Genomic DNA, 56577 nt, shown 5'->3' on the forward strand with positions numbered 1-56577 from the left:
ACGGAAACCGTCGCGCTGTTCGACCTTGGCGATGATCTCCGAAAGTTTCTTGGCATTGGGCGGTGGCAACGGCGCTTCGTCGGCAGCAAAAGCCGGACCGGCCGCAAGAAGAGCAGCACAGGCCACGAGAACGTATCTGGACATGATTTTCCCTCATACTTCAACACAGAAGAACGCCCGACCGATGCGGTTTGTTCCACTCGCGAGGCCTCGCCGATGGCTTCGAAAATGGTTTCGGACAGGGATGCGTTTCAATTTCGGATGCGCTAAAATAGTCACGGGGATTGTGTGTTGCGGGCGGGACACCGGGAGGGAAGCCGGTTTCTGCCCGGGGGTGGGTAGCGGAAATGAGACGTCTCTTGTTCGTCGGCGGCAGCCCCGAGCCAGGCGGCTTGCAGATTCATACGGCCGACGTGATGCAGGCCATTGCGGCACTCGGGCATTGCGTGGCGATGGTGAGCGCGGAAAGGGACTATTTCGCCAAGATCACCCCGCGCGACAGGATACCGTTCGAACGGGTCAGGCACCTTTCCGTCGGCCGGTTCATCAAGCGGCCTGCCATGAACGGCCTTGCGAGGGCCTTTGCACTGATCTCCGTGTTGGCCCGCTACAAGGGCCATGATGTCGTCCTGTGCCGGGGAAGGTTCGCGGAAACCCCTTGCCTAGATATGCTGCTGGCCAAACTCTTCGGCCGGACGATCTATACGATCGAGCATGCGCCCTGGGTGCAGGACTGGCCGTTCCTGACGTCCAAAACCCGTTATGGGGCCGTCATGGACAGATGCGTGCGCCGGGTCATCGCTGTCTCCGCGGAAATAGCTGAAGTTGCAGCCCGCGAGTTTCAGATCCCCTCCGACAAACTATCCGTGTGCCGCAACTGGGTCGATCCAGGGTTTCGTCCGGCCGCCGACGACAGCAGGCGATTGGCTCGCCAGCGACTGGGACTGCCGCAGGATGCCGTGATCTTCGGATATCTCGGCCGGTTGAGTTCCGAAAAGCGCGTCGACGTTCTTATCGATGCCTTTCGGCAGCACCTTGCGCGCGCCGACGCATCCAACTCCGTTCTTGTCATCGCCGGAGAGGGCTCTTCCAGGGCAAAACTGGAAGAGCAGGCGCGGTTGGCTGGTATCGGCGGTCAGGTCCGGTTTGTCGGTTGGCAGACCGATCCACGCGACGTTTTCGACCTTCTCGATTTGTTCGTGTTGCCGAGTCTGGTGGAGGGGTTCCCGCTTGCCCTCATGGAGGCAATGTCGAGTGGGCTGGCGTGCCTGGCCCATCCCATGTCGAGCACCCGGGAACTGATCGACAGCGGCCGAAACGGGATTTTGGGGGATATGTCGACAGCGCGGTCGCTGGCCGGCGAATTGGCCGCGCTGCACGATGCCGGCCGCAACAGCGTGGTCGCAATGGGTCGGGCCGCCGCAGAGACGATCGCGGAAGGCTTTTCGCGTCAGATCAGATTGAGGGCCGTGCTCGACGCACTCGATATCCCCATCGGCGTCATGGAAGTTCCGCCGCCGTACAACCGCGCAATGGAGTACCAGTTCAGAAAGGTAAAATCGCCCGGCAACGCGCAATCACTATCCCCCGAGGGGATGGTGGGCGATGCAGGGATTGAACCTGCGACCCCACCCGTGTGAAGGGTGTGCTCTCCCGCTGAGCTAATCGCCCGCTCGTTGCCCGAAGGCCAAGCGAGCCGCGATATAAGGTAGGCGTGTCGGGTAAGTCAAGGCGGTGTCTGACGTTCTCACAGGGAACCGATTTCTGCTCGTCAGTCCCCTTTGCTGGTCAAGCTTCGGCAGCAGCAATCAGCCGTTGCGCCAGATCCAGCGTCAGCTCGTCGAAATGCGAGATCACCGCGGAGGGCTCGAATTCGCGCACATGGCGTTCGGTATAGCCGAAATCGACCGCCACGACGGGAATGCCGGCGGCCTTGGCGGTATCGATGTCGGTCTGCGAATCACCGACCATCAAGGCACGGTGCGGGTCACCGCCGGCCAGCTTGATTGTTTCGATGAGGTGGCGCGGATCGGGCTTGCGGAAGGCGAACGTGTCTTGTCCGGCGATGACCGCGAAATGCCGGGTCAGGCCAAGCGCCTCGATCAGCGCCAGCGAATTCGCCTCATATTTGTTGGTGCAGATGGCGAGTAGATAGCCCGCCTGCTCGAAGCGCGCGATCGCCTCGACGACACCGGGGTAGGGGCGCGATTTGCCTGGGATATTGTCGGTATAATGGTCAAGGAACACCTTCAGCAGGCGGTCGTGCTCGGCGACGTCAAGCGAACGCTGCTGGGCGGTGTGCGCCCGTTCGATCAACACCCGGCCGCCATGTCCGACGAAGCGTTTGAAGCCTGCCTCGTCGACGGCCATCAGCTCGCTGGCCGCCAGGGTGTGGTTGAGGCTGTCGAGAAGGTCGGGCGCCGTGTCGACAAGCGTTCCATCGAGGTCGAACACGATGATCGGGCGGGTCATGATCCATCCTGTGGAGAGTTGCGCACAGGCACGCGATAGCGGCTGCGGCTCTTCTAGGCAAGCATGACCGACCTGCCAGGCAAGGGCTTTGACCACGGTCAAAGGCTTTGGCCTCGGTCAAAAGCTTTGACCCGGCCGGCAAAAATGCTAGGAGCCCAAACCACGAGGTTTCCGGGGCGGTACACCAGCATGGATGCAAGGCAATTGAAGGTCGAGGCCGCACGGGCCGCCCTTGCCTATGTCACCGATGGCATGCGGCTCGGCATCGGCACCGGCACCACCGCCGAAGAGTTCGTGCGGCTGCTGGCCGAGAAGGTTGCCACCGGCATGACCATAACGGGCGTGCCGACCTCCGAACGCACCGCCTCGCTCTGTCGCGAACTTGGCGTGCGGCTGTCGACATTGGAGGAAACGCCGGAGCTCGATCTCACTGTCGACGGCGCCGACGAGGTCGATCCGGAACTGACATTGATCAAGGGCGGCGGCGGCGCGTTGCTGCGCGAGAAGATCGTGGCAGCGGCCTCGCAGCGCATGATCGTCATCGCCGACCGCTCCAAGATGGTCGAGACGCTCGGCCGGTTTCCGCTGCCGATCGAAGTCAACCAGTTCGGCCTGCGCGCCACTGAAATCGCCGTGGCCGCGGCGGCTGGAGAACTCGGCCTTTCCGGGCCGATTACATTGAGGATGACGGAAGGCCAGCCTTTTGTTACAGACGGCGGCCATTTTATCCTCGATGCATCTTTTGGCCGCATTCCGGATACAAGAGCGCTTTCGAATGCTCTCCACGCCATTCCGGGCGTGGTCGAGCACGGTCTTTTCATCGGGCTGGCGTCAGCGGCCATCATCGCCGGCGGCGACGGTATCCAAACCGTCCATGCCGCCCGAAAACCAGGGAGTTCTACCGACCATGATGTTGCATAACCGGGTTCGCAGCCTTTGCGCCGTGCTGGCCGCTTCGGCCGTTTTCGCCTTCTCTTCGCCGGCGTTCTCGCAGGACGTCACGGAATCGCACCTGAAGGCTGCCCGGGCGGCGGTCGCATCGATCCATGCGACCGACCCGTTCGACAACATCCTGCCGCAAGCGGCGGCGGCACTGGAATCGCAGCTCATCCAGAAGAACCCCGACATGCAGGAGTTGATCGGCAAGACGATCAACGAAAAGGCGCTCGCGCTGGCCTCGCGTCGTGCTGACCTCGAAAAGGAAGCCGCTCTCGCCTATGCGAAGGTGTTTTCCGAGAAGGAGCTCAATGATATCGCCGCCTTCTACGGCTCCGATGCCGGCAAGAAGCTGCTCGACAACGGCCCGACCGTGACCCGTGAGTTGGTGAAGGCCGCCGATATCTGGCAGAACGGCCTTGCACGCGATCTGGCGCAGCAGGTCGGCGAGACGCTTGCCGCGGCTGCCAAGGCATCGGCGCCGGCCGCGCCGGCACCCGCCGACGGGACGGCACCGGCCGACAATGCGGCTCCGGCGGATGGTGCCGCACCAGCCGACGGTTCGGCTCCGGCCGACAATTCGGCGAACTGATCGCGCCTTTTCCCGAACGGCCTCACGGCCATCTGCGAAGCCCGGCTTGCCCGGGCTTTTCTTTTGGCGGTTTGCAGCCTACCTGTCACACATTTCCGAAGCTCAGGAGCCGCGCCATGCCGGGTTACGACTACGATCTCTTCGTCATCGGCGGCGGGTCCGGCGGGGTGAGGGCGGCCCGCGTCGCCGCGTCGCTCGGCAAGCGTGTCGGCATCGCGGAGGAATACCGTTTTGGCGGCACCTGCGTCATCAGAGGCTGCGTACCGAAGAAGCTCTACGTCTACGCCTCGCAATTTCCCGAACATTTCGCCGACGCCGCCGGTTATGGCTGGACGGTGCCGGAAGCCAGTTTCGACTGGCCGACACTGGTCGCCAACAAGGATCGGGAGATCAGCCGGCTGGAGGCTATCTACAAAAAAAATGTCGAGGGCGCCGGCGGCGAAACCTTTCATTCCAGGGCGATGATCGTCGATCCGCATGTGGTCCATCTTCTGGACGAGGATCGCACCGTCACCGCCGACCAGATCCTGATCGCCACCGGCGGCCGTCCAGCAGCGCATCCAGCACTTCCCGGGCACGAGCACTGCATCTTCTCCAACGAGGCTTTCGATCTCAAGGAATTGCCGAAGGCGATCATGATCGAAGGCGGCGGCTATATCGCTGTCGAGTTCGCCAACATTTTTCACGGGCTCGGCGTCGACACCACCCTGGTCTATCGCGGCAAGGAGATTCTGAGCCGCTTCGACATGGACCTTCGGCGCACCCTGCACGAAACCATGGAAAAGAAAGGAATAAAGATCCTCTGCCATTCGGTGACGGAGCAGGTGCGCAAACGCCCCGACGGAAGGCTCGAGGCTCTTCTCACCAGCGGCAAGACGTTGACGGTCGACCAGGTGATGCTGGCCATTGGCCGTATCCCCAACACCGAGAACATGGGGCTGGAAGGCACCGGCATCGAGATGACCGCGGCCGGGGCAATCAAGGTCGACGACTATTCCCGCACCAACATCGACAATATCTGGGCGATCGGCGACGTCACCAATCGCGTGCAGCTGACCCCGGTGGCGATCCACGAAGCAATGTGTTTCATCGAAACGGCATTCAAGGGCAATCCGACCGCGCCGGACCATGAAACGATCGCGACGGCTGTGTTCTCGCAACCGGAAATCGGCACGGTCGGCCTTTCGGAAGACGAAGCCGTCAAGCGTTTCAGCGACATCGAGATCTACCGCGCCAGCTTCCGGCCGATGCGCCACACGCTCTCCGGCCGCGACGAGAAAATGCTGATGAAGCTGGTGGTCGATGGCACTTCGCGCAAAGTGCTCGGCGCCCATATCCTCGGACCGGACGCGGGCGAGATGGCGCAACTCCTCGGCATTCCGCTGAAGGCCGGCCTGACCAAGGACGATTTCGACCGCACAATGGCCGTACATCCGACCGCGGCGGAAGAACTCGTGACCATGTACAAGCCGACATACCGGGTAAGGGACGGCCAGCGCGTCTGACGTTCACCGCCGCCAGCATTTTCGCCGAGGGGGCGACCAATGTCCGACGTCACCGTTTCCGCATCCTTCGATGACGACTTCGGCGCACGGGTCGATGAGATCGTCGATCGGGCCGTCACGGAACAGCGTATCGTCGGCGCGATGATCCTTGTCGCTCGGCGCGGCGAAGTCCTCTACAGCCGCGCCGCCGGCCTTGCCGACCGGGACACGAAGACGCCGGTCGCCGCGGACGCCATCTTCCGGCTTGCCTCGGTCACGAAGCCCATCGTTGCGACGGCGGCCATTGCCCTTGCCGATGGCGGTACCATCTGCCTCGACGATCCGGTGACCAGGTTCATCCCGGAATTCCGGCCGAAGCTGGCGGATGGCAGCGAGCCCGTCATCACTATCAAGCATCTGCTGACGCACACCGCCGGCCTCAGCTACGGTTTCCGCCAGCCGGCCGATGGACCCTACCATCAGGCGGGTGTTTCCGACGGCCTCGACCAGCCCGGTCTCTCCATGGCCGAGAATCTGAGCCGGATCGTCTCCGTGCCGCTGTCCTACCGGCCGGGGTCAGGCTGGAGTTATTCAGTGGCGATGGATGTGCTCGGCGAAGCGATGGCGAGAGCCACCGGAGCCTCCTTGCCGGAGCTGGTCGATCGTCTCGTCGTCGAGCCGCTTGGCATGCAAGACACCGCCTTTACCGTGCGCGATCGCTCGCGGCTGGTAACGCCTTACGCCGACGGACCTGGCAAGGCCGTCGCGATGGGCGAGCACCATCGCGTGCCGTTTGGCGATGCTGCCATCTCCTTCACCCCCGGGCGCGTATTCGTTCCTGCCTCCTTTGCTTCCGGCGGTACCGGCATGAACGGCACGGCTGGCGATGTTTTGAAGCTGCTCGAGGCGCTGCGCTCGGGCGGCCGCTCGATCATCCGTCCGGAAACAGCCGTGGCGATGACCACCGACACGATAGCGGGCATCGAAACGAGCCTGCCCGGCTGGGGCTGGGGGCTCGGATTTGGTGTCCTGCGCGATCCGCGCGCCGCAGCGACGCCGCAGAATGCCGGCACGTGGCGATGGGGCGGTGTCTACGGTCACTCCTGGTTCGTGGATCCGGCCTTGGACCTTACGGTTGTGGCGCTGACCAACACGGCCATAGCGGGCATGACGGGCGCATTCCCCGATGCGCTCCGCAATGCGATCTATGGCAGACAAGCCTAGGCAGGCGAGCTCAGAGAAATTGGCGAACCGTCTGCTGTTGCCGGGCGAGCCTAAAGCAGCGTTCCGCGCAGGATCACCAGCGCCACCGAGAAGTAGATCACCAGACCGGTAACATCGACCAGGGTGGCGACAAAAGGCGCCGATGCGCTGGCGGGGTCGAAGCCGACCCGCTTCAGCGCGAATGGCAGCATCGATCCCGACAACGAGCCGAAGGTGACGATGCCGACCAGGGCCGCCCCGACCGTCGCGGCAATCAGCGGCCAGTGCGGGCCGTAATCGTAGAACCCGAAATACTGCCACAGCGTGATGCGGCAAACGCCGACCACGCCGAGGATCGAACCCAGCACCAGCCCTGTCGGCAGTTCCCGCAGCGCCACCCGCCACCAGTCGCCAAGGCCGATCTCGCGCAAGGCCAGCGCACGGATGACCAGGGATGTCGCCTGCGAGCCGGAATTGCCGCCTGAGCTCATGATCAGCGGAATGAACAGGGTGAGCACGATCGCCTTTTCCAGCTCGCTCTCGTAGCTCTGCATGGCATTGGCGGTCAGCATTTCGCTCAGGAACAGCGCGCAAAGCCAGCCGGCGCGCTTCTGGATCATCGCAAGGAAACTCATCTTCATGTAGGGCTCGTCGAGCGCCTCCATGCCGCCGAAGCGATGCACGTCCTCGGTCGTCTCCTCGATCATGGTGTCGATGATGTCGTCGATGGTGACGATGCCGAGAATCTTGCCGTGGTCGACGACGGGGACCGCGAGCAGGTCGTATTTGGAGATCGTCTGCGCCAGGTTTTCGCGATCGGTCAGCGGGGTAACTGTCACCGGCATCCGGTCCGGCGCGACCGACAGGATCGGATCGTCCGGTTCGCCAGTGATGAGCCGGCGCAGACCTGTGGAGCGCACAAGAAGGTGCGTTTCAGGGTCGACGATGTAGATGGCGTAGACGGTTTCGCGCGTACGCTCCACCTTGCGGATGTAATCGAGCGTGCGTCCGACGGTCCAGTCCGACGGAACGCTGACGAACTCGGTCGTCATGATCGACGCGGCACTGCCCTCCGGATACCCCAGGATGGAGAGCAGCGTGGCGCGCAACGGTGGCGCCAGTGCCCCGAGCAGTTCGGAGCGTGCCGGTTCGTCGAGTTCGCGCAATATGTCGGCGGCGCGATCGACGGACATGGCGGTGAGCAGCTTGCTTGCCTTGGGGCGGGGCAGGGATTCCGCCAGTTCGGGCGCCCCTTCGAGTTCAGGCTGATCGAAAATCTCGACCAGCCGCTCGAACGGCACGGCGCAAAGCAGGTCTGTCGCGGTTTCGCGCGATTCGTGATTGAGCGCCTCGACAACGTCGGCGACGTGATCATTCGCAAGGATGCGGGCGATTGCGACCGCTTCGTCGTCCGCTACGGGGGAAAAATCGTTCATGGCTCACTCCTTGCCGTCCGGCAGGACATGAACCATTCAGGTCACGTCTAGGCGGACGGCGGTTGCGTTCGACTGATACTGTCGCCAGGCATGGCGCGGTGACCTTTCCGCTTGCGGGTTCGCGTTTGAATGACTGCAAGCCGGCGCAACATAGGAGCGCGCCTTGCCGAGTCAATCACAATAAGGAAGGAAAACGATGCCGTACGGCACCGATCGCGAGACTGTGATCGGCGACTGCGGCCGAGGCCGGCAAGTCGCGGTGAAATCATCGCTATTTCTGCTTGAGCCGGCGCGAGAAACGCGTCCACTTGTCCTCGACCGGCCTCGGCTGGGCGAGAATCGTCGTGAGTTCGACGGGCAGGCTGGGAACCAGCGGCTTCTTGGTGGCGACGCCGTCGGCGATGACAACCATGCTGTGGTAGAATTCCGTGCCGGAAACCGACCGTGGCGCCACGGCTTCATGCATCACGCTGATGACAGTGACATCGGGACAATTGTCCTTGATGGCCTGATGGAAAGCAATCTTGCCTTCCGGGTCGAGCGCACCGGTGGCCTCGTCGAGAAACAGGAGGCCTGGCTGCTGCAGGATGATGCGCGCCACCACCAGCTTCTGTTTCTGGCCGCCCGACAGAACCTGGTCCCAGCTTTTGCCCTCGCGGCTTTCGTTGGCCATATGCTCGATGAAATCGCCAAGCCCGGCCTTGTGCAGTGCCGCCGCGACCTGGGTGTCGCCATGGTCGTGCTCGGAGCCCGGCAGGCAAACCAGCTGCTTCAGCGATACCTGCTGCAGCTTGACCTCCTGGGCGGCATAAAAACTCTTCACCCCCTCGGGGAAGACGATGGTGCCGCGGCCGTAAGGCCACAGTCCGTTGATCGCCTTGATCAGCGAGGTCTTGCCGCAGCCGGACTCGCCCTTGAGGAAGGTCCATTCGCCCCGGCGGAAGCGCAGATTGGCAGCGCTGAGGAACGGAGTGGCGTCCTCGCCTTGATGCGCCAGTTCGAGTTTCTGAATGGTCAGGCCGAACACAGGGTTCTGGGAACCATAGTGGAAATCGGAGCGGCCGGTCTGGCTGTAGAATTCCTGCGGATGCTGAACGTTCTCGATGGCATTGGCCAGTTCGGTAACGCGCTGGCTGTTCGCCCGCAGCGTCGCGATGGCCGGCATCACATGGATGAACCAGGAACACTGGCCGATAAGAGAATTGACCAGTTCCGATCCGGTTATGTAGCCCTTGAGATCGAGACCGTTGTGGATGAACGGCACGAGGCCGGGCCCGTAAGCGACGATGCGGGCGCCGACAAAATTGTAGATCAGCTCGAACGACATATAGACGGTGTTGACGACATTCAGTCGCGACCATGTCCCGTCGATGTCGACATAGAGCCGGCGATGCATGCTCTTCTGCACGCCTTCGCCGTGGGACGCGGCGACGTGGAAGCTGCGACGCAGAAATGTTGTCAGTTCGCCGCGGTAGCTGCCTTCAGCCTGCTGCATGCGCACATTGAGGCGCTCGAGCAAGCCGCCGAGCTTGACCGCGATCCATGTGTTCAGCGGCACATAGATGGCCACCGCCAGGAACGCCAGGACGGCACTGCCGTAGCTGCCAAGGAACTCGAGGCCCTTCACCTCGACGGAGGTTTCAAGCAGTTTTTGACCGACGAAATAGAGCGAGGTCGCGACGCCGAGAACGCCCATGGCGAGGCCAATCGCGCCGCCTGTCATATCCTTGATCGATTCCTGGATGCGCTGGTCGATGTTGTCGGGTGCTGTCGTGCCGCCGTTGGCCGAAGCGTGCTGAGCATGGAAATGCGTGTGGTTAGAGTCCAGCAATGCCTCGTTGAACCGGCTGTCCAGCCAGCCGCGCCATTTGCGATGCAAGGTCACCGAAACAAGATTGCGCACACCGGTGAAGCCGGCGTCCTTGAGCACCACCAGCAAGACAAGGATGCCGGCATTGGCCAGCAGCGTCTCCAACGGCGTCGTGTTGGCGGCATCGTGAAAGAAGGCGATCGAATTGACGAGTTCACCCGAGGCTTCGGCGAACCAGACGCCCGCCTTGCTGGACAGCGCGGTGAGCAGGGCGATCACCAGCGTCAGCGTCCAGGCTTCCTTCCACCGGTCGGAGACCCAGTAGGCCCGCATGAGCCCCCAGAAACTGCGCATAGACGATACCGGCGTCAGATGCGGCGGCCCTTCGGCGCCGCGGTGTAGTCCATCCGGTACTGACTCTTGCGATCGTCTGCCGATCCGAATCACGATCCCGCCCAAACCTTCTTGTTTTGTTACGGATGGTAACACCAATTGATCATTTTCTATTAATTTTTAAACCCGCTCGTCCCTCTTGGCGCGATGGCCGTTGCCATGAGGCAACAGACTGCAAGTCCGAAAGGCTTTCCAGCCGATCGGAAAATCCGAATTTCTCTATCAATTTCAAATACTAGGCAGGATGCGCCGCGATCTCCGAAAGCTTCCCCCGGGGAAGCTCCGCACACGGTTTTGTGAATCAGAAAATCGTATGGGACCGCTGTTTTTCTTCTTGAGAGCCGTCCTGAACGCCTCGGAAATTAACGTTCAAACATGCTCCGAGCCACCGTTGCCGGTGGCTTTGAAGACTGGGAACCGAAGTATGGGATGCGCCCTCGTGGAGGGCGGCCAATCCGCCTCAGCCGACATTATCCAGTTCGCCACGCGCTTTGGCGGCGGCCACCTGCCGGATGGCGTCAGCGAGAGTGCCGGCGTCCTGCGCGCCCATCACCGCATATTTGCCTTCGAGCAGGAAGCACGGCACGCCCGATATGCCCATGCGCGACGCGGTGGCGATCTCCATGCGCACCGCTTCGACATCGGCGTCGGTCGGCAGCAGCGAGGCCACCACGGACGCATCCATGCCGGCCTCGCGCGCGGCTTCTACCAGGACGGCATGGTCGCCAATGTTGATGCCGTCCTCGAAATTCAGCTGGAACAAGCGGCGCACAAGCTTGTTCTGGACCGCTTCGCCAGCAGCGCCGGCCCAGCGGATCAGCCTATGCGCGTCGAGCGTGTTGGGCGCCACCTTTATGGCGTCGAAGGCAAAGGCAATGCCTTCCGCTTCGCCCAGCGGTTCGATGCGGGCATGAATCTCGCGAATGCGTTCCTCGCTGCCGAACTTGCCCAGCATGTATTCGCGGCGATCCTTGCCCTGAGCGGGAATGGTGGGATCGAGCTGGTATGGCCGCCAGCGTATGTGCACATCGACGTCGCCCACGGCGGCGACCGCCTTGTCCAGCCGCTTCTGCCCGATAAAGCACCACGGACAGACGACATCCGACACCACATCGACGGTTATGGCGTTCGCTTCGCTCATTTCGACCTCCGGATGTTCAGTTCGGCTTGCGCCACCATGTCGGCAGCTGATAGCCGAATATGGGCGTCTTTCGTGGATGTTCCAGATAATTCCAGTAAGCAAGCCACTGCTGCGTGTTGTACTGCGTCGGCACCATATAGTTTCCCGAGATCAGCAGCCGGTCGAGAACGCGGACGGCGGCGACATAATCCTCCTTCGACCGGGCCCGCAGCATCGCATCGATCGCGGCATCGATCGCCGGATCGGCAACACCGGCGAGATTGAACGATCCCTCGGTCTTCGCCGCCTCGGACGACCACCGTCCGAGTTGCTCGATGCCCGGGGACAGCGAATTGTTGAAGCCGCTCGAGCCGATCAACGCCTCGAAGTCGAAACGCTGCTTGCGTGACTGGATCTGGTCGCCGTCGAGGCTGCGGATGCTGACGACGATGCCGATCTTCTCCAGCGTGCGCTGGTATATGCCGGCAAGGCGCTCCTCGTCCTGTGAGGCCGTCAGGATCTCGAAGCTGAATGGATTGCCCTGAGGGTCGAGCATCCTGCCGTCCTGCACATGGTAGCCGGCGCTTTTTAGGAGATCGAAAGCCGCCTTCAGCACTTTTCGGTCCTGGCCGGAGCCATCGGTGACGGGCGGCTTCCAGGTGCCATCCATGACGTCTGGCGGCACACGGCCGGGGTAGGGTGCCAGCAACGCCTTCTCCCTGTCGTCGGCCGGATGGCCGAGTGCCGACAGTTCGGAGTTCTGCCAGTAGCTCATCGTACGCGTGTACTTGCCGCCGAACAGGTTCTTGTTGGCCCATTCGAAATCGTAAAGCATGCCGAGGGCGCGCCGGACCACCGGATTGGAGAATTTCGCCAGCCTGGTGTTGAACAGGAAGCCGGTCACCACCGGCGGGATGCCGGTGTCGAAAGTTTCGGCGACCACCTCGCCACGGTGGAAGGCTGGAAAGTCGAGATCGCGCTCGCGCTTCACCGGATCGCTGTCATCGTCGATGGCGCAAAGTCCCTTCTTGAACGCTTCGAGCTTGGCGTTGGCGTTGAGGAAGTATTCGATCGTGATCTGGTCGTAATTGTCGAAACCGCGCTTGGCGGGGACATCCTTGCCCCAATAGTCCGGATTGCGTTTGAAAACGATGCGCTGCCCCGGGGTTACCTGGGCGATCGTATAGGGACCGCTGCCGATCAACGGCTTCAGCGTGGTCCGGTCGAACGTTTCCATATCGAAGGCATGCTTGGGAATGATCGGCGTCAGCGCAATGATCAGGGGGAATTCGCGATCCGCCTTCTCGTTGAAGGTGAAGCGCACGCTGCGGTCGCCGGTCTTTTCGAGCTTGGCGATCCTGGCCATGCGGTCGCTGTAGGGCGGGCGGCCTTTCTGCGTGTAGGCATCGTAGGTGAACAGCACGTCCTCCGGCGTGACCGGCTGCCCGTCGGACCATTTCGCGTCGGGATTGAGATGGAATTCGATGCTCTTGCGCTCCGGGTCCATGTCGGCGGTGTCCGCCAGCAGTCCATAGAGCGTGAAAGCCTCGTCCGCGCTGCGCTGCATCAGCGGCTCGAAGACCAGATTGCCGAAGATCGTGTCCATCATCCCGCGCGCGGTGGTGCGCAGGCTTTTCAGGATGAAGGGATTGAGATTGTCGAAACTGCCGACGACGCAATAGGTGATGTTGCCGCCCTTCGGCGCGCCGGGATTGACGTAGCTGAAATGCTTATAATCCTGCGGCAGAGCCGGCTCGCCCCGCATTGCAATGGCGTATTTGGGCTCCGACCGCGCCGGCGGTGATGAAAGGGTGAGAATCGATAGTGCGGTAATCAGCCCGACAAGTACGCGGCCCATGACCGTCTCCTTAACAGGTCGGCTCGATGATTCGGTGCGCACCCTAGCATGGGGCAACCACCGGTCCGCCAATGTCGTTGCCAAGAATTGCAGATAGCGGGCTGGATTCAACATCGCTTGCAGTGTAACACGCCGTCCGAAGTCATTCTGTTGCCTCATTTCGGCAACAGGTAGCTGGACCACACGGCACGAAGAAGCCGGTCCCGGGATCATTTGAGAGGAAGTGCACGACATGACGAGCCTGAACAGCAATGCGTACCGCCTTTCGGTCATGGCCGCGGGCGTGGTCGGCTTTCTGGGCGCAGGACTCCCCGCCGCTTCCGCACAGCAACAGCAGCAGATTCCGCAGGGCTGGTTCAAGGCCTGCACCAAGCAGGAAGACGTCGATATCTGCAACGTCCAGAACATCGTCACCGCGGGCAACGGCCAGCTCGTCACCGGTGTCAGCCTGATCGAACTCAAGGGCAAGGTGAACCGCAAGGTGTTCCAGGTGACGGTGCCGACCGGCCGCCTCGTGCCTCCCGGCATCGGCCTGCAGATCGACACCGGCAAGGCTCAGAAGCTCGACTACGTCATCTGCTTCCCGGATCGTTGCGTGGCCGAAGTGCCGCTCACCGACCAGCTCGTTGCCTCGTTCAAGAAGGGCCAGGGCATCACGCTGACCTCGGTCAACTTCCAGAACCAGCCGAACCCGATCAAGATCGCCCTGCAGGGCTTCAGCGGCGCCTATGATGGCCCGCCGCTGCAGCAGTCGGACATCGAGGACCGTCAGAAGAAGCTCCAGGATTTCGTCGCCAAGAACAACCAGGACTTCGCCAAGAAGCTCAAGGACGAGCAGGACAAGGCCAAGACCGCCAACTGATCGGTCATCGGGTCGTTTCGAGTTAAAGAAAAAGCGGGGTCATGCCCCGCTTTTTTCGTTCCAGGCCATCGCCGGATTTATGCTCAATGTCTCGACTGCCCTTTCGGTTCGTAGCGTCCGTCAGGCTTCTTGTCGAACATCTCCTTGATCTGCGGATGGCGGACCGGTTCGCCCGACTGATCCTCCAGCAAATTCTGCTCAGACACATAGGCGATGTATTCAGTTTCGGAATTCTCGGCCAGAAGGTGGTAGAATGGCTGGTCCTTGCGCGGCCGCACGTCGGCCGGAATGGCCTCGTACCATTCGTCAGTGTTGGCGAATTGCGGGTCGACGTCGAAAATGATGCCTCGAAACGGAAACAGCCGGTGGCGAACCACCTGTCCGATCGCGAATTTGGCCGTTTTCATCGTACTCACCACTGAATTCCTTGATTTTATTTGGCGCAGACTCCGAGTCAATTCAATCCCGAAGTGTTTTGTGCCTCCCGAAGCTACGCGCGAGCCAGGGCAAAGGTTTTCGGCATGCCCGCGACGCCGCCACGGAGTCTGCGAGGTTTCTATTGCTGTCGGGCTGGCTTTCGCAGGCCGCCTGCAAGCGCGGCGAAGCCGCTGCCGGGGCGAAGGCCTTCGCGCATGAAGAAGGCGCGCAGCGGCGCGAAGCCACCGAGCACGCCAAGACCTGCGCCGCGCGCCATCTGTGCCGGGAGCAGGTCGGAGAGCAGCGACATATTGAGCAGATTGACCGCGCTGCTGCGTGCAAGAATATCGGGCCGGCGCTTGAAATCGTATATCGCCAGAACCTCGGGGGCGCCGGGATCTGACCGATTTTCGCTAGCAATCCCAACCAGATCGTCAATATCCCTGATACCAAGGTTCAGCCCTTGCGCACCGATCGGCGGAAACACATGCGCGGCCTCGCCAACCAGCGCCACTCGCTGACGCGCAAAACGCAGCGGAGTCACGGTCGAAAGCGGATAGATCTGACGTCCGGGTTCGACCGTTACCCTGCCCAGCATCGACTGCATCTGCCGTTCGACCCGCTGCGAGAGCGCCGCGTCATCCAATGCGGCAAGCTCTTCGGCTGTATCCGGCTTCACCACCCAGACGAGGCTGGAGCGATTGCCAGGCAGAGGAACCTGGGTGAAGGGGCCGGTCTCCGTGTGGAATTCGGTCGAGGTGAAGGCGTGCTCGCGGCTATGGCCGAAGTTGAGAACCAGTGCGGCCTGAGGATAGGAGCGCGCGGTCGTTGAAACGCCTGCGGCCTCGCGGGCCGGCGACAGCCGGCCGTCGGCGGCGACCGCCAGCGACGCGCTAACCTCGCTGCCGTCGGCAAGGACGGCGACAGCTTCGTCCGGGCCGAGCTGCCAAGTCTTGACCATCGACCTGCGCCACTCAATTCCATGGTGGGCAACCTTGCCGGCAAGTGCCGGCCCCAGAACGCTGTTGGGCAGGTTCAGGCCGAACTGATCCTCGCCGATCTCGCTGGCGCGGAAGGTGACGACGGGGCTGCGGATCAGCCGGCCTGTCGCGTCGACAATGCGCATCACCTTCAAGGGTGCCGCCTGGGACTTGATGTCCTGCAGCACGCCCAGCCTTTCAAGAACCTTCAAGGCGGGCATCATGAGCGCGGTGGTGCGGCCATCGGGAGCCGAGGCCTCAGGTCCGACAAGCTGTACCGGAAAGCCGGCATCGGCGAAGGCAAGCGCCGCGATCAATCCTGCCGGCCCGGTGCCGGCAATCAGAATGCGTGCTGTTTCCTGCTCCACGATCGGCTTCCGGCTTGCTGTGCGAGGCGGCCCACCTGACCTGCCAGTGGACGAGCATATAGGTCAGATCATGTGGCTTGATCAACGTGGCGATTCGGCCCATTCGGATGCCATGACTGGCCACCAGGACGATTTCAGCCATCTCGACCGCGCAGGCCGCGCTGCGGCCGATATCGCGCGCAACCCGCGCCTGACGGTCAACATCGTCGTCGGCGCCGGCATCGCGCTGGCATGGCTGCTGCTCGCGGCGATGGCGATCCGTGGCGCCGACATCGGGATCGGCACGCCAGGCGATGCGTTGCTGCGCAGCCTGCCGCGGCTGCCGCTGCCCGATTTCCTGGAACGCTTCTTCGTTCTCTGCCTATCGCCGGCGCCGCTCGACGGAAACCTTGGCCTGCGGGCCCTGGCGCTGACCGTAATGTGGTTCCTGATGGCCGTTGCCGCGATGCTGCCCTCCGCCGCGCCAATGATACGCACCTATTGCGAGATCGCCGATACGGCCCGCGTCAAGGGAGAGCCGGTCATCCATCCGCTCGTGCTGGTCGCGGGTTATCTCTCGGTCTGGCTCGCCGCATCCCTGTTGTTTTCGGCGCTGACGCTTGCAGCGCACGCGTCGGCCGCGTCCAACGAGATATTCGATCCGGTGCTTGGCGTTGCCGGCGGGGTCGCCTTGCTGGTTGCCGGCCTCTATCAGTTCAGCAGCCTCAAGGAAGCCTGTCTGAGAAAATGCCGCAACCCGTTCTCGATCCTGTTTTCCAACTGGAGCGCAAGGGCCATCCGCGTGTTCCGGCTCGGCATGGAGCAAGGCCTGTGGTGCCTGGGCTGCTGCTGGGCGTTGATGCTGGTGATGTTCGCGGTTGGGGTGATGAATGTCTTCTGGATGGCGCTGATCGGCCTGTTCACCCTGATTGAAAAACAGACAGCGAGCCGTCTTCCAACGCGACTGGCCGGTGCGATACTGCTTGTCTGGGCAGCGGCGCTGCTAGTAGTCTCGCTTTCAGTGGGGGAAATTCGATGAAAGATCAGAGCTGGGCGATGAAGGGAGAGCTCGTACTCTCCTGCAATTGCACGGTTTTTTGCCCTTGCGTGCTGTCGCTCGGCAGTCACCCGCCGACAGAAGGCTATTGCCAGACATGGGCGGGTTTCCGCATCGACGCCGGACATTTCGGCGAAGTGGACCTCTCCGGCCTCAATCTGGGGCTGATCATGGAAATCCCCGGATATATGAGCCGTGGCAACTGGACCGCCGGCCTCTTCATCGACCAACGCGCCTCGGTCTACGCGGTCAAGGCATTGACGAAAATCTTTACCGGCAAGGCCGGTGGAACCACGTCACTTCTCTCGATTCTCGTCGGAAAGTTTCTTGGTGTCGAGCAGGTGCCGATCCTCTATGAAACCCGCGACAAGACGCGCATCTTCCAGATACCCAAGATCATCGACGGGGCGGTGACCCCGATTGCCGGCAAGGACCGCGAAAAGGATACGGTGATCACCAATTCGGAATACTGGATCGCGCCGGAGATCATCGTGGCCAGGTCCGACAAGAGCAAGATGCGGGCCTTCGGCCGCAATTGGAATTTTGCCGGCCGTTCGGCCGAAATCTGCAAGCTGGATTGGCGGGGCCCGTGAGCAAGAACACTATGGCCAGGAACACGGCGGCCAGGAAGGCCGCCAAGAAAATCGCCGACCGGATTCCGCGGCCGAAGAAGAAGGTCACATGGCCGCAGGCGCGCGCGTTTTCGGTGCATCTGCTGACCGCCTCGGGTTCGTTCCTCGCCTTCCTGTCGCTGGTGGCGGCGAGCGAAGAGCGATGGACGGCGATGTTCTGGTGGCTCGGGCTGGCGCTGTTCGTCGACGGCATTGACGGGCCGATCGCCCGCAAGCTGGAAGTCAAGGAGATCCTGCCGACATGGTCGGGCGAACTCCTCGACAACATCATCGATTACGTGACCTACGTGCTGATCCCGGCCTTCGCGCTCTATCAGCGCGGCTTCATGGGCGAGGGGCTGTCGTTCCTCTCCGCGGCGATCATCGTCGTCTCCAGCGCGATCTACTACGCAGACACCGGCATGAAGACGAAGGAGAATTTCTTCAAGGGATTCCCTGTCGTCTGGAACATGGTGGTGTTCACGCTGTTCGTCATCGAGCCCGGGCAATGGGTCTCGTTCGCGGTGGTGGTGGTGGCCGGCATCCTGACCTTCATCCCGATCAATTTCATCCACCCTGTGCGGGTCGTGCGATTGCGGCCGATCAATCTCGGCATGACACTGCTCTGGTGCGCCTTCGGCGCGCTTGCACTGGCGCAGGCGGCGCTCGGCGCCTTCTATGATCAGATCGGCGTCTTGGGGGCGCAGGTGAGCACCTTCACCAAGATCGGCATCACGGTGACCGGGCTTTACCTCGCCTGCATCGGAGGCATCATGCAGTTCTTCCCCAAGCTTGGCGCGAAGAGAACCTGATTTTCCAAACCCGCAAGCAGGTCCCGCAGGAAGTCTGAAAATGTCCAAAGCAATCCGCATTCGCGCCAATGGCGGTCCGGAAGTTCTGACCTACGAGGACTCCGACCCGGGTCAGCCGGGTTCGGGCCAGATCCTGATCCGCCATACCGCGATCGGGCTCAACTTCATCGATGTCTATTATCGGTCGGGTCTCTATCCGGCGCCGGGCGGATTTCCGCTCATTCCCGGCAGTGAAGCCGCCGGTGTGGTGCTGGAGGTAGGACAGGATGTCGGCTGGCTGAAGCAGGGCGACCGGGTGGCTTATGCCGCCACGACAGGCGCTTACGCCCAGGAGCGCGTCATCGATGCCAGCAGGGTCGTCAAGATTCCCGACGGCATCAGCGACGAACAGGCGGCCGCGATGATGCTCAAGGGGATGACCGCCGAGTATCTCTTGCGCCGGACCTTCAAGGTGAAGGCGGGCGACACGATCCTGTTTCATGCCGCAGCCGGCGGTGTAGGCCTCATTCTCGGCCAATGGGCGAAGCATCTGGGCGCGACCGTCATCGGCACCGCCAGCTCGACCGACAAGATCGAACTGGCAAAGGCGCATGGCTTCGACCATGTCATCAATTACAAGGAGCAGGATTTCGTCGCGGGCGTGGCCGCCATTACAGGCGGCAGGAAATGCGACGTCGTCTACGATTCCGTGGGCAACGACACGTTTCCCGCCTCGCTGGACTGTCTGAAGCCGCTCGGCATGTTCGTCAGCTTCGGCCAGTCGTCAGGACCGATCCCACCATTCTCGATGTCGCTGCTGGCGCAGAAGGGGTCCTTGTTCGCGACCCGGCCAACGCTGTTCGTCTACAACGCCAAGCGCGAGGACCTCGACGCCTCTGCGGCCGCTCTGTTCGATGTCGTGCTGAGCGGCGCGGTCGAGATCAAGATCAACCAGCGCTATGCTTTGAAAGACGCCGGCAAGGCGCACTCGAATCTCGAAGGCCGCAGGACGACAGGCACGACCGTACTGGTTCCCTGACGGAAGTTTGCACGGGTTTTGAGCGCCTTGCCCTAGCGCCGAGCAGAGTTTGCCCGAAAAGCCGGCCAACCACTTTATTGAGCGAAAGAAGGCTGATCTTTGCCCTTGAGTTTCCGCTGAAATTCTTGAAGCTCTTTCAAGTTGGGTGCTGCTTTCACACAAGAGCTGGCCGCGCATACGATGCTTTCGGGAACACAGAACATATCCGGGAACCCGGATGGGAGGCACTGTGAGTGCAAATCATGATGGAACGAACCTGCTCGAGGTTCGTGGCCTGACCAAGATATTCGGCACCCTGACGGCGTGCGATCACATCGACCTCAACATCGCCAAAGGGGAAATTCACGCGCTGCTCGGTGAGAACGGCGCCGGCAAATCGACCTTGGTCAAGATGCTGTTCGGTTCGCTGGAGCCCAATTCCGGCGAGATTTTCTGGAATGGCCAGGCAGTGCGCATCACCAGCCCGGGTGCCGCGAAAAAACTCGGCATCGGCATGGTGTTCCAGCATTTTTCGTTGTTCGAGGCGCTGACCGCGGCCGAGAACATTGCGCTGTCCCTCGATGACGGCTCGCCGATCAGCAGCATCGCGGCGAAGGCGAGGGCGCTTTCCTTCAGCTACGGCCTGCCACTCGATCCTGAGTCGCTGGTCGGCGATCTGTCGGTCGGCGAGCGCCAGCGCATCGAGATCATCCGCTGCCTGTTGCAGACACCGCAGTTGATCATTCTGGACGAACCGACCTCGGTGCTGACCCCACAAGAGGCAGACAAGCTGTTCGAGACGCTGGAGCGGCTGCGCTCGGAAGGCAAATCGATCCTCTACATCTCGCACCGGCTGGAAGAGGTCAAACGCATCTGCGACCGCGCCACCGTGTTGCGGCACGGCAAGGTGGTCGGGCACTGCAATCCTCGCGAGGAGACGGCTGCCTCGCTCGCCCGCATGATGGTCGGCAACGAGGTGCAGGCGGTGGAGCGCGCGCCCGTCGAGGGGATCGAAACCGCGCCGTCGCTGCTCGAAATCCGTAATCTCAGCCGCAAACCCGCGACGCCGTTTTCCATTGCGCTCAAGAATATCAGCCTCGATGTCCGCGCCGGTGAAGTGATCGGCATCGCCGGCGTCGCCGGCAACGGCCAGGGCGAATTCTTCGAGTCCGTCTCCGGTGAAGTCCAGCAGCACGATGCCGCTTCCGTGCGCATTCGCGGCAAGAACGCCGGCGGCCTCACCATTACCGGGCGCCGCCTGCTTGGCGCGGCCTTCGTGCCGGAGGAGCGGCTTGGCCACGGCGCCGCGCCGCGCATGAAACTGTCGGAAAATCTGCTGCTGTCGCGTCATGCCACTGATGGAAAGGCCTTTGTCGGCACCGGCGGCATGGTCAAGGGTGCGGCTGTCTACGCCGCCTCCCAACGCATCATCGAAGCGATGGACGTGCGCAAGAGCGCACCGGATCCGGAAGCGGCAGCACTTTCTGGCGGCAATCTGCAGAAATTCATCGTTGGCCGCGAACTCGACCGCCGCCCAAGCGTCATGGTGGTGAACCAGCCGACATGGGGTGTCGACGCCGGGGCCGCCGCCCACATCCGGCAGGCACTCATCGAGTTGTCGCGCAGTGGGTCCGCGGTCTTGGTCATCAGCCAGGACCTCGACGAGCTGTTCGAGATATCGGACGCGATCGCGGTGATGCACAATGGCGAATTGTCCAGGCCGATGCCGATTGCCGAAGCAACCTTCGAGAAGGTCGGGCTGCTGATGGGCGGCGCCGAGCCCGGCCACGCCGAACACACGCTGGAGACGGCATGATGCGCCTCGAACTCGTCAAACGCCCGCAGCGCTCGGCGCTGTTCTCGATGCTGTCGCCGTTCATCGCCTTCGCGCTGACCATCATTGCCGGCGCGGTTCTGTTCGCGCTGCTCGGCGTCAATCCGTTGACCGCCTTCCGGATCTATTTCGTCGAGCCGATCAGCCAGGTCTGGCAACTGCACGAGCTGGCCATCAAGGCGGCCCCGCTCATCCTGATCGCTGTCGGCCTGTCGGTCTGCTACAAGGCCAACATCTGGAACATCGGTGCCGAGGGCCAGTTTATCTTCGGCGCCATCTTCGGATCGATCCTCCCCGTGCTGTTTCCGCAGTTCGAGGGGCCCTTGGTTCTGCCACTGATGCTCCTGTGCGGCATGGTCGGCGGAGCGGCCTACGCGGCAATCCCGGCCATGCTGAAGACACGTTTCGGCACCAACGAGATCCTGACCAGCCTGATGCTGGTCTATGTCGCCCAGCTGTTCCTCGACTGGCTGGTGCGCGGGCCCTGGCGCGATCCGCAGGGCCATGGTTTCCCGCAGACGATCCAGTTCGGCGATTCCGCCGTGTTGCCGGAGCTGATGCCGGACGCCGGACGCGCCAATTGGGGTTTCGTCTTCGCGCTGGTGGCCGCTGTGCTGGTCTGGATCCTGATGGGCCGCATGCTCAAGGGCTTCGAGGTCCGCGTGCTGGGCTCGAGCCCGAGGGCAGGGCGCTTCGCCGGCTTCGGCCTCAACCGCATGGTGTTCTTCGCCTTCCTGCTGTCGGGTGCGCTGGCCGGCCTTGCCGGCATCTGTGAGGTCTCCGGCGCCATCGGGCAATTGCAGCCGGTGATTTCCCCCGGCTATGGCTTCACCGCCATCATCGTCGCCTTCCTCGGCCGCCTCAATCCGCTGGGCATCATCGCGGCCGGCCTGGTGCTGGCGCTGACTTATCTCGGCGGCGAGGCCGTGCAGAGCGCACTTGGCATTTCCGACAAGGTGGTGAGGGTGTTCCAGGGCATGCTTTTGTTCTTCGTGCTCGGCTGCGACACGCTCATCCATTACCGCATCCGCGTCATCGGCCTCGCACTGACGAAGCAGGACAGCGCCGCAAAGCTCGAGGCAGCGCCGAAGTTGAAGGAAGCCCGCTGATGGACATCACCGTCAACATCCTCCTGACCATCGCCACGGCGGCGACGCCGCTTCTGATCGCGGCGATCGGCGAATTGGTGGTCGAACGTTCCGGCGTGCTCAATCTCGGCGTCGAAGGCATGATGATCATGGGCGCGGTAGCCGGCTTCGGAGCCGGCTACCTGACCGGCTCGCCCTGGATCGGCCTTCTGGCGGCGATCGCCATGGGCGCGCTTTTCTCACTGCTTTTTGCCGTCATGACGCTGTCGCTGGCCACCAACCAGGTGGCGACCGGGCTGTCGTTGACGCTGCTTGGCCTCGGCCTTTCCGGCATGATGGGAACCAGTTTCGTCGGCCAGCCTGGCGTCAGGCTGCCCAACCTCGACATTCCGGGTCTCAGTTCGATTCCGATCGTTGGCAAACTGATCTTCGGCCAGGATCCCATATTCTACATCTCGATCGCCTTGACGGCCGCGGTGACGTGGTTCCTGTTCAAGACACGCACCGGGCTCACGCTGCGCTCCATCGGCGACAGCCACACATCGGCGCACGCGCTGGGCATCAAGGTTATCCGCTACCGCTATCTCGCGGTCATTTTCGGCGGCGCCTGCGCGGGTCTGGCCGGCGGCCATCTCTCGCTCGTCTACACGCCGCAGTGGGTGGAAAACATGTCGGCCGGGCGTGGCTGGATCGCGCTGGCGCTTGTGGTGTTCGCCTCGTGGCGGCCGTGGCGGGTGCTGGCCGGCGCCTACATCTTCGGCGCGGTGTGGATCGGCCAGCTTCATGCACAGGCTTTTGGCATTCCGGTGCCCTCGCAGATGCTTTCTTCTCTGCCCTATCTGGCAACCGTCGTGGTTCTCGTTCTAATCTCGCGCAACAAGCGTTTGACGATGATGAACACGCCGGCATCCCTGGGGCAGCCATTCGTTCCGGATCGTTGACAAATAAAAACAAACGGAAGCTCCAAGGCTTAAACTCAGAGAGGTAACACGATGAAAAAACTGCTTATTGCCCTGATGACCACGACAGCGGCCTTGTCGATGGCCGCGTCCGCGCAGGCTGCCGACAAGTTGAAGGCATGCTGGGTCTACACCGGCCCGATCGGTGACTTCGGCTACTCCTATCAGCATGATCAGGGCCGGCTCGAGGTCGAAAAGGCGCTGGGCGACAAGGTGGAGACCGCCTATCTGGAGAACGTCTCCGAAGGTCCCGATGCCGACCGCGCTTTCGAGCGCCTGGCGCGCGAAGGCTGCAAGATCATCTTCGGTACCTCGTTCGGCTTCATGGATGCCGAAGTGAAGGTCGCCAAGAAGTTCCCAAAGGTGATGTTCGAGCACGCCACCGGCTACAAGACGGGTGACAATCTCGGCATATACAATGCGCGCTTCTACGAAGGCCGCTACGTGCTCGGCCAGATCGCGGCCAAGGAATCGAAGTCCGGCGTTGCCGGCTACATCGTTTCCTTCCCGATTCCCGAAGTGGTGATGGGCATCAATTCCTTCATGCTCGGCGCGCAGTCGATCAACCCGAACTTCAAGGCCAAGATCGTCTGGGTGAACTCCTGGTTCGATCCCGGCAAGGAAGCCGACGCCGCCAAGGCGCTGTTCGACCAGGGCGCCGACATCATCGTCCAGCATACCGATTCGACCGCTGCCCTGCAGGTGGCCGAGGAGCGCAAGCTGCACGGCTTCGGCCAATCCTCCGACATGATCAAGTTCGCGCCGAACGCGCAGCTGACGTCGCTGACCGATGAGTGGGGCCCGTATTACATCAGCCGCGTGCAGGCCGCGATCGACGGCACCTGGAAGCCCGACAATGTCTGGCTCGGCATCAAGGACGGCGCGGTCAAGCTCGCCCCCTACACCAACATGCCCGCCGACGTGAAGGCGATGGCGGAGGCGACCGAGAAGAAGATCGCCGGCGGCTGGAACCCCTTCACCGGACCGATCGCCAAGCAGGACGGCTCTGCCTGGCTGAAGGACGGCGAAGTGGCTGACGACGGCACGCTGCTCGGCATGAATTTCTACGTCAAGGGCGTCGACGACAAGCTGCCGCAGTAAGCGCGGCATCATTACGGATATGGAAAGGGCGCCGCGAGGCGCCCTTTTTCGTATCCGGCTGGATAACAAAAAGCTTAGACAGCCGAACCGTAGAGATCGTAGGCGTCCGCGCGCTCGATCTTGACCGTGACGATGTCGCCGGCGCGCATGGGACGCCGCGACTGGATATGGACCGAACCGTCGATCTCCGGCGCATCGTATTTGGTGCGGCCCTTGGCTGACGTGCCATGCGCTTCATCGATCAGCACGGGCAGGCGCTTGCCGACCTTTTTGGCGAGCTGCGTCGCCGAGATCTTCTGCTGGCGTTGCATAAAGCGGTGCCAGCGTGCTTCCTTGATTTCCTGCGGCACCTGCTCGAGGCCGAGATCGTTGGAGCGGGCGCCCTTGACCGGTTCGTATTTGAAGCAGCCGGCACGATCGATCTTCGCCTCGTCCAGCCAGTCGAGCAGCATTTCGAAATCCTCTTCCGTCTCGCCGGGGAAGCCGACGATGAAGGTCGAGCGGATGGCAAGGTCCGGGCAGACGTCACGCCAGCCGCGAATGCGCTCCAGCGTCTTTTCGCCATGCGCTGGCCGGCGCATGTTCTTCAGCACTTGCGGCGAAGCGTGCTGGAACGGGATGTCCAGATAAGGAAGTATCTTGCCGTCGGCCATCAGCGGAATAACGTCGGCGACATGCGGGTAGGGATAGACATAGTGCATGCGTACCCAGATGCCGAGCTTGCCCAATTCCTCCGACAGATCGAGGAATTTGGCGCGGACCTCGCGGTCGCCGAACATCGACGTCTGGTATTTGATGTCGATGCCGTAGGCGCTGGTGTCCTGCGAGATGACCAGAAGTTCCTTGACGCCGGCCTTGGCCAGCTTCTCGGCTTCGCGCAGCACGTCGGCCGCGGGCCGTGAAACGAGGTCGCCGCGCAGCGCCGGAATGATGCAGAAGGTGCAGCGGTTGTTGCAGCCTTCCGAAATCTTCAGGTAGGCGTAATGGCGCGGGGTCAGCTTGACGCCCTGCGGCGGCAGCAGATCGACATAGGGATCGTGCGAGGGCGGCGCCGCCTCGTGGACGGCGGCCATGACGCTCTCATAGGCCTGCGGGCCGGTTATCGCCAGCACATTGGGGTGCTTCTCGCGGATGACGTCCGGTTCGGCGCCCAGACAACCCGTGACGATGACCCTGCCGTTCTCCGAAAGCGCCGAACCGATGGCGTTTAGCGACTCGTCACGGGCGGAGTCCAAGAAACCGCAAGTGTTGACGACGACGAGATCGGCACCGTCATGCTTGCGGGCGATCTCATAGCCCTCGGCCCGCAGCCGCGTGATGATGCGTTCGGAATCGACAAGGGCCTTGGGGCACCCGAGACTGACAAAGCTGACGCGCGGAGCGGACATGGGCAGGTTTCCAAAGGACGCAGCCCGGAAACACCGATCCGGCCCGCAGTCTCAACATATAACGGTTTGCATGGCTCTGGCAGGAGCTCAATTCGGGCGGCGCAATAGCACGGCTTCCCCAATCAGGCAAACGGAGCCGGCGCGCCGTGCTCCAAGGTCTCAGTGCCCGCCTGATCCGAACCAGGGCTCGAGGAAGGCAAAATGGTCGGGAAATTGCTGCACCGCGCCGTCGAGCAGCATCTTGACCGCGACGTAGAGGATGATCGCCAGGCCGATATAGGCGATCCAGCGGTACTTGTGCAGCAGCCGCGCGACAAACGACGCGGCAAAACCCATAAGGGCGATCGACAGCGCCAGTCCGATGATCAGCACCGTCGGATGGTTCATGGCCGCGCCGGCCACTGCGAGGACATTGTCGAGCGACATCGAAACGTCGGCTATGACGATCTGCCAGGCCGCCTGCGAGAAGGTCTTGGTCGGCCCCTTGCCGGCCGCCGCGCCGTGCTTGTCGGAGCCGCCATTCGATAGCGCTTCGGTCGCATCGCGCTCCTCGTCGTGGCTGACCCGCAACTCTCGCCACATCTTCCAGCACACCCACAGCAGCAGCAGGCCGCCGGCGAGCAGCAGCATGGGACCGATCGTGAGCAGCTTCTGCGTGATCAGGGCGAAGAAAATGCGAAGGACGGTGGCGGCCCCGATGCCTACCAGAATGGCGCGCTTGCGTTGGTCCGCCGGCAGGCCGGCAGCGGCGAGGCCGATGACGATGGCATTGTCACCCGCGAGCGCAAGGTCGATGGCGATGACCTGAAGAAGAGCCGATATGCCCGCGGCAGTGAATATTTCCATCGACCTGAAAGCCCTTCGCCGAGTGTTCGTCGTCGATTGTCCAAACGGGCCTAAAGGCATGGTCCGCTGGCGTCAAGGCGCAGCGCCGGACAACACTGGAAAACCACTTTCGTGGCAGCGGCACTACAGGAAGATTTCAGCAACCGGCGGCCGGTTGGCCAATGCCTGATCAGATGTGTGGGAAACTAATCGTAGAGATTGTATTTCGCCCAGTCGGCCTCGGGAATCTCATCACCGATCCGGTAGCGCAGCTGGAGGACCTCCATATGGTCCGGCCCGGTCTGGCATTTGAACTTCAGCCGGTACCATTGGCCCTTGCTGCGGAACGCCGCTCCCGGGCTTCTTATCGCATCGGCGCTCATCTCGGGCGTGGCGAAAGCGTAAGCCACGACACGGTCGGCCTTGAATTTGCGGTCGTCGTGAGTAATCCGGTCGAGAACCTCGGCATCGCACCGCTGTTCAAGGCGCGTTTGCGGATCGAGTTTCATCAGTCCGGCACGCAGGGCGTTGTCCATTGCACTGGCCGGGAAAGCCAGCGCGAGCGACGCCATTGCCGTCATGCAGAGTGTCTTCATCGGCGGGACAAGCAACATATTTTGTCTGAAAAATCAACCAAGAGGGGCTCTTCGTGCTCCGCAACCCCCTGTATTCAGGAGGACGGTGCAATCAAAATCTCGTGTCGAGCCTCCTCGTGCAATGTCTGCGGCCAACGGACCAGCGAAGCGCGGCCGGCGTCGGTGAGATCGTATAGCCCTCGATCGACGCGAGCGAACCAGCCATAGACATTGTGCTGCAGGATTTTCGGTGCGATCGGCGTCAAGGCTTTGAGATCGCGTGGCCGTTTGGGGCCATCCGCAAGCGCGGCGGCGCAGGTGAGGGCGCTTTGGCGATAGGCGGTCATGATCGGATTGCGCGACCCGCCTCCCGCTACGGGATCCCCGCGGCGACGCCGATGCTCGTCGACAAGGCGCGACCGACGGCGAGCGTTCTTGCGCGGCGCCAAGGCGGCCGGACTGAGGAGCACCTCGACCCGATCATTCGCGGTCACGCCAAGCAGGCCGAAGCCGAGCAGGCGGCAAAGGTTGCGAAACCTGGCATCACTTTCGCGCCCCTTGCCTCGTGCCGACATGCGGGCCGCGAGCCACACTTCATCGCAGGCGGCGGCGCGGTCGACGCCCTGCAGAACCAGTTCGAGATTGAACTGCAGCTTCAGTTCGCAGATGACGACGACCGGCGGCTCTCCCTCGCGCAGCGCGACGATGTCGCAGCCACCAACCTCTCCCTTCACGGCGAAGTCGAGATTTTCGAGGAACCGCTTCACCGGAGCGTAGAGTGAGGTCTCGTTCATGGCACAGGCTTAGCCGATTCGGTGCGAAAAGCCCTCTGGCGGACGGCATCGAGGAAGCGCGCCGTTATTCAGGCCGCACCATTGGCATCAGCCGATCGTCCTTGTTATTGTGGCGCCGGTCAGCACAGGACGCCCACCATGGACGCACGTGAAATGAGCGCGATCGGCGACACCCTGATGAGGGTCGTCACGCCCGATATGTCCCCCAAGCAGCTTGTCAAAGCTGCCCGCAAGGCACATCCCACGGCTTCGAAAAAGGATATTGCGAGAGCGGCTTTCTTTTCGATCATCGCAAACGCCGACCAGGACATCGGCAAGGTCAAGAACCTGCAGGCATTCGCCATTGCCGAACGGACCCAGCGTTCCGACTGAGTAGAGCCCCTCATCGGCGGGCATAGGCGGCCCGGCAAACGGACATCACCATGTCGCGCAGCCAACGATGGGCGGGATCGGCATCCATGCGCGGATGCCACATCGCCGATATCCTGAATTCCGGGATGGGGAGCGGGAGCTCAAAGCTTTCAAGACCCGTCACGTTAACGTGGTCGCCGGAGCCGCCAAGACATGAACGCGGCACGGTCGCGATCAGGTCGGATTGGCGGGCGATCCGCATCGCGTCGGGGTAGCCGGGCACGACAACCGCCACGGCCCGTCCAAGGCCGAGCTTTTCCAGGGCGCCATCGATCGGCTCGACGACATGCCCCTCTCGTGACGCAACGATGTGTTTGCAGGCGGCATAGCGTTCAGGCGTAACCCCAGCGCCCGCCAGGAGCGGATGTCCGGCGCGGGCAACGCCGACATATCTGTCATGGAACAGCAACTGGGTCCGTATCTCGGGCGCCGACGTCCCCAGCAAACCGATTTCCAGATCGACCAGCCCCTCCCGAAGCGACCGCGCATCCTTGTCGGGTTTGGGGGCGAAGCGCAGCCGCATGCGGGGCGCGGCCCGCGTCACCGCGATCACCACCGGACCGGCAAGGAACTCCAGGAACGCTTCGCTTGCGCGAATGGTGAACGTCAATTCGAGCGAGGCTGCATCCAGCACGGCATTCTGGGGCCGCAGAACGGCCTTCGCGTCACGGGTGAGGTCATGGACGCGGCCGCGCAACTCGGCGGCATGCGGGGTGGGCACAAGCCCGCGCCCGGCCCGCACCAGCAGCGGGTCGCCTGTGGCCGCGCGAAGCCGTGCCAGCGTGCGGCTCATGGCCGAGGAACTGAGGCCGAGGCGCCGGGCGGCGCCTGTCACACTGCCCTCGGCAAGCAATACGTCCAGAGCCACGAGAAGATTGAGGTCCACGTCCAGGCTGCTCATGACGGCAAGCCTATCCCATGTGTTCGGCCTGACCTAGCGCCTGGTGCAACTATACTTTGATTCTGGCGCGTCTGGCGCCCGGGCATCGGTTGCCCCTATCTGCGGTCACCCCCAATGAAAGCAAGAAGGTGTGCGATGTCCCCAAATGTTTTGAATGCCCCTGCAGGGACGATCCTGCTCATCGGCGCGTCTCGCGGTCTTGGCCATGCGATGGCCGCCGAATTCCTGGACAAGGGATGGAACGTCGTCGGCACGGTCCGGGCAGGCAGCGGCCGGACCAGCTTGCACGATCTGGCGGACGCGTTCGAAGGCCGCCTCGAAATCGAGACGGTCGACATATGCGAGTCCGATCAGGTCGCCGCGCTGCGCGACCGGCTGTCGGGCAGGGTTTTCGACATGCTGTTCGTCAATGCCGGCATCTCGAACAATCCCGCGGAAACGATCGCTGACGTTTCGACCGACGAGTTTGTTCGGGTGATGGTGACCAATGCGCTGAGCCCGATGCGTGTCCTTGAGAGCCTGGAGCACTCTGTTCCGCCGACAGGCCTGGTTGGCGTGATGTCATCCGGGCAGGGGAGCGTCGCCAACAACGAGACGGGTCAGCGTGAGGTGTATCGCGGCAGCAAGGCGGCCTTGAACATGTTCATGCGCAGCTTCGCCGCACGCCACGCCGGCAGCCCGCGCGCCATGGTGCTGATGGCTCCCGGATGGGTCCGCACCGAACTGGGCGGACCGGACGGGCGGCTGAGCATCGAGGAGAGCATCCCCAACCTGGTGAACGTCCTGCTTGCCAAGCAAGGCAGGCCGGGCCTGGAATATCTCGACTATCTCGGCCGCACAGTTCCGTGGTGAAGGGACCGCAATTCGATCAATCGCGTGGCGCTGCAACGCCGGAATATCCGGCAGCCTTCAGCACCAGCGCGATATGCGACCGGGCGATCTTCGACAGTTCAGGTTCCGTCTCGCCGGCACGCGCGCGCAGCGCCAGACTATGCTGGAGCCCGGCGAGCATCGCCGCGATGCCAACAGTATCCGCATCGGCCGATATTTCGCCGGCTTCGGCCGCCATGCTCATGCGTCGCCGGAACTGGATATCGGTTTTCTCGACGGCCGCGGCCAGCTCCGCGCCGATCAGCGGATCGGCTGCCGCTTCACCCGAGATGACACTCAGGACCGGGCAGCCGAGTGGCCGGCCTTCCGTCGAGATATAGGCGCTGATGATCTCGCCGAAATAATCCTCCAGCCCTTTGCCAAGCGAAGGCTCGTCGAAGAGGGCGCGATTGCGCCGCGCGGCGGATTCGTCGGCATAGTACCGGACGGCTTTGCGATAGATCTCGAACTTGTTCCCGAAGGCTGCATAAAGACTCGGCCGCGCCATGCCAGTCGCTTCCGAGAGGTGGTCGAGCGAGGTGGCGGTGTAGCCGCGCTTCCTGAATTCGCCGAGAGCCGCCATCAGCGCCTGCTCCGGGACATATTCCCTGGGTCTTCCGCGAGAAAGCTTCCGTTCCATTTTGTACCGATCCGCAATAAATTCGTTGCGCCACCTTTTTATACGAACTAGTAGGAAAAGGAGAGAGAAAACGCTCGGGTGAGGACAGGACTGAAATGGCTTCCAGGATTCGTATCGGTATCAACGGCTTCGGCCGGATCGGCCGCATGGTTCTCCGCGCCGCGACGATGCGGGACGATGTCGAGATCGTCGCGGTCAACGACCTGCTGCCTATCGATCATCTGGCCTATCTGCTGAAGTATGACAGCGTGCATGGCCATTTTCCGGGAGAGATCGACAGCCAGGCAAACGCCTTGCGCATTGGCGGCCGCCTGGTCGCCGCCTTCGAGGAAAAGGACCCCGGCGCGATCCGCTGGAGCGACGCGGGGGTGGATCTGGTGATCGATTCGACCGGACGCTTCCTGACGAAGAAGCTGGTCGAGGGTCATCTGCGCGCCGGCGCCGCAAAGGTGCTGCTCTCGGCGCCGCCGGACGACGACACGCCGGTCTTCGTGATGGGCGTGAACGCGGCGGACTATGCCGGGCAAGCCGTCGTGTCGAACGCCTCTTGCACCACCAATTGCGTGGCGCCGCTGGCCAAGCTCGTCAACGATCTGTTCGGCATCGAGGAAGCACTGATGAATACCGTCCATGCGGCGACGGCGAACCAGAACACCGTCGATGGCGTCTCGCGCAAGGATTGGCGCTTCGGGCGCGGTGTCTTCAACAACATCATCCCGGCGACGACCGGCGCGGCGCGTATGGTCGGCAGGGTCATTCCCGAACTCAATGGGCGCATCAACGGCATGGCGGTGCGCGTACCGGTCGCCGACGTGTCGATGATCGACCTGACTTGCGTGCTGCGTTCCAGGCCATCCTACGCCGAGATCTGCGCCGCAATCCGGGAGGCGGCGGCAGGGACATATCGCGGCATTCTCGACTATTGCGACGAACCGGTCGTCTCGACCGACCTGCGCGGCAATCCCCACAGCGCCATTTTCGACGCGCAAGCGGGAATGCAGACGCCCGGAGGCCTGACCAAGCTCATCGCCTGGTACGACAATGAATGGGGTTATGCCTGCCGCTGCCTGGATCTCGCGGCCCACGTGGCGCGTCAGGGATAGTGCAGCGGCGAGCGACGAACGACCCGGCAGGCGACGAAACGAAGGACCGCGCCAGCGTCGTGCGGTCCTCTGCTGAGGAAGAAGGGCGACAGGTATTTACAGGGCCGACACCCGGTTGCGGCCGGCCCGTTTCGACTGGTAGAGCCCAGCATCGGCGCGTGTCAGGACATCGCTGGCAAAGCGATCAGGCGAGCCGAATTCGCTGACCCCGCCACTGATCGTGGATTCGTAGCGCACGGTTTCCCTCAGCGTGGCGGGAACATGCACGCGCAGCCGCTCGGCGATTTCCAGCGCATCGCTGCGATGGGTACCGGGCATCACCACCACGAACTCGTCGCCGCCAAAGCGGGCGATTACATCGTCTTTGCGCAGAACCTGGCGGCACAGCCGTGCGATTTCCACCAGCGCCGCGTCGCCTGCATGATGCCCCATTTCGTCATTGAGGCGTTTGAAATGGTCGAGATCGAAGACCAGCACCGAGGTCTGGGCCTTTTCCCGTTCAAAGACCGCCAACCGGTGATCCAGGGTCTCGAGCAGCTTGCGGCGGTTGTACAGTCCCGTCAGGGCGTCCGTTTCACTCAACTGGCGCAGCTTTTGCTGAACCTCGTTCTTGTCGGTGATGTTGCTCGCTATCCAGACGACAGCATCCTCGCCCTCAATCTGAAAATTCAGCGCCTGAACCCGGCCTTCGAACCAGATGGAATGGCTGGGGCCGTCACCCGCTCCCTTCACGTCACTCCCGCTGAGTGCGTATTCGACGATATGGAGCACGCCGGTTTCCAGCGCCTTTTCAATTTCGGCGGCGAACCAATGCGCCTTCTCCTCCTTCAGCACTTCAAACATGCTGAGCCCGGCAAGGCCGCTGCCGTCATGATAGTGCCTGAGGTCCTTGCCTCCGAATACAGCCGCATAACGGCCGCTGCGCGTGAGGATGAATGCAGGGTCCGGAAGGGAGGAAAGGATGGAGGTCAACTGTTGCGGAGTAAACAAGGAACTCATTTCTCGCTTTAGGTGACAACATGGCTGCTTCCGCGAAAAGTCCGCATGCGCAATCGCACATCGCGCGTCTTCATTTGCAGATCAGCCTTCCCATCGCCGTTTTGCCACGACAGCCTTTCATTTTCCTAAATGCCCAATGCGCATCCGGTGGTCGGCTCAGCGGCGCTCTGTTGGTGCTGCTATCGTGCGGCTCGGAAGCCATCGTGCGGCTCGGAAGCCATTGCCTTCCGGAGACCGGCGCGCTGCCAACAGGCATCACGGCTGGTCGGAACTATTTCATCCCTGTTGCCGGGCTGAGCGGCAAGATCATGCCGAAAGGTTCGGACAACGATAGGGGCCTGAAGAGGTGGCGGAGGGAGTGGGATTCGAACCCACGGTGAACTCGCGCCCACGCCGGTTTTCAAGACCGGTGCCTTAAACCGCTCGGCCATCCCTCCAGTGACTTCGTCACCTGGGACTGCTCTAGAGTGCGCGGCAAAGACCTGTCAACCGGCTAGCATCAAGCGAAATTGTTTCCGAACGAACGGGCAGGGACGATGCCACAATCTTGCCCGGTTCCGGTCACAATCGGTTAATAGGCTGATAAACAATTCCTGCGCACAAAGGATCGGGGTTCAAGCGCCGTTGATATGTGTCGAATGAGTGTCTTGGCTCTTCGGCATCCGGTTGAGTAGGGGACATCAGGAAATGCAGACTACGGCGCGACCGCGTCTACGCCGTGCTTCCGGATACGCGTTGCTTGCCGTTTCGGCAGTGCTGCTTGCCGCGTGCGCGTCGCAGCCTGAGCCGAAGGGCATGGTCTACAAGAAGACCCGCTCCAAGGAATATTTCGCCGAATCCGAATATGGCGTGAAAGCCAGCCCGCGCGTCCAATTCATGCGCCGCGGCGGCGGCCGCGACCAGCTCGGCAAGCCCTACCAGGTGCGCGGCAAGTGGTATTATCCCAAGGAAGACAAAAAGGGCTTCGCCAAGGTTGGCCTGGCTTCCTGGTATGGCGACGCTTTCCACGGCCGGTTGACTGCCAACGGCGAAGTCTACGACATGACGCATCTGACCGCGGCGCACCCGACCATGCCGTTGCCAAGCTATGCCCGCGTCACCAACCTCGAAACCGGAAGTTCGGTCATCGTGCGCGTCAACGACCGGGGCCCGTATCATGAGGGCCGCATTATCGACGTCTCGGAGCGCGCTGCGCAGATGCTCGACTACGCCAAGGTCGGCACCGCGAAGGTCAAGGTCGAATATGTCGGCCGCGCGCCGCTCGACGGCAATGACGACCAGTATCTGATGGCGTCCTACCATCCAGGCAACAGGATTCCGGATCCGTCGGATGGCCTGCCGACCGGCGTGATGGTGGCCATGAACGGGCCGTCGCCAAGCGTGCCCGTGGGCGCGGGCGCCGTGCCGTTCCCGGGCCAGCTGACGAATTCCGGCCAAGCGTTCGCCACGCAGCCATCCCTATCGGCGCAAGCGCCGTCTTTCGGTGACCTGGCCTTGCCCGATTTCGGACCGATCGTGCCCGAACGCCCGGAGATCGGCCTGCCGGCGCAATCGCCGTTCGCCATGGCCTCGCTGTCTTACGCGGATGAGCGCGTGCGGCGCGCCGATGTCTTTGCCGCGATGGACGACAGCGGCATGTCGCCCGCCGACATCCTGCGGTCGTGGAAGAAGTCCAGCCCGAAAGCGTCTCCGTCCAGTTCCCCCTATGTCGCCGCCGGCACGTTCGACAACCCCGCCGAGGCCAAGAGCGTGGCGGCCGCCCTCAAGCCCTTCGGCAGGATAGAGATCCAACGCTCCGATCTCGATGGCAACGACTGGTACGCGGTCAATCTCTATCCGGATGGTCATGGCGGCGTGGACGAACTGCTGCAGGCGGCATGGTCGCATGGCGCGCCCGATGCGTTGGCCGTTCGCGATTGATTTGACGGCGGATTTCGGCTGGCCAGTTGATCCGCTCTGGAAAAAGCCCGATAGTTTCGCGGGCTTGCCGGAGGGACCGGCCAACGGGTCGAATTTCATGCAGTTTCGCTTGCTTCAGGCTTTCGCCGGGTTTTTTCTGCTCGGCCTCCTGCTTTCTTCGGTACCGGCCCGGGCGCAGCTTTTCGAGACCAAGGCCACACAGGCCTTCATGATCGACGCCGATACCGGCACGGTGCTGTTTTCGAAAGATGCCGACAAGCCGATCCCGCCGGCCTCGATGGCCAAATTGATGACCATGGAAGTGGTCTTCAACGCCATCAAGTCCGGGCGTCTCAAGCTCGACGACACCTTCGTGGTGAGCGAAAACGCCTGGCGCAAGGGCGGCGCGCCGTCCGGAACATCGACGATGTTCGCCAAGCTCAAATCGGCCATCCGGCTCGAGGATCTGATCCAGGGCGTGACCGTGCAGGCGGCGAATGACGGCTGCATCGTCATCGCCGAAGGCATGGCAGGATCGGAGGACAATTTTGCCGCGCAGATGACCGAGCGCGCGCGCCAGATCGGCCTCAAGACATCGACTTTCGTCAATTCGACCGGCCTGCCGGCCGATGGCCAGCAGACGACGGTGCGCGAATTGACCCTGCTTGCCCTGCATCTTTGGCGCGATTACCCGGATTTCTATCGCTACTATGGCTTGAAGGATTTCACCTGGAACAAGATCTCGCAGAAGAACCGCAACCCGCTTCTGGCCATGGACATCGGCGTCGATGGTCTGGCTGTCGGCGCGAGCGAGGCATCGGGCTTCGGCATTGTCGCTTCGGTCAGTCATGACGGAACGCGGGTGATCGCTGCGATGACCGGACTGGCCAATGACAAGGAACGCGCCGAAGAGGCGCGAAAACTTCTCGACTGGGGCGTCCGCTCCTTTGAAAAAACCGAAATCTTCGCCAAGGACGAAGTCGTCGGCGAAGCCCAGGTCTTTGGCGGCGCCAAATCGGGCGTTCGATTGAAGGCAAAGGGGCCAATCGACATCTTCCTGCCGATCACCAACCGCGACAAGCTGACGGCCAGGATCGTCTATACCGGCCCGGTCGCGGCGCCGGTGGAGGAGGGCCAGCCTGTCGGGGCGCTGCGCGTCTGGATCGGTGACACGCTCAGCCAGGAAACGCCGCTGTTCGCCGCCGAGTCGATCGGCGTCGGCACCTTGCCGCAGCGTGCGCTCGACGCGGTCAAGGAACTGGCGGTCGGCTGGCTGCGATAATGTATGTCGCTCAAAAGTGGCCACGGTTTTGAGACAACGACATGCATAAAAGCAAAAATCCGACAGCATGGACGTTTCCTCGAACGCAGACTATCTAGAGCGCAACAATCCACTCCAACCCGGACAAAGGCCCTTTCGCTTGGCGCTCGGATTTTTCATCACCTTCGAAGGCGGCGAAGGCGCAGGCAAGTCGACGCAGATCGACCGGCTGGCGAGGAAGATGCGTGCCAAGAAGTATGATGTCCTGCTGACCCGCGAACCGGGCGGCTCGCCGGGTGCGGAAGCGGTCCGGCATGTCCTGCTTTCGGGCGCCGCCGAGCCATTCGGGCCGAAGATGGAAGCCGTGCTCTTCGCTGCCGCGCGATCCGACCATGTCGAGCAGGTGATCCGGCCGGCGGTCGAACGGGGATCGATCGTGCTTTGCGACCGCTTCCTGGATTCCTCGCGCGTCTATCAGGGCGTTACCGGCGGCATCGACCCCGCGTTCATGGCTACACTCGAACAGGTCGCCATCAACGGCATGATGCCCGACATGACGCTAATCTTCGATATCGATCCGGCCGAGGGCCTTCGGCGCGCGACATTGCGGCGCGGCAGCCATGCCGGCGCCGACCGCTTCGAGAAGGAGACACTGGCCATCCACCAGGCGCGCCGCGCCGCCTTCCTGGCGATTGCCGCGGCCGAACCCGAACGCTGCATCGTCGTCGATGCCTCTGCCGACCCCGACACGGTCGAGCATGTCGTGACAGCGGCCGTGTTCGCGGCGCTGGAGGCGAGGGCGCCAACGCGCAACAGGCAGACCGCACCCGCATGATCTTCGAACGCATCGCGCCCGAACAGCATGACACGCTGGACGGCGTCCCCGAACCGTCCGAAACGCCTCGCCTGGTCGGGCACGGTCAGGCGGCCACCATGCTCGCCGCCGCCTACCGCGCGGGAAAGCTGCCGCATGCGCTGATTTTCTCCGGGCCTGTGGGCATCGGCAAGGCAACGCTGGCCTTTCATCTCGCGCATCATTTGCTGAAACATCCCGCATTCGAGCTGGCGCCGCAAAACCTTGCCATTCCCGATCCGGCCTCGTCGCTGTTTCGCCAGATCGCCACCGCCGCGCATCCGGGCGTACTGCACCTGACCCGGCCGTTGAACGACAAGACCAAGAGCTTCAAGAGCGTGGTCACCGTCGATGAGATCCGCAAGGTCAGCCGTTTCCTGTCGCTGACCTCGCATGACGGCAGCTACCGTGTGGTCATCGTCGATCCGGCCGACGACATGAATGCCAATGCCGCCAATGCCTTGCTCAAGAACCTCGAGGAGCCGCCGGCGCGAACCCTGTTCATCCTTATTGTCCATGCGCCGGGCAGCCTGCTGCCGACGATCCGTTCACGCTGCCAGGTGGTGCGCCTGATGCCGCTCGATGCCGACGAACTGATCGCGGTTCTGGAGACCGCCGAACCGCGGCCGCCGGAAGATCCCGACGCACGGGCAGCGCTCGTCGACCGGGCAGGGGGCAGCGCCCGCAATGCGATTCTCCTGACGCAATATGGCGGACTGGAGATCGCCCAGACGCTCGATGCATTGGTGATGGCAGGCAAAAGCGACGTCGCCGGAGCCTATCGTCTCGCCGAGGCGGTCGCCGGCCGCGACCAGGCGATCCAGTTCGAGATCTTCAATCGCCGTGCCCTCGATCTCCTGTCGGATGCCGCGAGCGATGCCGCGCTGACCGGCGATCTCGCGCGAGCCAAAACGCTGTCGGACACTTGGCACGAGGCGCTGGACGCGATATCTGAGGCGGACACCTACAATCTCGACAAGAAGCAGCACGCCTTGACCATGATCGACCGACTGAAGTCTGCGATGCGAATGTGACGGACTTGTTGGTGCATGCCGCTGCCGGCATGCATCGGCACCGGGATGGCAATCGCCTTCCCGATGCGATATCCACCGCCACGGTTTCCATTCAGACATTCATGACGGCCCATCCATGTCACGCGACACATTCTACATCACGACTGCGATCTCCTACCCGAACGGCAAGCCGCATATCGGCCATGCCTACGAACTGATCGCCACCGACGCGCTCGCGCGCTTCCAGCGGCTCGACGGCAAGCAGGTCTTCTTCCTGACCGGCACCGACGAGCACGGCATCAAGATGCTGCAGACCGCCAAGCGTGAAGGCATTTCGGCGCGCGAGCTGGCCGACCGCAATTCGGCCGAGTTCAAGCGCATGGCCATCGCGCTCAACGCCTCCAACGACGATTTCATCCGCACCACGGAAGAACGGCACTACGCGTCCTCGCAGGCGATCTGGAAGGCGATGGACGCCAATGGCGACATCTACAAGGGCGGCTATGCCGGCTGGTACTCGGTGCGCGACGAGGCCTATTACGGCGAGGAGGAGACGGAGATCCGTCCCGACAATGTCCGCTACGGGCCGCAGGGAACGCCGGTCGAATGGGTCGAGGAAGAAAGCTATTTCTTCCGCCTCTCGGCCTACCAGGACAAGCTCATCGCGCTCTATGAAAGCCAGCCCGACTTCATCGGCCCGGCAGAGCGCCGCAACGAGGTCATGAGCTTCGTCAAGTCGGGGCTGAAGGATCTGTCGATCTCGCGCACCACATTCGACTGGGGCGTGCCGGTGCCTGGCGACGAGAAGCATGTGATGTATGTGTGGGTCGACGCCTTGACCAATTACATTACCGGCGTCGGCTATCCCGATGAAAACGATGAGAAATGGCGCTTCTGGCCAGCGGACGCCCACATCATCGGCAAGGACATTGTCCGCTTCCATGCGGTCTACTGGCCGGCCTTCCTGATGTCGGCGGGAATCCCGCTGCCGAAGCGCGTCTTTGGCCACGGCTTCCTGTTCAACCGCGGCGAGAAGATGTCGAAGTCGGTCGGCAACGTCATCGACCCGTTCACCATGGTCGAGCATTACGGCCTCGACCAGGTGCGCTATTTTTTCCTGCGTGAAGTGCCCTTCGGCCAGGACGGCAGCTACAGCCACGAAGCGATCGTCAACCGCACCAATGCGGACCTTGCCAACGGCCTCGGCAATCTGGCGCAGCGTTCGCTGTCGATGATCGCCAAGAACTGCGGCGGCGTGGTACCGAAGCGCGGCGACCTGGTCGAGGCCGACAGGGCGATCCTGGACCAGGCCACGGCCGCGCTCGACACCGCGCGCAGATCGATGGCCGACCAAGGCATTCACCTGGCCCTCGCGGCGATCTTCGGCGTCGTGGCCGAGGCCGACAGATATTTCGCCGGACAAGAGCCCTGGGCGTTGAAGAAGACCGATCCGGAACGCATGGAAACGGTGCTGTGGACGACGGCGGAAGTGGTGCGGCGCATAACCGTGCTGGCTCAGCCCTTCGTTCCGGGGTCGGCTGCGAAGCTGCTCGACCTGTTGGCGGTGCCGGCGGACAGGCGCGAGTTCGCGCATGTGCATGCCGACCACGCGCTGGTTCCGGGCACTGCATTGCCTGTACCGGAAGGCGTGTTTCCGCGTTATGTCGAACAGCCGGGCGCGAGCGCCTGATGCTTGTCGACAGCCATTGCCATCTGGATTTTCCGGATTTCGCCGAGGAGCGGGCGGCCATCGTCGCCCGCGCCAAGGCGGCCGGAGTAGGCCGCATGGTGACGATTTCCACGCGGGTAAAGCGATTTCAGCAAATCATTGAGATTGCTGAAACTTTTGACGCAGTCTATTGCTCCGTCGGAACGCATCCCCATAATGCGGCCGAGGAACTCGACATCACCACGGCCGATCTCGTCCGCCTGTCGGCGCATCCGAAGGTGGTGGCGATCGGTGAGGCCGGGCTGGACTATTTCTACGACAAGGCGCCCCGCGACGCGCAGGCGCTAGGCTTCCGCAATCACATCGCTGCCGCCCGTGAAACGGGACTGCCGCTGGTCATCCATTCGCGCGACGCCGATGACGACATGATCGCCATTCTCGAAGATGAGACAGGGAAGGGCGCCTTCCCTTTCATCCTGCACTGCTTCTCCTCGGGGCGCCGCCTGGCCGAGATCGGTGTCTCGCTTGGCGGCTATGTCTCCTTCTCGGGTATCCTGACTTTCAAGAACTCACCGGAACTGCGCGCCATCGCGGCGGACCTGCCGCATGACCGGCTGCTGGTCGAGACAGACGCGCCATATCTGGCGCCGATACCGTTTCGCGGCAAGCGCAACGAGCCGGCCTATGTCGCGCATACCGCCAAGGTGCTGGCCGAGACGATCGGCGTCAGCGAGGCCGAGATCGCCGCCTTGACGACCAACAATTTCTTTCGGCTGTTTGGAAAGATGCCGCGCCCTGACAAGCGGGCCTTGGAGGCATGAGCGACAGGTTGCGCGTCACCATACTCGGCTGCGGTTCGTCACCGGGCACGCCGCGCATCACCGGCGACTGGGGCAATTGCGATCCGGACAATCCGAAGAACCGTCGTATGCGCACCGCAGCCCTGGTCGAGCGGATCGCGACGAATGGCGGCCGCACGACCGTCGTCATCGATACCGGGCCGGACTTCCGCCAGCAGATGCTGATGGCTTCTGTCAAGCGGATCGACGCGGTGGTCTATACGCATCCGCATGCCGACCATATCCATGGCATCGACGATCTGCGCGGCTTCGTCCTCGATCAGCGTCACCGTATCGATGTCCATGCCGATGAGCCGACAATGCTGCGCCTGCGCCAGGCCTTCGGCTACTGCTTCGAGACGCCGCGTGGCAGTTCGTATCCGCCGATCGTCGACGCGCATATCATCGACCACGCCAGGCCGGTCGTTATCGAAGGAGAGGGGGGTGCCCTCACCTTCGAGCCGCTGCCGCAGATCCATGGCGACATCGTTTCGCTTGGCTTCCGCGTCGGCCAGCTCGCCTATTGTCCCGACATCAGCGATTTTCCGGATACCACCGCCAAGCGCCTGAACGGCCTCGATGTCCTGATCATCGATGCGCTGCAGTACAAGACGCACCCAAGCCACCTGTCCCTCGGCCAGGCGCTCGAATGGATCGAAAGACTGGCGCCCAAGCACGCCGTGCTGACCCATATGCACGTGCCGCTGGATTACGCCACAGTGGCGGCCGAGACTCCGGAAAACGTAGAGCCGGCATATGACGGCATGACGATCGATATCGCTTACGAATCAGAGCGATAGAAAAGACGCCTCACAACCATCTCAACCAGGTCCAATGAGCAGCAGCGTTTAGTCCGTTCATGACCTGTCTTGGGATACAGCAGCGCGCCGGTGTGGGGTGCGATCATCACCGGGTATGCCGGACCTCAGGCATGGTCGTCGCGCAACGACGCAACCAGCCGTATCGTCCGACAATGTCCTTGCCATCCATGGGCTACGTACAGACGGAATGGAGCGTCGTCGCCGAACAGTTCGGCCGCGATGGTCGCGTCGGAGTGGCCCTTGCCAAGTCGGTCAAGCCCATGAAAACCAACGGGAATTTCCAAGCCAACCCCAACACCACAGTTCCATAATCTATCTTATGCGACTGAAAGTCAGTCGCAAGCTAGACGAAAGGAACCGAAAGGAAAATGCGCAATGCCCTTCTTAGGTCCGTTGTCGTACCTGTGCTCACTCGCATCGGGACTGCTCTTGGCGCATATCTGGTAGCCAAGGGCCTTGACGGCGATCTGGCGGACCAACTGGTCAACGGCTGTATCGCTATCATACTGGTAGCCTGCGACCTTATCGCCGGCAAACTGGCCGCCTCCTCAAATCAACAGGAGGCGGCCTAATTCATCGGAGAACTAATCACCGCTGGCGCGGGCCTGCTAGGCTCGCTGTTCGGCGGTGATGACAAGGAAACGACTAGCCATGTGGACTATGCCCGCATGGTCAGGGACGCGGAAGCGGCTGGGTTCAATCCCCTGACCGCTATCCGCAATGGCGGCTCTGCTGGCTTCACGTCCACGTCTACGCCGGGTCTGTCGTCTGGCGAGTTCTTGGCGGACGCTCTCAAGGGCGTCGGCCAGATCGTATCCAGCTATGACCCCATGGCGAAAGCCACTGCTGATCTTGAATACAAGATCAAGCAGGAGACGCTTCGAAACCTTCAGGCCGATACGGCTCAAAGGCTGCGGGCGTCTGTCGGTGGCGTTCCCGTCTCGCGGGGTTCCACAACCGTGACGTCTCCGGGCGGCATGCATCACGCTTCCGCGGGTGCGCCGATGACCCCTAAAGTCAATCAGCCGGAGGTGGTTAATCCGTATCCGAAGGATACCGGGTTGAACGTCGATCCTAATGTGCCGAACGCCGATGCGTATGAGGCTCGGTACGGCGACAGCGAAATAGGGTCGATGGCGGCGGGTGCCTATGTCTTTCTCCGGGACATGGACAAAAATTACCCCGTGCCTCTGCCGGGATTTGCTGGAAACCAGTGGGCTATCCCCCCTCTCCGCACCGGCACGTACAAGCCGGTTCGTCCGACCTCCAGAAACTCGGCAGGAAAGCGGCTCTATCCATCGTCGCCGATCCTGCCTCCATCGTGAAACGTCGCTGCGGCGCTTGCATGCGCCGCCGCGCCAAAATCCGCAAACTTATCAAATCTTTGAAAGGCAAACTTAAATGAACACTCGCACCAATCCGCTGCCGATTGACATTCCGCGCACCAACCGTGTTCACACGGGGCGCGGCATCACCTCCCTGCCCGCTGGCAAGATGGTTCCCATCTTCGCGGCGGGCCTGCATCGAGAGGACGCAATCGCCTCCGGGCAGATGCGGTTCTCCTTCGAATTGCAGGAAACCGTTGAAGTCCTCATGAACGCCGTCCGTGTGGACGTGAAGGCCTATATCGTGCCCATGCTCGCCTTCGATCGTTTTCAGGGCAGCATGGATATGCTGAATCGCTCGTTCGAAGGCATGCCGCCCTTGGAAAGCGGTGGCACGGTCATTCCGTTCATCGAAACCATGGCCGGGCCGGCCTACAAGACGAACGACATTCTTACCTATCTCGGCCTGCACTATCGGACCGGCGTCCAGATCAACACGGCCTATATCGAGGCCTACAATCAGATTTGGAATTACCGGGCTACCAACCGGTCCAAATCGCTGGCGCTGCGAACGCGCCTCCAGGCGAATCTTGCGCCGGCCTTCTGGAACCACGAAATGTTCAAGCACGTGGTGCCTGACTTCGATCAGGCGAAGGCCGATGGCAACGTGGCGCTGAATGTCGTCAACTCGAAGCTGCCCGTTACCGGCATCTCCTACAAGGGTTCTGTGACTCCCGCCTCGGGTCTCGTCGGTAAGGAAACGGGCGGCGCTACCAAAACGTATGCCAAGGGCATGTATACCGACGCGCAGAACGGCTGGTATCTCAAGCTAACTGACGCGTCGACCACGGCGGCGAACGCTGTGCCGGAAATCTTCGCGGAAATGGCGCAGAACGGTATTACCGTCTCGCTCGCCAATATCGAGCTCGCGAAAAAAACGCAGGCCTTCGCCCGTCTGCGCGAGCAGTATGCGGGCCACTCTGACGAATTCATCGTCAACATACTTATGGACGGCATCGCCGTCCCCGATCAGGCCCTTAGGGAGCCTATGTTGATCGGTGAGGCGTCCACGATCTTCGGCTTCGGCAAGCGCTACGCGACGGATGGCGCAAACCTCACGAAGAGCGTTGCCAACGGCGCTACGTTTGTTGATCTCAACATTAGAATGCCCCGCCTGAATACGGGCGGCGTCCTGATGATCGTCGCCGAAGTCACGCCCGAGCAGCTTTTCGAACGGCAGAAAGACGCCTTTCTGCACATGTCGAACAATGAGGCTGACAGGCCGAAATTCCTGCGCGATTACCTCGACCCTGAAAAGGTCGCGGTCGTTCCCTGCGAATATGTCGATCTCGACCACGCAACGCCCAATGCAACGTTCGGCTATGCGCCGATGGGCTACCAATGGAACGTGACCGCTCCGCATATCGGCGGACGGTTCTACCGTCCCAAGGTCAACGCGGCGTTCGATGAGGATCGGCAACGCTTCTGGGCCGTCGAGACGGTCAATCCGACCCTAGGGCCGGATTTCTACCTCTGCACCAATATCCACACAAAGCCGTTCGCGGTGACCAATCAGGATATCGCGGAGGTCGTCATTCAAGGCGACCTGATTATCAACGGCAACACTCAGTTCGGCCCTGCGCTGATCGAAGCGTCTAACGATTACGCCAAGGTTCTGGCGGAAGTCGATCAGACGCGGATCGTCAAGCCGTAACTAGTCCCCTCGCCTCGCCAGTGGCTTCGGCCACTGGCGGGAATGATTTTCCAAAATCAGATCTGAAACCAGCTGACCTGGCTGGCCGAAAACACGACAAATCTGGAAGGATTTTCTAATGATCACTCTCGACACTCTCAACGATTGGTATCCGCTCGGCGGCTCCATCGTGCTGCGCGCTGGCCGCGAGGACCGTGCCCGCCTCGTGCGGCTCTACCTCAACTGTATGGAGCCTACGCCGCTGTTCATTGTCAGCTACACTGCTGGGGAAGACGGCTCGCCGGTAAAGGCCCCTGCCCGCTTCCTCTGCACGATGCCGGCCGGTCTCGAGCAACTCGAATTCTATGCGGCTGGCGATATCGAAATCGGCGCGGATCACGCTGACCGCGTCGTCTACTACCAGTCCACCGAAGGCGAAAGACACTGGTTCGACGGTGACGGCGAAAGCTTCACCATGATCCATGAGCGCGCTCCCCGTAATGAGGCGCTGGAATGGGTCCAGTTCCAGGCGGAGCAAAATCAGAAGCGGATGCAGGCGGCGCTCCGCGCTGAAATGGAAACCCAGCTTGCCGCGATCAGGAGCGAGTATGAAGGAAGAACTGGAATACATGGCGGCGAGGTTGAGGAACCTGCGAAACCTGCCAAGCGAGCCAGCAAGGCGGCTGCGAACGGCAAGAGCCAATCAGGCCCTGTCGAGCCAGCGCCATCAGGCGATAACGCTGACGAGCCGGCTGACGGCGAGGCGCAAAAGTGAGTATGGCGGATAAAATCCGCGAGGCTGTCGCGCGTCTTAACGCGCGGCAGTCCTACCGCCCTGACCATCGTATCAGGCGGGCGCCGGAGCGAGTCATTACGCCCCCCGTTACTAGTAACGAGGATCAGGAAGATGGCAGTTTGCGGCAGTCCCTTGCCGCGATTGCCGACCGGCAATTCTGCCTTGGCGTGAAGTACAGCGAGCAGCAAATGCGAGCGGATCGCGATGGGGCGCACCCGGACATTATCGAGTTCGGGCGGCTCCTCGTGAAGCGTATGCGCCGCCTCGATGTCCCCATGTTCGAAAGCACCATGTGGCGGACGATGGATGATCAACAGTCCGCCTATGTGCTGGGCCATTCCAATGCCAAGCCCGGGCAGAGTGCGCACAACTACGGGTGCGCCGTCGATGTCATCCACGGCGTCAAGGGCTGGAACCTGTCGCGGCAGGAATGGTCCATCATCGGCCATGTTGGCAAAGAGCTTGCCGCCCAACGCGGCTTCAAGCTGACTTGGGGCGGCGACTGGCAAAGGCTCTGGGACCCTGCCCATTGGGAGCTAACCGAATGGCGGTCCAACAAAATGGTCCGGGCGTAGCTGCCCGGCCAGCGCTCCATTCAAAGTGGGCTGTAGCTGGCCGGGCTTCTGCTCGGACCAAAGGCGCGCGCGTGTATATCTCTCATGTATACACGCGCGCGCGTAATGCGCGGTTCCTTGTCCCCATGTGCAATTAGTGACACCAAACAACTCAGGAAGAGTCAAAGAATGTGCAAAGCACCACAAACACTTGCTGACGGAACGGTTGTTGGGTGTCGCAATTGCTCGCAATGCTTCGGGCGCTCCGTCGATGACTGGACAGGCCGTTGCATTGCGGAAAGTAAGTTCGCCAAGGCTCCGTTTTTTATCTCCCTGACCTATGGGCGGGAGCTTGACGAAAACGATGTGCAGGCCGGTCCCTCGGACCATCTGCGCGCCGCTGTGCTGACTTACTCGGATGTCCAGAAATACTTCAAGCGCTTGCGCAAGAATGGCTACCCTGCCCGCTACTTCGCGGTAGGCGAATATGGCTCGGCCAAAGGGCGGGCGCACTGGCACATCCTCGTCTTCTGGAAGGATGCTATTCCGGCTCATAAGCCGTCAACGCGCGCCGTTCCGGTGCGCTTCATGGAAGCTCACTGGCCGCATGGCTGGTCCACATGGGAGCCGCTCGGCCTCGCTCCGGAAGACACTGCCGCCGCTGTTCGGTACGTCTGTAAGTACCTCAACAAAGAGCTAGGCGGCGCAGAACGACAAGCGCTCTGCCGCATGTCCAAAAAGCCGCTCCTTGGCGCTGCATGGCTCCATGAGCGCGCACGGCTTCATGTCAGCCAGGGCATTTCTCCGAAAGACCTGTTCTATAGCTTCCCGGACCTGACTGCGCGGGACGGTAGTCCCAAGCGCTTCATGCTTCGTCCGGGGTCTGCTGCTGCTGACCTGTTCTGCCAGTCCTTTAACGACCAATGGGCGGCGGCCTACGCCTGTACGCCCCTCTACGCTCGGCGTGTGGTCGTCCGCAAAACCCAAGGGGAGGAAATCCCTGTGGAAGAAAGCCAGATTGTTGGCTTCAAGGGCGATGGTCGCCCGCCCCCTCCGTCCGATCTCATGGATGAGTACGGCGATAGGGTTCTCAAGCTCTACGAAGGGAAAGTCGAATGGCTTCTAAAGGACGCAAAAAAACTGGAAGAGTACCGCGACCGCATCCGGGCAAAGTACTGGAATCCGGTGTACGGCGCGGGGTTCAATCTCTACCCGCCGCATTTGCAAGGGTAGCCCCCTCTTCCTCTCCCAAGCCCAAGGCCACGCCCCTGCCCGCGCGCAATATCCTGCGCGAGGAAATGGCAAGGCGTATGGCTGTAGGGCGTGCGGAGCACGCCAAGCGCGTTAGCGCTGGCTTCTTAGCACCTACAGAAAGTGACAAGCGCCGCGTCTCGCGGCTCAATATCTCGGCTCTGGCTCCTGCACCTGATCCGTCGCCGGGTGTAAAAAAGAAACCCGTCGATAAAATCAAATCGCGCGACGATCTACTGCGGTGCAAAAAAAGGCCTGAGCCAAAAAAAGACCGCCGTCATCTTGGTGGCGGCGGTTCATCAAAACGGTTTGTCCCGTGGTGCTAGTTAAAGGTCACATCTATCAAGCGAGCTAATCCGGGCGCCGCGACTATAAGCATGATAAATACTATCAGCTTTCTAATGTGGCGGTGTGCGTGCATCGAAAAAATACCTCTCTATTTATTTGAGTCTGCGTCATGTATCAGCATATAGTTGCTTATTATGAGTTCCGCGCCCTGCCCTATCGTGGCAAGCGCCCGTGGATTAACCGGTATCTCTATATATCCGGGCATATCCACCGGTACAAACAAATCATGCTCCACGGCCTCGGGTCGTGGGCTTTCGTTCTCGATCCGATATGGCTCTTGACTTAATGTCGCAAATCAGAACGAAACTGTGACCGTAGGATTATGGAATCATTACCAGATTCCTAATTCTATCTTATGCGACTTCCGCCCATAGCGGCAACCCATCCTTCACGCCGCCTCGAAGTCAGCTCTGGCATGCATGTACGCCGACGGGCTTGGGGCGCTTTTCATCATCGTCTTTCGCCAAGCCTCCTGCTCGGCGTTTATCAGGGCCAGTTCCCAGACGCAGGCGATGACAGGTCTTTTCACCGTATCCATGGGCTCGATGGCCGCATAGAGCTTCCTGTAGATATGCTGGCAAAGCACCGAGCCCTGTATCCACCAATGGGCAGAGATGGAGACGCCAAGCTCGCCAGGATGAATGATCACAAAGCCCATGCCGTTGTCGTGACCCTCGTCCGCTACACGCGCCAGAACGTCCTCCCGGACGAATGACTGCGCCAGTGCCTGCATCAGATCATCGACCCTTTTGCCGTGAGCCACGAGACCGTAGACTTTGAGCTTGAGACCCCCAATGTCCCATTGGCCCAGATTTGAAACACGCCGTGGATGGTAGATTTCGATTGTCGCAGGATTCATCGGGCTCACTCCAGGCACTCAGGTTTGACTTAGCCGCGACCGATCGGTCTGCGCAACCCAGACCTGCTGACGTCCGATCGGCACCCCGTTCGACTTTGGCTACCGGCCACATGGCATTGAACCGACGAAGCAACTAACATGCTGCCGCGCTGGAACAGTCTAGCTTCGGGGGGCACATGAGTATCAAGGCATCTCTCCTGTCAGGATTACTGCTCGTTGCGATAGACGCATCGTCCGCACATGGCGCCTGTTTCGATGTTTCGAAAGGCGAACCGTCACACCTCAGCGGGCACCTCTCCCATCGCATCTTCGCCGGTCCACCCAACTTCGAGGACGTTCAGAAGGGTGACACTCCGGAACCAGGCTATGTTCTCAAGCTCTCAGCGCCCATCTGCCTAACCGGCGACGAGTTCGCGGACCCGTCACGTCTGTTTGACGAGGTTCAGCTCGTGCCTGCGGATGGCATGACAATGAAGATGGCGGCGTTCCGAGACGCCGACGTCAACGTGGATGTAGTCGATCCGATGCCGTCGATGACAGGCCATCACCATCGTCCTCTGGTCGCGTGGGTGAAATCCATCTCCTCCGCGAGGGACGCGACCGCCAGCTACGGCACCGCGGCGACCACGATCGAAGCCTTCTACGCCGCTCTGCGCTCCGGGGATGGTGCGCTGGCGTCTAGCTTCGTCGTGCCTGAAAAGACATTGAAAGGCCCCTACGCGCCGCGGTCCCTTACCCGCTTCTATGGGTCGCTGGTGGAACCACTGACCCTCCTGGATATCAGACCGACCGGTGGCGGACGATTCTCGGTGAGGTATCACTTCCGCAGCAACACAATGACCTGCAATGGCGCCGCGACGGTGGCGACAGTCTCGCGAGGTGGCCGGAACTTCATCCAGTCGATTTCTGCAGAGACCGGTTGCTAGAGCATGATCCCGAAAAGTGGGAACCGGTTTTCTCGGACAAACGTCTCCGTTTGCCCGAGATCATGCTTCAACAAAGAGCTGGATCAGGATGACGTTCGTCGATTCAACGAAACATGAATCTGATCTAACACTCCCTCGCCGGTTTTGGATCCCGCATCAGGCCAGCGCGAACCGAAGCTGCGCTCTCTGCGCGGCAAAGCTGAATGTCCGCGCTCGCGGACCTTGATCCGAACGCCATGCCTCAGGGCTCCCGACCAAGGCCGATCCGGTAGCCCAGCACGCGCTTCGCGCCTGGTTCCATCAGCATCACGCCCGGCTTGTCGGCGAAGTCGCCATCGAAATCGATCGGACTGGCAATGCCATGCCAGGGCTCGATGCACAGGAATGGCGCACCGCCGGGCTTCGACCAGATGCCCAGTTCGTTGAAGCCGTGCCACGACATTTCGATCGCCGGGCCGCGCCCGGCGAAATAACGCACGCCGGTGCTGGCCGGATGATCCAGAATGACCGCGTCGTCTTCGAAAAGTCGCTCTGACAAAGCCAGCGTCCTGCCCCGGATTGGCGTGGGCTGCGCGGCCGGCAGTAGCAGGCCGTCACGCAGGCGGCGTACCGGCGCCGGTTCGTTGTCGGCGAAGGTCAGCCGATAGGCCTCCTTGGGCAATCCAGCCAGCAGCGGCCAGTTGAACGCCGGATGCGCGCCGATCGATGCCGGCATCGGCTCGTCGCCGGTGTTCGTCACCTCGAAGGTCACGTCGAGCCGACCCGCCGCAAGGCTGTAGCCGATGGCCAGGCGAAAGGCGAAGGGATAGCGGGTGCGGGTCTCGGCGTCGTCGGTCAGGACCAGCGTGCAGGAGGAAGGCCCCTGCTCCGCCCAGGCAAAACGCCTGTCGCGCGCGAAGCCATGTTGCGTCATCGGATAGGTTTGGCCTCGATGACGCAGCCGGTCGCCCTTCAGACGCCCGACGATCGGGAACAGCACCGGCGAATGACGCCGCCATTCCGGGCCGGCCTGCCACAGCAGTTCCACGTCATCGGCATCGCGCAGGGAGACCAGTTCGGCGCCCTGGGCGACGATGGTCGCCGAGATGCCGTCACCGTGAAGCGTGTGGCTGTCCTGTCCCATCCCGTCCTCGCGGCTGTCCGGTGTGGCCGACAGGCTAGCAAATGGTCAGGCGTCAACTCAAGCCGGCAGAGCAGATTGCATCTCGCATGGAACCGTGCACCGGCCGATGACCTGGCGGCAGTATCGCCGTTTTCTTCGCTACCGCGCCGGCCGGGAAGGAAGGCTGGGCAATCGCCAGCCCCTACCCCCAGTTCTAGAACTTGTTGTTCACGCCGGCCTTTGCGCCGACGGACTTCTGACCATCACCCTCGATGTTGAGCAACAGGCCGAGGTCGATCGTCCAGGCATTCTGGGTTTGCAGTGACAGGCCGGCCGAGATTGAACCGAAGGCACCGGAACCGTCGAGGCCGGAGAAGCCGCCCGTCAGCCCTAGCTTCGGCGCGAGCACCATGTCGTTCTCCAGGAGGAAAGAGCGGGCGACCTCGGCCCCGAGACTGACCCGGAACTGTTCCTCGTCGAAGCCTTCAAGGGACACCGTATCGCCGGTGGCGTTCTTGACGGAATAGTCGTCGACCCGCTCGGAGAAGTAGAGAGCCCTGAGCCTCGGGGTTAACACCGTATCCCCGTCCAACTGCCACCTTCCCGCGACCGATGTGTCGACCATCCAGCGCCTCGTGTCGAAGGAGCCGTCCCAGAAGGCCGTGTCGATGGCATTGGCCGAGCCGCCGTAGAGCAGGCTCGTATCCCAGAACACGCCCTTGCCAATTTCGAAAGAGGCATAAGGACCGGCAAGCCAGCCATTGCCGGTCAGCTTCGCATCCTCGTCCGTCGGGTCCGTCATGTGGTCGTAGTGGAAGGACAGACCGAACAGCGCCTTTTCCGAAAGCAGGTAGTCGGCGCCGAGGCTGACCATGCCGAAGCTGCCCCAGTGGTTATCGTTCTGCTCGCGATTGTGCAGCATGAACGTGCCGTCGATCCAGATGTTGAATGGCCGGGAATGGCTACCGAGGGCGCCGTCCGCATTGTCCCTGGCGGATTCCAATTGCGCCAGGCTCATGGAGAAACTGCCGGTCACGCCGGTCTCCGAAGGCGCCATGCGGGCGGTGATCGGGTCGGTGGCATCTTCCATCCGCCGCCGTTCCAGGAGGCCCGGCACCTTGATTGTCGAGGAGATCATGCTCTGGCGCGAGCGAACGAAGCCGTGCACGAGGCTGTCGATTTCCTCCGTGACTTCGGCGGCATCGTAGCCGAGCTTGTAGGTCACGGTGCCGGTGTTGGAAGTGCCGAGCGCGCTGGTCAGCGTAAAGCCCACCTTCACCGTGCCCGAATAGGTCGGGTTCGGCACAAACTTGAGATACCAGCCGAGAGGCGTTGGGCCTAGAGCGGCGAACTCGCCCATGACGATGCTCGCCGTGCCGCCATTGGCCGGCTCCACGAAAACCAGATCCGCCGATGTGAAGGGACCGCCGGTGGCACCGGCTTGCAGATTGACGTTGCCGGGTGATCCACCGGCCGACACGTCGATGCTCTTGTCGGTGACGGTGACGCCGCGTGTCTTGACATCGAGCGTATAGCTTGCGGTTCCGGTCGCGCCGTCGCCATCGCGGACTTCGATGGTGAAGCTGTAGCCCCTCACCTCCGCATCCGCATCGAGCGGACCAGTGAGTTCGCCCGACGGAAGGAGCGTCATGCCATCGGGCAGTGCGCCGGAGACGAGATCATAAGTCAGCACGCCTGCCGAGCCTGTCGCGGAAATCGGCTGGCTGTAGTCCTCGCCGGCCATGGCCTCTTTCAAGGCACCGGCTGCGGGCGAGAAAGTGAAGACCACGGCTTGCTTGACCGTGACGGTGACGGCGGCCGAGGTCGTGGCGGCATTGTCGGCGTCGCCAATGTATTCGGCGGTGATCGTGTGCGCCCCGATGCTCAACGCCGAGGTCGTATAGGTCGCGGCCGTGCCGGAGATCGTGCCTGTCCCGAGCGTGGTCGAACCATCCTTGAAGGTGACGGTTCCGCTCGGCGATGCGCCGCCGGTCAGCATCGCGGTCAAGGTCACAGAGGAGCCGAGGACCGGGTTGCTGTCGGACGCCGAGACGCCGAGCGCCGGCGTGGCCTTGCCGACCGTGACAGTGGTGGCGGCGGACGTCGCGGCGGCATTGTTGGCGTCACCGGCATATTCGGCGGTGATCGTATGCGCGCCGACGGCCAGCGCCGAGGTCGAGTAGGTCGCGGTCGTGCCGGAAATCGTGCCCGTTCCGAGCATGGTCGAACCATCCTTGAAGGTAACGATTCCGGTTGGTGAAGCGCTGCCGGTCAACTCCGCGGTCAATGTCACCGGGGAACCGAGCACCGGATTGCTGTCCGACGCCGAGACGGCGAGCGTCGGCGTGGCCTGGCCAACCGCGAAGCTCTGCTGGATCTGAGACGCCGCGTTCCAGTTGGCATCCCCTGCCTGATCGGCATTGATCCGGCAGGTGCCCGTACCGGTAAAGGTGACGGTGTTGCCCGTAAGGTCGCAACCGGTGCTGGAGCTGTCGCGCGAGTAGGACACTGTCAGACCGGCACCAGCCGGCGCGTTCGATGCGGCGCTTATCATGTAGGGCGTCCCACCCACGCTCGCGTCGGTCGGCGCGGCGGAGGTGAAACCGATTGTTTGACTGCCCTTGGCGATCGTGACCGTGATGACGGGCGTCGTCGTGGTTGCCGGCGGCCCCTGGCTGTCGGCAACCGTGACCATATAGCTGAACGTACCAGCCACGGTCGGCGTGCCCGAAACCGTGCCCGTTCCAGAATCGAGGCCTGTGCCCGGAACGAATGCGCCGGCGCGGAGCGTATAGGTATAGGGGCTGACACCGCCCGAGGCCGCATTGGTCTGGCTGTAGGGCATGCCCACCGTCAGCCCCGTCGCGGCGCCCGACGTCAGCACCAGATTGGCCGGTGTCACCGTGAAGCTCTGCACGACGTCGATTGCCGCGCCCCAGTCGTCGTCGCCTGCCTGGCTGGCGGTGATCGAGCAGAGGCCCCTGTCGACCAACGTTATCGTGGTGCCCGAAACCGTGCAGATCGTCGGCGTGGTCGAGGCGAAGCTGACCGTCAGGCCCGAACTTGCGGTGGCCGAGAGCGGCGGCGGTGTCGAAGACAGCGAGATATCGGACAGGGGGTCGAAGCTGATCGTCTGGCTGCCCAAACCGATGTCGATCCTATAGCTCTCCGTTCGGGTATAGGGGCCGCCGCTGCCCGCGGTCGAACTATCGGTTGCAGTGATGTCGAAGTCGAAGCTGCCCTTTGACGTCGGCGTGCCCGAAACCGTATCGCCCGCCAGGGTTAGGCCTGTGGGCAAGACGCCGCCGGTGCGTGCATAGGTGTAGTTCGCCGTCCCGCCGCTCGCCGTGAAGCTTTGGGAATAGCCGGTGCCGACCGTGCCGGCCGGCAGCGTTCCGGCGGCCGGTGACAGGCCGATGACCGGCGCCGCGATGCTAAGCGTAAGCGAACCGGTGGCCTGGGTGAAGGGCCCGGTGCCGACCGAACTGTCGGTCACATTGGTTGTGAAGGTGAAATTGCCGCTCGCCGCAGGCGTACCGCTGATGGTGCAATCGCTGTTGAGCTGCGTGCCCGCGGGCAGCGCGCCCGAAGCCAGCGTGGTCGAGCAGGTGTAAGGCGACGCGCCGCCACTGGTGTCGATCCGCACGCCCGAGAGCGCGGTGCCGCGCGTGCCGCTGCCGGCGAGCGTCGACGAGAGCGTGGGATTGCCGACCGGCACGGTGACCGTGGCGGGGCTGGACGTACCGCCCAGATTGGTGGCGGTGAAGGTGAAGCTGTCATTGCCGCGGAAGCGCGAGGGCGCGGTATAGGTCGCCTGGCCGTTGGAATCGACAGAGACCGAACCACCCTGGGCCGTTGTCGCCGAGCCCACCGCATAGCTGGTCGGGCTGTTGGTTACGTGACCGGCCAGGCTGACGATCATTCCCGGGGCGCCATAGGCAACTGCTGGTGCCGTGAAAGAGGATGCGACAGGAGGCGCGACATAGGTAAAGCCGGTTGACGCCGAGCCACCGGCGGTCGTTACCACCAGACTGACAGCGCCTGCGGCATGCGCCGGTGTCGTGAAGGTTATTGTCGTCGCGGTGTTGCTGGTCGGTGTCACGGATGCGCCACCCACCGTCAGCGTCGCATCGGCCAGGTTCGTGCCGGTCAGCGTCACCCCGGTGCCGCCCGCTGTCGGGCCGCTCGCCGGCGACGCCGTACCGATCGTCGGCGCCGCGACATAGGTGTAGCGATCGGCCTGGCCGGTCGCACTGGTGCCGCCGGGGGTGGTGACCGTGATATCCACCGTACCCGCCGAGCCCGAGGGAGCCGTCGCGGTGATCTGTGTATCGCTGACAATCGTGTAGCTTGCGGCGGATGACGCACCGAAGAGCACCGCGCCTGGTGTGGCCGCCGTCGAAAAGCCCGTGCCGGTGATCGTCACCATGTTGCCGCCCCCGGTCGGACCCGAGGTCGGCGAGATAGCGGTGACGGTGGGCACGGATGCGTTGACCGTGAGTTGAAAAGTCTGCGACGCGGACCCCGATCCCTGGTCCGTCACGGTGACGGTGAAGGTGGTGGTCGCCAGCGCGGCCGTCGGCGTACCGGTGATGGCCCCGGTGCCGGTGTTGAACGAAAGGCCGGCGGGCAGCGTGCCGCCGCTCAGCCCATAGCTGTAGGTTCCGCGGCCGAAAGAGGCCGTGACCGGCGTGAAGCTGACCGCCGTGCCCACCGTGCCCGTGGTTGAAGCAACGGCCTGGGTTGCATGCACACCGCAATAAATCGTCCAGGTCACGGTTCCGCCACCACTGCCGGGAACTGTACCAGAGGGTGTTACGATGCGAGCGTCCGCTGGCAAGGTATAGGATCCGCTGCCGCCAGTTGATGTGGCGGGAACGATATCGACGGCAGGACCGCTCGGCGGCAAATAGACCAGCCTGGCTTGAATCGAGGGATCGGAGACCGAGTATGCGTAATAGAGAACGGTGCCCGCTGCGTAGCTGACGGTACCGGCTGGAGCCCCAAAAGGAGCCGGGTGGGTAACGAGGCTGCCGGAGACGACGTAGGCGCCATTGTCATAATAGGCAGGATTGTCCCGGATATAGGTGCAGCCGTCGCCATCGGCCGCCCTGGCCGCAGTCGGCGCGAGAAGGATCAGCATCGCCAACAAGGCGAGCACAACCGCATGCGCCTTGCGCAGGATGTTGCCGGACAGCGAAGCAAGACCGGCCAGAAACTCCGCCGGGGCGGCCAGGACAGACAGCTTCGAGGATCGCGGCTCCGCGCCCGCACCGATTCGGTCGCTGTCGCTCGACGTGCGCGCCGGCAACGTCAGGAAGGTGGCACCGAGGATTACGAACAGGCGTTCGAGCCATTTCCCCGCCCCCGTACTTCTACGGCAACCTTGAAACAGCGCGCGGATGTTCCACGCGGCCTTGAGCCCCCTGGCCATATTCAGACTGTCCCACCCCGTAACAACCGCCCTCTATCGGCAAACGCCGCAGGTCCGGTGCAACCCCATCTTCACGACCCAGTCGGCACTTTATTGAGTCGGCGTAATCTCTAAGCCCCAACTAGAGAAGAACTACATCTTAGAGAAGAATCTATTTCGATCAAGTGAGTAATGACTCGAAACTAGACAATATAAACCCTATCTGAGCGCCCTTCCCCGGTGGCGCCTGGTTGGACCGGCAACATTTCGCATCGATGAAAAATGTGGCCGGAGGGTTTCCCCTCCAGCCACCTCTCCGTAACAAGGGCGATAGCCCACGCCCTTGCCCACAACGGAGAGTTTGTTATTCGCGCTCGCCGGTGAAATTCAGCAGCAGCTGGAAGATGTTGACGAAGTTCAGGTAGAGCGAGAACGCGCCGAAGACGGCCAGCTTCTGGCGCGACTCCGCGTCGAAATTCTCGGCATACTGCTCCTTGATCGTCTGCGTATCCCAGGCGGTCAGGCCGATGAAGACGGCGATGCCGATGACCGAGATGGCGAACTGCAGCGCGGTCGAGCCGAGGAAGATGTTGACGATGCTGGCGATCACCACGCCGATCAGGCCCATGATCAGGAACGACGAGAACTGCGTCAGGTCGCGCCTGGTCGTGTAGCCGTAGAGGCTGGTGGCGCCGAACATGGTGGCGGCGATGAAGAAGGTGCGCGCGATGCTGGTGCCGGTGAAGACCAGGAACACCGAAGCCAGCGAAAGGCCCATCACCGCGCAGAACGCCCAGAACATCGCCTGCGCGCTAGCCGCCGACATGGTCTGCATCTTGAACGAGAACAGCAGCACGAAGGCGAGCGGCGCCAGCATCACGACATATTTCAGCGGGCTGGAGAAGATCGGGACATAGAGCGCCGGTGTCGACGACACCAGGAAGGCGATGAGGCCGGTGACGACCAGGCCGAGACCCATGTAGTTGTAGACGCGCAGCATGTGCTGGCGCAGCCCCTCGTCGAAGACGGCGCCGGTTTGGGCGCCGGTGCCGGCGCGATATCCCAGATTGGGGGTATTCA

Annotated in this window: 50 protein-coding genes and 2 tRNA genes (1 of these 52 only partly in view); 32 read left to right on the forward strand and 20 right to left on the reverse strand. The window is 62.2% G+C overall.

The features are described from left to right. The first annotated feature begins 416 nt into the window (after positions 1-416). Positions 417-1640, forward strand: a complete 1224-nt coding sequence (locus FFS37_RS36665) for a glycosyltransferase (RefSeq protein ID WP_408631464.1) — start codon at positions 417-419, stop codon at positions 1638-1640. On the opposite strand, the gene FFS37_RS31240 is transcribed toward FFS37_RS36665, so the two are convergent. Together FFS37_RS31240 and FFS37_RS31245 are read right to left on the reverse strand one after the other, a co-directional pair. Next, positions 1597-1671: transfer RNA gene (locus tag FFS37_RS31240), tRNA-Val, on the reverse strand. The genes FFS37_RS36665 and FFS37_RS31240 overlap by 44 nt on opposite strands. Positions 1672-1788: 117 nt before the next feature. Next, positions 1789-2472: a phosphoglycolate phosphatase gene (locus tag FFS37_RS31245; RefSeq protein ID WP_137934803.1), complete on the reverse strand. Its 684-nt coding sequence runs from the start codon at positions 2470-2472 to the stop codon at positions 1789-1791. A 189-nt stretch (positions 2473-2661) separates the two neighbouring features. On the opposite strand from FFS37_RS31245, the gene rpiA reads away from it, so the two are divergent. From rpiA to FFS37_RS31265, 4 genes are all read left to right on the forward strand, one after another. Further along, entirely contained in the window at positions 2662-3393 is a 732-nt protein-coding gene (gene rpiA / locus FFS37_RS31250; RefSeq protein WP_137934804.1) for a ribose-5-phosphate isomerase RpiA, read from the forward strand. Next, positions 3380-4000 (forward strand): DUF2059 domain-containing protein, encoded by a 621-nt coding sequence (locus tag FFS37_RS31255; RefSeq protein WP_137934805.1) that lies wholly within the window; start codon positions 3380-3382, stop codon positions 3998-4000. The genes rpiA and FFS37_RS31255 overlap by 14 nt, the downstream gene beginning before the upstream one ends. Positions 4001-4116: 116 nt before the next feature. Then, on the forward strand, positions 4117-5505 hold the full coding sequence (gene gor / locus FFS37_RS31260) for a glutathione-disulfide reductase (RefSeq protein WP_137934806.1): 1389 nt from the start codon (positions 4117-4119) through the stop codon (positions 5503-5505). Between the two features lie 39 nt (positions 5506-5544). Then, entirely contained in the window at positions 5545-6708 is a 1164-nt protein-coding gene (locus FFS37_RS31265) for a serine hydrolase domain-containing protein (protein WP_137934807.1), read from the forward strand. Between the two features lie 50 nt (positions 6709-6758). Here FFS37_RS31265 and mgtE read toward each other — a convergent pair whose 3' ends face one another. From mgtE to FFS37_RS31285, 4 genes are all read right to left on the reverse strand, one after another. After that, positions 6759-8123 carry a magnesium transporter gene (gene mgtE, locus FFS37_RS31270; RefSeq protein WP_137934808.1) on the reverse strand — a complete coding sequence of 455 codons (1365 nt, stop codon included), beginning with the start codon at positions 8121-8123 and terminating at the stop codon, positions 6759-6761. Positions 8124-8394: 271 nt separating this feature from the next. Next, positions 8395-10287, reverse strand: a complete 1893-nt coding sequence (locus FFS37_RS31275; RefSeq protein WP_171026495.1) for an ABC transporter ATP-binding protein/permease — start codon at positions 10285-10287, stop codon at positions 8395-8397. Positions 10288-10786: 499 nt separating this feature from the next. After that, positions 10787-11467: a DsbA family oxidoreductase gene (locus FFS37_RS31280; RefSeq protein ID WP_137934810.1), complete on the reverse strand. Its 681-nt coding sequence runs from the start codon at positions 11465-11467 to the stop codon at positions 10787-10789. A 16-nt stretch (positions 11468-11483) separates the two neighbouring features. After that, positions 11484-13304 (reverse strand): extracellular solute-binding protein, encoded by a 1821-nt coding sequence (locus FFS37_RS31285; protein WP_137934811.1) that lies wholly within the window; start codon positions 13302-13304, stop codon positions 11484-11486. Between the two features lie 232 nt (positions 13305-13536). Here FFS37_RS31285 and FFS37_RS31290 point away from each other — a divergent pair, with 232 nt between their 5' ends. Then, complete coding sequence (locus tag FFS37_RS31290; RefSeq protein WP_137934812.1) at positions 13537-14166, forward strand: invasion associated locus B family protein; 630 nt, start codon at positions 13537-13539, stop codon at positions 14164-14166. 83 nt (positions 14167-14249) lie between these two features. Here FFS37_RS31290 and hspQ read toward each other — a convergent pair whose 3' ends face one another. Both hspQ and FFS37_RS31300 read right to left on the reverse strand, forming a co-directional pair. After that, a complete protein-coding gene (gene hspQ, locus FFS37_RS31295; RefSeq protein ID WP_171026499.1) occupies positions 14250-14573 on the reverse strand; it encodes a heat shock protein HspQ in 324 nt (107 codons plus the stop codon). 149 nt (positions 14574-14722) lie between these two features. Then, the gene (locus FFS37_RS31300) at positions 14723-15934 is read right to left on the reverse strand and encodes a UbiH/UbiF family hydroxylase (RefSeq protein ID WP_137934814.1); all 1212 of its coding nucleotides are present in this window, start codon (positions 15932-15934) and stop codon (positions 14723-14725) included. Positions 15935-16043: 109 nt separating this feature from the next. On the opposite strand from FFS37_RS31300, the gene FFS37_RS31305 reads away from it, so the two are divergent. From FFS37_RS31305 to FFS37_RS31340, 8 genes are all read left to right on the forward strand, one after another. Next, positions 16044-16949, forward strand: coding sequence for a DUF2182 domain-containing protein (locus FFS37_RS31305; protein ID WP_232375842.1), 906 nt, complete (start codon positions 16044-16046; stop codon positions 16947-16949). After that, the gene (locus tag FFS37_RS31310) at positions 16946-17560 is read left to right on the forward strand and encodes a DUF1326 domain-containing protein (protein ID WP_137934816.1); all 615 of its coding nucleotides are present in this window, start codon (positions 16946-16948) and stop codon (positions 17558-17560) included. Before FFS37_RS31305 ends, FFS37_RS31310 begins: the two co-directional genes overlap by 4 nt. A gap of 11 nt (positions 17561-17571) precedes the next feature. Further along, positions 17572-18390 carry a phosphatidylcholine synthase gene (gene pcsA / locus FFS37_RS31315; RefSeq protein WP_171026500.1) on the forward strand — a complete coding sequence of 273 codons (819 nt, stop codon included), beginning with the start codon at positions 17572-17574 and terminating at the stop codon, positions 18388-18390. 40 nt (positions 18391-18430) lie between these two features. Continuing rightward, positions 18431-19408 carry a quinone oxidoreductase family protein gene (locus tag FFS37_RS31320; RefSeq protein ID WP_137934818.1) on the forward strand — a complete coding sequence of 326 codons (978 nt, stop codon included), beginning with the start codon at positions 18431-18433 and terminating at the stop codon, positions 19406-19408. A 217-nt stretch (positions 19409-19625) separates the two neighbouring features. Beyond that, a complete protein-coding gene (locus tag FFS37_RS31325; protein WP_171026496.1) occupies positions 19626-21203 on the forward strand; it encodes an ABC transporter ATP-binding protein in 1578 nt (525 codons plus the stop codon). Further along, positions 21200-22330, forward strand: coding sequence for an ABC transporter permease (locus FFS37_RS31330; RefSeq protein ID WP_137934820.1), 1131 nt, complete (start codon positions 21200-21202; stop codon positions 22328-22330). The genes FFS37_RS31325 and FFS37_RS31330 overlap by 4 nt, the downstream gene beginning before the upstream one ends. Next, positions 22330-23250: an ABC transporter permease gene (locus tag FFS37_RS31335; protein WP_137934821.1), complete on the forward strand. Its 921-nt coding sequence runs from the start codon at positions 22330-22332 to the stop codon at positions 23248-23250. Before FFS37_RS31330 ends, FFS37_RS31335 begins: the two co-directional genes overlap by 1 nt. 51 nt (positions 23251-23301) lie before the next feature. After that, positions 23302-24369, forward strand: coding sequence for a BMP family ABC transporter substrate-binding protein (locus FFS37_RS31340; RefSeq protein WP_137934822.1), 1068 nt, complete (start codon positions 23302-23304; stop codon positions 24367-24369). Between the two features lie 74 nt (positions 24370-24443). On the opposite strand, the gene rimO is transcribed toward FFS37_RS31340, so the two are convergent. The 4 genes from rimO to FFS37_RS31360 all read right to left on the reverse strand — a co-directional run bounded on the left by rimO (position 24444) and on the right by FFS37_RS31360 (position 27951). Then, positions 24444-25757: a 30S ribosomal protein S12 methylthiotransferase RimO gene (rimO, locus tag FFS37_RS31345; RefSeq protein WP_137934823.1), complete on the reverse strand. Its 1314-nt coding sequence runs from the start codon at positions 25755-25757 to the stop codon at positions 24444-24446. Between the two features lie 159 nt (positions 25758-25916). Beyond that, positions 25917-26603, reverse strand: a complete 687-nt coding sequence (locus tag FFS37_RS31350) for a TerC family protein (protein WP_137934824.1) — start codon at positions 26601-26603, stop codon at positions 25917-25919. A gap of 185 nt (positions 26604-26788) precedes the next feature. Then, on the reverse strand, positions 26789-27196 hold the full coding sequence (locus FFS37_RS31355; protein WP_171026497.1) for a DUF930 domain-containing protein: 408 nt from the start codon (positions 27194-27196) through the stop codon (positions 26789-26791). 56 nt (positions 27197-27252) lie between these two features. After that, entirely contained in the window at positions 27253-27951 is a 699-nt protein-coding gene (locus FFS37_RS31360; protein ID WP_137934826.1) for a DUF2161 domain-containing phosphodiesterase, read from the reverse strand. A 138-nt stretch (positions 27952-28089) separates the two neighbouring features. Here FFS37_RS31360 and FFS37_RS31365 point away from each other — a divergent pair, with 138 nt between their 5' ends. Next, positions 28090-28323, forward strand: a complete 234-nt coding sequence (locus FFS37_RS31365) for a hypothetical protein (RefSeq protein ID WP_137934827.1) — start codon at positions 28090-28092, stop codon at positions 28321-28323. A 10-nt stretch (positions 28324-28333) separates the two neighbouring features. On the opposite strand, the gene FFS37_RS31370 is transcribed toward FFS37_RS31365, so the two are convergent. After that, positions 28334-29263 carry a LysR family transcriptional regulator gene (locus FFS37_RS31370; protein WP_137934828.1) on the reverse strand — a complete coding sequence of 310 codons (930 nt, stop codon included), beginning with the start codon at positions 29261-29263 and terminating at the stop codon, positions 28334-28336. A gap of 135 nt (positions 29264-29398) precedes the next feature. Here FFS37_RS31370 and FFS37_RS31375 point away from each other — a divergent pair, with 135 nt between their 5' ends. Continuing rightward, on the forward strand, positions 29399-30115 hold the full coding sequence (locus tag FFS37_RS31375; RefSeq protein WP_137934829.1) for an SDR family oxidoreductase: 717 nt from the start codon (positions 29399-29401) through the stop codon (positions 30113-30115). A gap of 16 nt (positions 30116-30131) precedes the next feature. Here the strand turns inward: FFS37_RS31375 and FFS37_RS31380 are convergent, their stop codons facing one another. Further along, the gene (locus FFS37_RS31380) at positions 30132-30773 is read right to left on the reverse strand and encodes a TetR/AcrR family transcriptional regulator (RefSeq protein ID WP_137934830.1); all 642 of its coding nucleotides are present in this window, start codon (positions 30771-30773) and stop codon (positions 30132-30134) included. 95 nt (positions 30774-30868) lie between these two features. On the opposite strand from FFS37_RS31380, the gene gap reads away from it, so the two are divergent. Further along, positions 30869-31876 (forward strand): type I glyceraldehyde-3-phosphate dehydrogenase, encoded by a 1008-nt coding sequence (gap, locus tag FFS37_RS31385; RefSeq protein ID WP_137934831.1) that lies wholly within the window; start codon positions 30869-30871, stop codon positions 31874-31876. A gap of 96 nt (positions 31877-31972) precedes the next feature. Here gap and FFS37_RS31390 read toward each other — a convergent pair whose 3' ends face one another. Next, on the reverse strand, positions 31973-32875 hold the full coding sequence (locus tag FFS37_RS31390) for a sensor domain-containing diguanylate cyclase (RefSeq protein WP_137934832.1): 903 nt from the start codon (positions 32873-32875) through the stop codon (positions 31973-31975). Positions 32876-32895: 20 nt separating this feature from the next. On the opposite strand from FFS37_RS31390, the gene FFS37_RS31395 reads away from it, so the two are divergent. Further along, complete coding sequence (locus FFS37_RS31395; RefSeq protein ID WP_137934833.1) at positions 32896-33255, forward strand: hypothetical protein; 360 nt, start codon at positions 32896-32898, stop codon at positions 33253-33255. Here the strand turns inward: FFS37_RS31395 and FFS37_RS31400 are convergent. Continuing rightward, positions 33223-33312, reverse strand: a tRNA-Ser gene (locus tag FFS37_RS31400). The two genes, FFS37_RS31395 and FFS37_RS31400, sit on opposite strands and share 33 nt — an antisense overlap. Positions 33313-33562: 250 nt before the next feature. Between FFS37_RS31400 and FFS37_RS31405 the strand changes: the two genes are divergently transcribed. The 13 genes from FFS37_RS31405 to FFS37_RS31465 all read left to right on the forward strand — a co-directional run bounded on the left by FFS37_RS31405 (position 33563) and on the right by FFS37_RS31465 (position 46831). After that, positions 33563-34795, forward strand: coding sequence for a septal ring lytic transglycosylase RlpA family protein (locus tag FFS37_RS31405; protein WP_137934834.1), 1233 nt, complete (start codon positions 33563-33565; stop codon positions 34793-34795). Between the two features lie 97 nt (positions 34796-34892). Next, positions 34893-36056, forward strand: coding sequence for a D-alanyl-D-alanine carboxypeptidase family protein (locus FFS37_RS31410; RefSeq protein WP_171026498.1), 1164 nt, complete (start codon positions 34893-34895; stop codon positions 36054-36056). A 139-nt stretch (positions 36057-36195) separates the two neighbouring features. After that, positions 36196-36870 carry a dTMP kinase gene (tmk, locus tag FFS37_RS31415; RefSeq protein WP_137934836.1) on the forward strand — a complete coding sequence of 225 codons (675 nt, stop codon included), beginning with the start codon at positions 36196-36198 and terminating at the stop codon, positions 36868-36870. Beyond that, a complete protein-coding gene (locus FFS37_RS31420; protein WP_137934837.1) occupies positions 36867-37922 on the forward strand; it encodes a DNA polymerase III subunit delta' in 1056 nt (351 codons plus the stop codon). The genes tmk and FFS37_RS31420 overlap by 4 nt, the downstream gene beginning before the upstream one ends. 115 nt (positions 37923-38037) lie before the next feature. After that, the gene (gene metG / locus FFS37_RS31425) at positions 38038-39591 is read left to right on the forward strand and encodes a methionine--tRNA ligase (RefSeq protein ID WP_137934838.1); all 1554 of its coding nucleotides are present in this window, start codon (positions 38038-38040) and stop codon (positions 39589-39591) included. Continuing rightward, positions 39591-40391 (forward strand): TatD family hydrolase, encoded by an 801-nt coding sequence (locus FFS37_RS31430; protein WP_137934839.1) that lies wholly within the window; start codon positions 39591-39593, stop codon positions 40389-40391. Before metG ends, FFS37_RS31430 begins: the two co-directional genes overlap by 1 nt. Next, entirely contained in the window at positions 40388-41209 is an 822-nt protein-coding gene (locus FFS37_RS31435; protein WP_137934840.1) for an MBL fold metallo-hydrolase, read from the forward strand. The genes FFS37_RS31430 and FFS37_RS31435 overlap by 4 nt, the downstream gene beginning before the upstream one ends. Positions 41210-41340: 131 nt before the next feature. After that, the gene (locus tag FFS37_RS31440; RefSeq protein WP_137934841.1) at positions 41341-41541 is read left to right on the forward strand and encodes a hypothetical protein; all 201 of its coding nucleotides are present in this window, start codon (positions 41341-41343) and stop codon (positions 41539-41541) included. A gap of 342 nt (positions 41542-41883) precedes the next feature. Continuing rightward, positions 41884-42555 carry a hypothetical protein gene (locus tag FFS37_RS31445; RefSeq protein WP_137934842.1) on the forward strand — a complete coding sequence of 224 codons (672 nt, stop codon included), beginning with the start codon at positions 41884-41886 and terminating at the stop codon, positions 42553-42555. Between the two features lie 76 nt (positions 42556-42631). Then, entirely contained in the window at positions 42632-44269 is a 1638-nt protein-coding gene (locus FFS37_RS31450) for a major capsid protein (protein ID WP_137934843.1), read from the forward strand. A 118-nt stretch (positions 44270-44387) separates the two neighbouring features. Next, positions 44388-45023, forward strand: a complete 636-nt coding sequence (locus FFS37_RS31455; RefSeq protein ID WP_137934844.1) for a hypothetical protein — start codon at positions 44388-44390, stop codon at positions 45021-45023. A 2-nt stretch (positions 45024-45025) separates the two neighbouring features. Beyond that, positions 45026-45619, forward strand: a complete 594-nt coding sequence (locus FFS37_RS31460; RefSeq protein WP_137934845.1) for a M15 family metallopeptidase — start codon at positions 45026-45028, stop codon at positions 45617-45619. Between the two features lie 168 nt (positions 45620-45787). Further along, positions 45788-46831: a rolling circle replication-associated protein gene (locus tag FFS37_RS31465; RefSeq protein WP_137934846.1), complete on the forward strand. Its 1044-nt coding sequence runs from the start codon at positions 45788-45790 to the stop codon at positions 46829-46831. 754 nt (positions 46832-47585) lie between these two features. On the opposite strand, the gene FFS37_RS31470 is transcribed toward FFS37_RS31465, so the two are convergent. Then, positions 47586-48056, reverse strand: coding sequence for a hypothetical protein (locus FFS37_RS31470; protein ID WP_137934847.1), 471 nt, complete (start codon positions 48054-48056; stop codon positions 47586-47588). Between the two features lie 176 nt (positions 48057-48232). Here FFS37_RS31470 and FFS37_RS31475 point away from each other — a divergent pair, with 176 nt between their 5' ends. Then, positions 48233-48982: a hypothetical protein gene (locus FFS37_RS31475; RefSeq protein WP_137934848.1), complete on the forward strand. Its 750-nt coding sequence runs from the start codon at positions 48233-48235 to the stop codon at positions 48980-48982. Between the two features lie 241 nt (positions 48983-49223). Here the strand turns inward: FFS37_RS31475 and FFS37_RS31480 are convergent, their stop codons facing one another. From FFS37_RS31480 to FFS37_RS31490, 3 genes are all read right to left on the reverse strand, one after another. Beyond that, a complete protein-coding gene (locus FFS37_RS31480) occupies positions 49224-50105 on the reverse strand; it encodes an aldose 1-epimerase family protein (RefSeq protein ID WP_137934849.1) in 882 nt (293 codons plus the stop codon). A gap of 193 nt (positions 50106-50298) precedes the next feature. Beyond that, positions 50299-55518 (reverse strand): Ig-like domain repeat protein, encoded by a 5220-nt coding sequence (locus tag FFS37_RS31485; protein WP_137934850.1) that lies wholly within the window; start codon positions 55516-55518, stop codon positions 50299-50301. A gap of 343 nt (positions 55519-55861) precedes the next feature. Further along, positions 55862-56577, reverse strand: partial view of a Bax inhibitor-1/YccA family protein gene (locus tag FFS37_RS31490; RefSeq protein WP_137934851.1) — the 3' portion only. 1 nt of this gene lie beyond the right edge of the window; only the last 716 of its 717 coding nucleotides appear in the window; only part of the start codon is in view: it crosses the right edge, with 2 bases visible at positions 56576-56577; the stop codon is at positions 55862-55864.

The sequence above is a fragment of the Mesorhizobium comanense genome, assembly GCF_005503535.1.
Taxonomy (GTDB): domain Bacteria; phylum Pseudomonadota; class Alphaproteobacteria; order Rhizobiales; family Rhizobiaceae; genus Mesorhizobium; species Mesorhizobium comanense.

What these genes read in the sequence shown, in the direction of transcription:
- FFS37_RS36665 (WP_408631464.1), top strand. Translation starts at nt 417, where the DNA reads ATGCAGGCCATTGCGGCACTCGGGCATTGCGTGGCGATGGTGAGCGCG.
- FFS37_RS31245 (WP_137934803.1), bottom strand. Translation starts at nt 2,472, where the DNA reads ATGACCCGCCCGATCATCGTGTTCGACCTCGATGGAACGCTTGTCGAC.
- rpiA (WP_137934804.1), top strand. Translation starts at nt 2,662, where the DNA reads ATGGATGCAAGGCAATTGAAGGTCGAGGCCGCACGGGCCGCCCTTGCC.
- FFS37_RS31255 (WP_137934805.1), top strand. Translation starts at nt 3,380, where the DNA reads ATGATGTTGCATAACCGGGTTCGCAGCCTTTGCGCCGTGCTGGCCGCT.
- gor (WP_137934806.1), top strand. Translation starts at nt 4,117, where the DNA reads ATGCCGGGTTACGACTACGATCTCTTCGTCATCGGCGGCGGGTCCGGC.
- FFS37_RS31265 (WP_137934807.1), top strand. Translation starts at nt 5,545, where the DNA reads ATGTCCGACGTCACCGTTTCCGCATCCTTCGATGACGACTTCGGCGCA.
- mgtE (WP_137934808.1), bottom strand. Translation starts at nt 8,123, where the DNA reads ATGAACGATTTTTCCCCCGTAGCGGACGACGAAGCGGTCGCAATCGCC.
- FFS37_RS31275 (WP_171026495.1), bottom strand. Translation starts at nt 10,287, where the DNA reads ATGCGCAGTTTCTGGGGGCTCATGCGGGCCTACTGGGTCTCCGACCGG.
- FFS37_RS31280 (WP_137934810.1), bottom strand. Translation starts at nt 11,467, where the DNA reads ATGAGCGAAGCGAACGCCATAACCGTCGATGTGGTGTCGGATGTCGTC.
- FFS37_RS31285 (WP_137934811.1), bottom strand. Translation starts at nt 13,304, where the DNA reads ATGGGCCGCGTACTTGTCGGGCTGATTACCGCACTATCGATTCTCACC.
- FFS37_RS31290 (WP_137934812.1), top strand. Translation starts at nt 13,537, where the DNA reads ATGACGAGCCTGAACAGCAATGCGTACCGCCTTTCGGTCATGGCCGCG.
- hspQ (WP_171026499.1), bottom strand. Translation starts at nt 14,573, where the DNA reads ATGAAAACGGCCAAATTCGCGATCGGACAGGTGGTTCGCCACCGGCTG.
- FFS37_RS31305 (WP_232375842.1), top strand. Translation starts at nt 16,044, where the DNA reads ATGACTGGCCACCAGGACGATTTCAGCCATCTCGACCGCGCAGGCCGC.
- FFS37_RS31310 (WP_137934816.1), top strand. Translation starts at nt 16,946, where the DNA reads ATGAAAGATCAGAGCTGGGCGATGAAGGGAGAGCTCGTACTCTCCTGC.
- pcsA (WP_171026500.1), top strand. Translation starts at nt 17,572, where the DNA reads ATGGCCAGGAACACGGCGGCCAGGAAGGCCGCCAAGAAAATCGCCGAC.
- FFS37_RS31320 (WP_137934818.1), top strand. Translation starts at nt 18,431, where the DNA reads ATGTCCAAAGCAATCCGCATTCGCGCCAATGGCGGTCCGGAAGTTCTG.
- FFS37_RS31325 (WP_171026496.1), top strand. Translation starts at nt 19,626, where the DNA reads ATGGGAGGCACTGTGAGTGCAAATCATGATGGAACGAACCTGCTCGAG.
- FFS37_RS31330 (WP_137934820.1), top strand. Translation starts at nt 21,200, where the DNA reads ATGATGCGCCTCGAACTCGTCAAACGCCCGCAGCGCTCGGCGCTGTTC.
- FFS37_RS31335 (WP_137934821.1), top strand. Translation starts at nt 22,330, where the DNA reads ATGGACATCACCGTCAACATCCTCCTGACCATCGCCACGGCGGCGACG.
- FFS37_RS31340 (WP_137934822.1), top strand. Translation starts at nt 23,302, where the DNA reads ATGAAAAAACTGCTTATTGCCCTGATGACCACGACAGCGGCCTTGTCG.
- rimO (WP_137934823.1), bottom strand. Translation starts at nt 25,757, where the DNA reads ATGTCCGCTCCGCGCGTCAGCTTTGTCAGTCTCGGGTGCCCCAAGGCC.
- FFS37_RS31350 (WP_137934824.1), bottom strand. Translation starts at nt 26,603, where the DNA reads ATGGAAATATTCACTGCCGCGGGCATATCGGCTCTTCTTCAGGTCATC.
- FFS37_RS31355 (WP_171026497.1), bottom strand. Translation starts at nt 27,196, where the DNA reads ATGTTGCTTGTCCCGCCGATGAAGACACTCTGCATGACGGCAATGGCG.
- FFS37_RS31360 (WP_137934826.1), bottom strand. Translation starts at nt 27,951, where the DNA reads ATGAACGAGACCTCACTCTACGCTCCGGTGAAGCGGTTCCTCGAAAAT.
- FFS37_RS31365 (WP_137934827.1), top strand. Translation starts at nt 28,090, where the DNA reads ATGGACGCACGTGAAATGAGCGCGATCGGCGACACCCTGATGAGGGTC.
- FFS37_RS31370 (WP_137934828.1), bottom strand. Translation starts at nt 29,263, where the DNA reads ATGAGCAGCCTGGACGTGGACCTCAATCTTCTCGTGGCTCTGGACGTA.
- FFS37_RS31375 (WP_137934829.1), top strand. Translation starts at nt 29,399, where the DNA reads ATGTCCCCAAATGTTTTGAATGCCCCTGCAGGGACGATCCTGCTCATC.
- FFS37_RS31380 (WP_137934830.1), bottom strand. Translation starts at nt 30,773, where the DNA reads ATGGAACGGAAGCTTTCTCGCGGAAGACCCAGGGAATATGTCCCGGAG.
- gap (WP_137934831.1), top strand. Translation starts at nt 30,869, where the DNA reads ATGGCTTCCAGGATTCGTATCGGTATCAACGGCTTCGGCCGGATCGGC.
- FFS37_RS31390 (WP_137934832.1), bottom strand. Translation starts at nt 32,875, where the DNA reads ATGAGTTCCTTGTTTACTCCGCAACAGTTGACCTCCATCCTTTCCTCC.
- FFS37_RS31395 (WP_137934833.1), top strand. Translation starts at nt 32,896, where the DNA reads ATGGCTGCTTCCGCGAAAAGTCCGCATGCGCAATCGCACATCGCGCGT.
- FFS37_RS31405 (WP_137934834.1), top strand. Translation starts at nt 33,563, where the DNA reads ATGCAGACTACGGCGCGACCGCGTCTACGCCGTGCTTCCGGATACGCG.
- FFS37_RS31410 (WP_171026498.1), top strand. Translation starts at nt 34,893, where the DNA reads ATGCAGTTTCGCTTGCTTCAGGCTTTCGCCGGGTTTTTTCTGCTCGGC.
- FFS37_RS31420 (WP_137934837.1), top strand. Translation starts at nt 36,867, where the DNA reads ATGATCTTCGAACGCATCGCGCCCGAACAGCATGACACGCTGGACGGC.
- metG (WP_137934838.1), top strand. Translation starts at nt 38,038, where the DNA reads ATGTCACGCGACACATTCTACATCACGACTGCGATCTCCTACCCGAAC.
- FFS37_RS31430 (WP_137934839.1), top strand. Translation starts at nt 39,591, where the DNA reads ATGCTTGTCGACAGCCATTGCCATCTGGATTTTCCGGATTTCGCCGAG.
- FFS37_RS31435 (WP_137934840.1), top strand. Translation starts at nt 40,388, where the DNA reads ATGAGCGACAGGTTGCGCGTCACCATACTCGGCTGCGGTTCGTCACCG.
- FFS37_RS31440 (WP_137934841.1), top strand. Translation starts at nt 41,341, where the DNA reads ATGGTCGTCGCGCAACGACGCAACCAGCCGTATCGTCCGACAATGTCC.
- FFS37_RS31450 (WP_137934843.1), top strand. Translation starts at nt 42,632, where the DNA reads ATGAACACTCGCACCAATCCGCTGCCGATTGACATTCCGCGCACCAAC.
- FFS37_RS31455 (WP_137934844.1), top strand. Translation starts at nt 44,388, where the DNA reads ATGATCACTCTCGACACTCTCAACGATTGGTATCCGCTCGGCGGCTCC.
- FFS37_RS31460 (WP_137934845.1), top strand. Translation starts at nt 45,026, where the DNA reads ATGGCGGATAAAATCCGCGAGGCTGTCGCGCGTCTTAACGCGCGGCAG.
- FFS37_RS31465 (WP_137934846.1), top strand. Translation starts at nt 45,788, where the DNA reads ATGTGCAAAGCACCACAAACACTTGCTGACGGAACGGTTGTTGGGTGT.
- FFS37_RS31470 (WP_137934847.1), bottom strand. Translation starts at nt 48,056, where the DNA reads ATGAATCCTGCGACAATCGAAATCTACCATCCACGGCGTGTTTCAAAT.
- FFS37_RS31475 (WP_137934848.1), top strand. Translation starts at nt 48,233, where the DNA reads ATGAGTATCAAGGCATCTCTCCTGTCAGGATTACTGCTCGTTGCGATA.
- FFS37_RS31480 (WP_137934849.1), bottom strand. Translation starts at nt 50,105, where the DNA reads ATGGGACAGGACAGCCACACGCTTCACGGTGACGGCATCTCGGCGACC.
- FFS37_RS31485 (WP_137934850.1), bottom strand. Translation starts at nt 55,518, where the DNA reads ATGGCCAGGGGGCTCAAGGCCGCGTGGAACATCCGCGCGCTGTTTCAA.